Annotated in this window: 47 protein-coding genes (1 of these 47 running past the window's edge); 29 read left to right on the top strand and 18 right to left on the bottom strand. The window is 72.2% G+C overall.

From position 1 onward, the window contains the following. Nucleotides 1-125, top strand: partial view of an imidazolonepropionase gene (gene hutI / locus Sdi02f_RS13170; RefSeq protein WP_031186015.1) — the 3' portion only. Its footprint begins 1,051 nt before the window's first position; only the last 125 of its 1,176 coding nucleotides appear in the window; its start codon lies off the left edge, out of view; the stop codon is at nt 123-125. Nucleotides 126-155: 30 nt separating this feature from the next. Next, the gene (locus Sdi02f_RS13165; RefSeq protein ID WP_031186014.1) at nt 156-479 is read left to right on the top strand and encodes a hypothetical protein; all 324 of its coding nucleotides are present in this window, start codon (nt 156-158) and stop codon (nt 477-479) included. Nucleotides 480-556: 77 nt separating this feature from the next. Here the strand turns inward: Sdi02f_RS13165 and Sdi02f_RS13160 are convergent, their stop codons facing one another. After that, nucleotides 557-1,483 carry an RNA polymerase sigma factor SigF gene (locus tag Sdi02f_RS13160; protein ID WP_030404337.1) on the bottom strand — a complete coding sequence of 309 codons (927 nt, stop codon included), beginning with the start codon at nt 1,481-1,483 and terminating at the stop codon, nt 557-559. A gap of 240 nt (nt 1,484-1,723) precedes the next feature. On the opposite strand from Sdi02f_RS13160, the gene Sdi02f_RS13155 reads away from it, so the two are divergent. Both Sdi02f_RS13155 and Sdi02f_RS13150 read left to right on the top strand, forming a co-directional pair. Beyond that, nucleotides 1,724-2,101, top strand: coding sequence for an STAS domain-containing protein (locus Sdi02f_RS13155; RefSeq protein ID WP_030404336.1), 378 nt, complete (start codon nt 1,724-1,726; stop codon nt 2,099-2,101). Nucleotides 2,102-2,298: 197 nt separating this feature from the next. Beyond that, nucleotides 2,299-2,844 carry an ATP-binding protein gene (locus tag Sdi02f_RS13150; protein WP_030404335.1) on the top strand — a complete coding sequence of 182 codons (546 nt, stop codon included), beginning with the start codon at nt 2,299-2,301 and terminating at the stop codon, nt 2,842-2,844. Nucleotides 2,845-3,265: 421 nt separating this feature from the next. Here Sdi02f_RS13150 and Sdi02f_RS13145 read toward each other — a convergent pair whose 3' ends face one another. After that, complete coding sequence (locus tag Sdi02f_RS13145) at nt 3,266-4,762, bottom strand: MFS transporter (RefSeq protein ID WP_030404334.1); 1,497 nt, start codon at nt 4,760-4,762, stop codon at nt 3,266-3,268. Between the two features lie 540 nt (nt 4,763-5,302). Between Sdi02f_RS13145 and Sdi02f_RS13140 the strand changes: the two genes are divergently transcribed. Both Sdi02f_RS13140 and draK read left to right on the top strand, forming a co-directional pair. Next, complete coding sequence (locus Sdi02f_RS13140; RefSeq protein WP_007450413.1) at nt 5,303-5,980, top strand: response regulator transcription factor; 678 nt, start codon at nt 5,303-5,305, stop codon at nt 5,978-5,980. 49 nt (nt 5,981-6,029) lie between these two features. After that, nucleotides 6,030-7,304, top strand: coding sequence for a two-component system sensor histidine kinase DraK (gene draK, locus Sdi02f_RS13135; protein ID WP_030404333.1), 1,275 nt, complete (start codon nt 6,030-6,032; stop codon nt 7,302-7,304). Between the two features lie 15 nt (nt 7,305-7,319). Here the strand turns inward: draK and Sdi02f_RS13130 are convergent, their stop codons facing one another. Beyond that, complete coding sequence (locus Sdi02f_RS13130; protein WP_051783669.1) at nt 7,320-7,889, bottom strand: GtrA family protein; 570 nt, start codon at nt 7,887-7,889, stop codon at nt 7,320-7,322. A gap of 165 nt (nt 7,890-8,054) precedes the next feature. On the opposite strand from Sdi02f_RS13130, the gene Sdi02f_RS13125 reads away from it, so the two are divergent. From Sdi02f_RS13125 to Sdi02f_RS13110, 4 genes are all read left to right on the top strand, one after another. Next, entirely contained in the window at nt 8,055-9,194 is a 1,140-nt protein-coding gene (locus Sdi02f_RS13125; protein WP_174843345.1) for a 5-(carboxyamino)imidazole ribonucleotide synthase, read from the top strand. Further along, nucleotides 9,191-9,733 carry a 5-(carboxyamino)imidazole ribonucleotide mutase gene (gene purE, locus Sdi02f_RS13120; protein ID WP_007450410.1) on the top strand — a complete coding sequence of 181 codons (543 nt, stop codon included), beginning with the start codon at nt 9,191-9,193 and terminating at the stop codon, nt 9,731-9,733. The genes Sdi02f_RS13125 and purE overlap by 4 nt, the downstream gene beginning before the upstream one ends. 28 nt (nt 9,734-9,761) lie before the next feature. Then, nucleotides 9,762-10,940, top strand: a complete 1,179-nt coding sequence (locus Sdi02f_RS13115) for a dipeptidase (protein WP_031087058.1) — start codon at nt 9,762-9,764, stop codon at nt 10,938-10,940. 121 nt (nt 10,941-11,061) lie between these two features. Continuing rightward, complete coding sequence (locus Sdi02f_RS13110) at nt 11,062-12,192, top strand: dipeptidase (RefSeq protein ID WP_108933299.1); 1,131 nt, start codon at nt 11,062-11,064, stop codon at nt 12,190-12,192. A gap of 137 nt (nt 12,193-12,329) precedes the next feature. Here Sdi02f_RS13110 and Sdi02f_RS13105 read toward each other — a convergent pair whose 3' ends face one another. Then, nucleotides 12,330-13,673 carry a UDP-glucose dehydrogenase family protein gene (locus Sdi02f_RS13105; protein ID WP_030404328.1) on the bottom strand — a complete coding sequence of 448 codons (1,344 nt, stop codon included), beginning with the start codon at nt 13,671-13,673 and terminating at the stop codon, nt 12,330-12,332. Between the two features lie 180 nt (nt 13,674-13,853). Between Sdi02f_RS13105 and Sdi02f_RS13100 the strand changes: the two genes are divergently transcribed. Further along, complete coding sequence (locus Sdi02f_RS13100; RefSeq protein WP_031186013.1) at nt 13,854-15,011, top strand: acyl-CoA dehydrogenase; 1,158 nt, start codon at nt 13,854-13,856, stop codon at nt 15,009-15,011. 142 nt (nt 15,012-15,153) lie between these two features. Beyond that, the gene (locus Sdi02f_RS13095) at nt 15,154-16,194 is read left to right on the top strand and encodes a vWA domain-containing protein (RefSeq protein ID WP_053665731.1); all 1,041 of its coding nucleotides are present in this window, start codon (nt 15,154-15,156) and stop codon (nt 16,192-16,194) included. A gap of 33 nt (nt 16,195-16,227) precedes the next feature. Here Sdi02f_RS13095 and Sdi02f_RS13090 read toward each other — a convergent pair whose 3' ends face one another. Next, on the bottom strand, nt 16,228-16,794 hold the full coding sequence (locus Sdi02f_RS13090; protein WP_030404325.1) for an acyl-CoA thioesterase: 567 nt from the start codon (nt 16,792-16,794) through the stop codon (nt 16,228-16,230). A 119-nt stretch (nt 16,795-16,913) separates the two neighbouring features. On the opposite strand from Sdi02f_RS13090, the gene Sdi02f_RS13085 reads away from it, so the two are divergent. Next, nucleotides 16,914-18,194: an LCP family protein gene (locus tag Sdi02f_RS13085; RefSeq protein ID WP_174843344.1), complete on the top strand. Its 1,281-nt coding sequence runs from the start codon at nt 16,914-16,916 to the stop codon at nt 18,192-18,194. Nucleotides 18,195-18,224: 30 nt separating this feature from the next. Here Sdi02f_RS13085 and Sdi02f_RS13080 read toward each other — a convergent pair whose 3' ends face one another. Beyond that, nucleotides 18,225-19,733, bottom strand: coding sequence for an LCP family protein (locus Sdi02f_RS13080; protein WP_234319987.1), 1,509 nt, complete (start codon nt 19,731-19,733; stop codon nt 18,225-18,227). Between the two features lie 152 nt (nt 19,734-19,885). On the opposite strand from Sdi02f_RS13080, the gene Sdi02f_RS13075 reads away from it, so the two are divergent. Beyond that, nucleotides 19,886-20,941 carry a glycosyltransferase family 2 protein gene (locus Sdi02f_RS13075; RefSeq protein ID WP_031186011.1) on the top strand — a complete coding sequence of 352 codons (1,056 nt, stop codon included), beginning with the start codon at nt 19,886-19,888 and terminating at the stop codon, nt 20,939-20,941. Between the two features lie 6 nt (nt 20,942-20,947). Here Sdi02f_RS13075 and Sdi02f_RS13070 read toward each other — a convergent pair whose 3' ends face one another. The 6 genes from Sdi02f_RS13070 to Sdi02f_RS13045 form a co-directional block, all read right to left on the bottom strand. Beyond that, entirely contained in the window at nt 20,948-22,567 is a 1,620-nt protein-coding gene (locus tag Sdi02f_RS13070) for an LCP family protein (RefSeq protein WP_031186010.1), read from the bottom strand. A gap of 79 nt (nt 22,568-22,646) precedes the next feature. Continuing rightward, nucleotides 22,647-24,359, bottom strand: a complete 1,713-nt coding sequence (locus Sdi02f_RS13065) for an LCP family protein (RefSeq protein WP_174843343.1) — start codon at nt 24,357-24,359, stop codon at nt 22,647-22,649. Between the two features lie 209 nt (nt 24,360-24,568). Next, nucleotides 24,569-26,290 carry an LCP family protein gene (locus Sdi02f_RS13060; protein WP_174843342.1) on the bottom strand — a complete coding sequence of 574 codons (1,722 nt, stop codon included), beginning with the start codon at nt 26,288-26,290 and terminating at the stop codon, nt 24,569-24,571. A 169-nt stretch (nt 26,291-26,459) separates the two neighbouring features. Continuing rightward, nucleotides 26,460-28,175 (bottom strand): LCP family protein, encoded by a 1,716-nt coding sequence (locus Sdi02f_RS13055; RefSeq protein WP_108933298.1) that lies wholly within the window; start codon nt 28,173-28,175, stop codon nt 26,460-26,462. A gap of 267 nt (nt 28,176-28,442) precedes the next feature. After that, on the bottom strand, nt 28,443-29,633 hold the full coding sequence (locus tag Sdi02f_RS13050; protein ID WP_108933297.1) for an LCP family protein: 1,191 nt from the start codon (nt 29,631-29,633) through the stop codon (nt 28,443-28,445). 613 nt (nt 29,634-30,246) lie between these two features. Continuing rightward, nucleotides 30,247-31,011: a TIGR03089 family protein gene (locus Sdi02f_RS13045; protein ID WP_030404318.1), complete on the bottom strand. Its 765-nt coding sequence runs from the start codon at nt 31,009-31,011 to the stop codon at nt 30,247-30,249. 139 nt (nt 31,012-31,150) lie between these two features. Here Sdi02f_RS13045 and Sdi02f_RS13040 point away from each other — a divergent pair, with 139 nt between their 5' ends. Both Sdi02f_RS13040 and manB read left to right on the top strand, forming a co-directional pair. Beyond that, nucleotides 31,151-32,416 (top strand): N-acetylmuramoyl-L-alanine amidase, encoded by a 1,266-nt coding sequence (locus Sdi02f_RS13040; protein WP_108933296.1) that lies wholly within the window; start codon nt 31,151-31,153, stop codon nt 32,414-32,416. Between the two features lie 104 nt (nt 32,417-32,520). Beyond that, nucleotides 32,521-33,606: a mannose-1-phosphate guanylyltransferase gene (gene manB, locus Sdi02f_RS13035; protein ID WP_030404316.1), complete on the top strand. Its 1,086-nt coding sequence runs from the start codon at nt 32,521-32,523 to the stop codon at nt 33,604-33,606. A 368-nt stretch (nt 33,607-33,974) separates the two neighbouring features. Here the strand turns inward: manB and Sdi02f_RS13030 are convergent, their stop codons facing one another. From Sdi02f_RS13030 to Sdi02f_RS13015, 4 genes are all read right to left on the bottom strand, one after another. Next, nucleotides 33,975-34,955, bottom strand: coding sequence for a DNA-3-methyladenine glycosylase family protein (locus Sdi02f_RS13030; protein ID WP_053639222.1), 981 nt, complete (start codon nt 34,953-34,955; stop codon nt 33,975-33,977). Between the two features lie 97 nt (nt 34,956-35,052). After that, nucleotides 35,053-36,384, bottom strand: a complete 1,332-nt coding sequence (locus Sdi02f_RS13025; RefSeq protein ID WP_030404314.1) for a coenzyme F420-0:L-glutamate ligase — start codon at nt 36,382-36,384, stop codon at nt 35,053-35,055. Beyond that, nucleotides 36,381-37,364, bottom strand: a complete 984-nt coding sequence (gene cofD / locus Sdi02f_RS13020; RefSeq protein ID WP_031185852.1) for a 2-phospho-L-lactate transferase — start codon at nt 37,362-37,364, stop codon at nt 36,381-36,383. The genes Sdi02f_RS13025 and cofD overlap by 4 nt, the downstream gene beginning before the upstream one ends. Nucleotides 37,365-37,408: 44 nt before the next feature. Further along, a complete protein-coding gene (locus Sdi02f_RS13015; protein WP_055468380.1) occupies nt 37,409-37,933 on the bottom strand; it encodes a cysteine dioxygenase in 525 nt (174 codons plus the stop codon). A 685-nt stretch (nt 37,934-38,618) separates the two neighbouring features. Here Sdi02f_RS13015 and Sdi02f_RS13005 point away from each other — a divergent pair. From Sdi02f_RS13005 to Sdi02f_RS12995, 3 genes are all read left to right on the top strand, one after another. Then, the gene (locus tag Sdi02f_RS13005) at nt 38,619-38,882 is read left to right on the top strand and encodes a WhiB family transcriptional regulator (protein WP_003975777.1); all 264 of its coding nucleotides are present in this window, start codon (nt 38,619-38,621) and stop codon (nt 38,880-38,882) included. Between the two features lie 227 nt (nt 38,883-39,109). Beyond that, nucleotides 39,110-42,922 (top strand): glycosyltransferase family 2 protein, encoded by a 3,813-nt coding sequence (locus Sdi02f_RS13000; protein WP_108933295.1) that lies wholly within the window; start codon nt 39,110-39,112, stop codon nt 42,920-42,922. Next, nucleotides 42,919-44,421, top strand: a complete 1,503-nt coding sequence (locus Sdi02f_RS12995; RefSeq protein ID WP_108933294.1) for a DUF5719 family protein — start codon at nt 42,919-42,921, stop codon at nt 44,419-44,421. Before Sdi02f_RS13000 ends, Sdi02f_RS12995 begins: the two co-directional genes overlap by 4 nt. 69 nt (nt 44,422-44,490) lie before the next feature. Here Sdi02f_RS12995 and Sdi02f_RS12990 read toward each other — a convergent pair whose 3' ends face one another. Then, nucleotides 44,491-44,943: a metallopeptidase family protein gene (locus Sdi02f_RS12990; RefSeq protein WP_063788259.1), complete on the bottom strand. Its 453-nt coding sequence runs from the start codon at nt 44,941-44,943 to the stop codon at nt 44,491-44,493. 294 nt (nt 44,944-45,237) lie between these two features. Here Sdi02f_RS12990 and Sdi02f_RS12985 point away from each other — a divergent pair, with 294 nt between their 5' ends. From Sdi02f_RS12985 to Sdi02f_RS12940, 9 genes are all read left to right on the top strand, one after another. Next, nucleotides 45,238-45,657, top strand: a complete 420-nt coding sequence (locus Sdi02f_RS12985; RefSeq protein WP_030404308.1) for a DUF3499 domain-containing protein — start codon at nt 45,238-45,240, stop codon at nt 45,655-45,657. 149 nt (nt 45,658-45,806) lie between these two features. Further along, nucleotides 45,807-47,423: an L-lactate permease gene (locus tag Sdi02f_RS12980; protein ID WP_030404307.1), complete on the top strand. Its 1,617-nt coding sequence runs from the start codon at nt 45,807-45,809 to the stop codon at nt 47,421-47,423. 91 nt (nt 47,424-47,514) lie between these two features. Further along, nucleotides 47,515-48,879, top strand: coding sequence for a phosphomannomutase/phosphoglucomutase (locus Sdi02f_RS12975; RefSeq protein ID WP_108933293.1), 1,365 nt, complete (start codon nt 47,515-47,517; stop codon nt 48,877-48,879). A gap of 178 nt (nt 48,880-49,057) precedes the next feature. Next, nucleotides 49,058-49,228, top strand: coding sequence for a Trm112 family protein (locus Sdi02f_RS12970; protein WP_037800153.1), 171 nt, complete (start codon nt 49,058-49,060; stop codon nt 49,226-49,228). Between the two features lie 78 nt (nt 49,229-49,306). Next, nucleotides 49,307-50,434 (top strand): SIS domain-containing protein, encoded by a 1,128-nt coding sequence (locus Sdi02f_RS12965; RefSeq protein ID WP_031087987.1) that lies wholly within the window; start codon nt 49,307-49,309, stop codon nt 50,432-50,434. Between the two features lie 50 nt (nt 50,435-50,484). Then, nucleotides 50,485-51,636: a mannose-6-phosphate isomerase, class I gene (gene manA / locus Sdi02f_RS12960; RefSeq protein ID WP_030404304.1), complete on the top strand. Its 1,152-nt coding sequence runs from the start codon at nt 50,485-50,487 to the stop codon at nt 51,634-51,636. Nucleotides 51,637-51,825: 189 nt separating this feature from the next. Next, nucleotides 51,826-52,806 carry a cation diffusion facilitator family transporter gene (locus tag Sdi02f_RS12955; protein ID WP_053639227.1) on the top strand — a complete coding sequence of 327 codons (981 nt, stop codon included), beginning with the start codon at nt 51,826-51,828 and terminating at the stop codon, nt 52,804-52,806. Nucleotides 52,807-53,087: 281 nt separating this feature from the next. Then, nucleotides 53,088-54,545 (top strand): adenosylhomocysteinase, encoded by a 1,458-nt coding sequence (gene ahcY / locus Sdi02f_RS12945; RefSeq protein ID WP_030404302.1) that lies wholly within the window; start codon nt 53,088-53,090, stop codon nt 54,543-54,545. 119 nt (nt 54,546-54,664) lie between these two features. Further along, nucleotides 54,665-55,279: a hypothetical protein gene (locus Sdi02f_RS12940; RefSeq protein WP_030404301.1), complete on the top strand. Its 615-nt coding sequence runs from the start codon at nt 54,665-54,667 to the stop codon at nt 55,277-55,279. 21 nt (nt 55,280-55,300) lie between these two features. Here the strand turns inward: Sdi02f_RS12940 and Sdi02f_RS12935 are convergent, their stop codons facing one another. Then, nucleotides 55,301-56,242 carry an RDD family protein gene (locus Sdi02f_RS12935; RefSeq protein WP_108933292.1) on the bottom strand — a complete coding sequence of 314 codons (942 nt, stop codon included), beginning with the start codon at nt 56,240-56,242 and terminating at the stop codon, nt 55,301-55,303. A 125-nt stretch (nt 56,243-56,367) separates the two neighbouring features. On the opposite strand from Sdi02f_RS12935, the gene Sdi02f_RS12930 reads away from it, so the two are divergent. Next, complete coding sequence (locus Sdi02f_RS12930; protein ID WP_031087996.1) at nt 56,368-57,375, top strand: stage II sporulation protein M; 1,008 nt, start codon at nt 56,368-56,370, stop codon at nt 57,373-57,375. The last annotated feature ends 296 nt before the right edge of the window (nt 57,376-57,671 follow it).

The following is a 57,671-nucleotide window of genomic DNA, read 5'->3' as shown; positions in this document are numbered from 1 at the left end:
GTCTCACCCCGGGCGCGTACGCCGATCTGACGCTGCTCGACGCCCCGAGCCACGTCCACCTGGCCTACCGGCCCGGCGTTCCCCTGGTCGCGGGCGTGTGGCGGCGGGGCGTGCGTAGGGTGTGACCGGCGTGTGAACCGGGGAGCGGGGGACGGATGGCCAAGTACTGGTGGACGCCGTTCCTGGTGAACGTGCTGCTCGGGATCCCGGGCGTCGTGCCGTTCTGGCTCGTCTGGTACCTGATGGTCAACTGGCCGCTGGCGGAACTGGGCTGGACCGTGCGCGAGCCGACGGAGAACGACGGCATGGCGCTCTGGCTCGTGATCGTCGTTCCCGTGGTCGCGCTCTTCGCGATGATCTGGTGGCTGGTCAACGAGCCGTTGCGGCGCCGGACCTCCCTCACGCCGCGCACCTTCTGGCTCCTGTGCGCCGCGGCCCCGCTGCTGCCGACGGCCGCGCTGTTCGCCAACTCCCCGTGAACGGCAGCCCGAAGGGGGGCGGCCCGGCAGCGGACCGCCCCCCTGGAGGGCAAGCGTCACCCGGTCGGCGCTGAGGACTACTCCTCGACCGTGAGCCCCTTGCGCAGCCGTACGAGTGTGCGCGACAGCAGACGCGAGACGTGCATCTGGGAGATGCCCAGCTCCTCGCCGATCTCCGACTGGGTCATGCCCGCGACGAACCGCAGGGAGAGGATCTTCCGGTCCCGCGAGGGCAGTTCGGCGATCAGCGGCTTCAGCGACTCGACGTACTCGATGCCTTCGAGCCCGTGGTCCTCGTAGCCGATGCGGTCGGCGAGCGCGCCCTCCGCGTCGTCCTCCTCCGGCTGGGCGTCCAGCGAGGAGGCGGTGTAGGCGTTGGACGCCGCCATGCCCTCGACGACCTCGTCCTTGGACAGGCCGAGGTGCTCGGCCAGCTCGGACACCGTGGGGGCGCGGTCGAGGCGCTGGGCCAGTTCGTCGCCGGCCTTCGCCAGGTCGAGCCGCAGCTCCTGGAGGCGGCGCGGGACGCGCACGGACCACGAGGTGTCGCGGAAGAAGCGCTTGATCTCGCCGATGATGGTCGGCATCGCGAACGTGGGGAACTCCACCCCGCGCGACAGCTCGAAGCGGTCGATCGCCTTGATCAGGCCGATGGTGCCGACCTGGATGATGTCCTCCATCGGCTCGCTGCGCGAGCGGAAGCGGGAGGCGGCGAACTTGACCAGCGCGAGGTTCAGCTCGACGAGCGTGTTGCGTACGTACGCGTACTCATGGGTGCCTTCCTCCAGCGACTCCAGACGCTCGAAGAGGGTCTTGGACAGGGCCCTGGCGTCCGCCGGAGCGACCTCGTCGTACGCGGGGATGTCCGGAAGCCCGGCGAGTGCGTCGTCGTGGTCGACGACCGCTTCGTGATGCTCGATGGGATTCAGATGTTCCGGAGGGAGTGTCGACGTCGCTTGGTGGGTACGCGATCCGTCGAGCCGGGGTGACATGATGTCCTCCATCGTTCTCGGCATACGGCTGCCGAAGCCAAATACGTGCACTGCGGTGTGCGGCGCCTCCAAAGCCGGCCGTGTCGGTTTACGTGTCTTACTAGCCCTACCGGGTTTACCGAGCTGACCGCAAGTGTGTTCTGTGCGGGTATGTCCGTTTGTGTGCGGTTGTTCGGGTGTCGGAGTGCGGTGGGAAGGCGTAGTGTTCGAGGGCGTCAGCAAGCAGTCACGACCTCGGGAGAGAGAAACGGCATGGACCGCGGGACGGTCGGCCAGGCCCAGTCGGGCCGGCTTCTGGTCGAGGTGCGGGAAGAGGGCCCCAGTGCCGTCGTGACCCCGGCGGGTGAGCTGGATCACCACACCGCCGATCTGTTGCGCGAGCCGCTGGAGGACTGTCTCGCCAAGGGATTCAACCGGCTCGTCGTGGACTGCTCACGACTGGAGTTCTGCGACTCCACGGGACTCAACGTCCTGCTCGGAGCGCGGCTGAAGGCCGAGGCGGCGGGGGGTGGAGTGCACTTGGTGGCCATGCAGCCGGTGGTGGCCCGGGTGTTCGAGATCACGGGGGCCGAAGCGGTCTTCACCCTTCATGACACGCTTGCGGCCGCCCTGGCCGACGGGTCCGGCTGAGCCGGTCCTTGTCCGGCCGGCGCAGGGGCGTGTGCGGTTCCCGGGGCGGGTGTTTCCGTGCCGCCGCGGGTTTCGTGCCGAATACAGGGGTGTTCGCGCGGTCCGGTCGGGCAGGAGAGACCCTGAACCGGCTGTGTACGACACTTCTGACGACGAATTTGAAATGTGAACTGGTGAATCGGTGAGGTGAAGCGCTGATGAGCACCACCCGGCCCTACTCGCCGGGCGACCGCGGTCCGGAGCCCAGCGGCGCTTCCGGGGCGCCCGCGTCCGCGCCGGTGCCTTCTTCGGGGGTTCCCGGGGCGGCGTCCGTGTCCGCCCCGGAGGGCGGTGGGCGGCAGGCCCGCAGGCTGAGCTTCGAGGACGCGAGCGGGGTCGTTCCGCTGGCCCGCGACTTCACCCGTGAGGCGCTGTACGCCTGGGGCTGGCTGCCGTCCGCCACCGCGGACCAGCGGGCCGCCGCCGAGGACGTACTGCTCGTGGTGTCCGAGCTGGTCACCAACGCCTGTCTGCACGCCGAGGGGCCGGACGAGCTGCGGATCACCTGCGAGAAGAAGGTGATCCGGCTGGAGGTCTCCGACCGCGGCACGGGCCAGCCGGCCCCGCGGACCCCGCACCGCGCGGGGCGCCCCGGCGGCCACGGCATGTTCATCGTGCAGCGCCTGTGCCTGGACTGGGGCGTCGTACGGACGCCGGGCGTCGCGGGCAAGCGCGTCTGGGCGGAACTGGGCGCTCCGGCGTAAGCCCGAGGCAGCCTGCGGCGCATGCGCGGGGCCCTGCCCGCCCCGCCCGCCCGTCCCGGCGGACCGAGCCGGGCGCCGGCTTGCGCCTGCGGCGCCGGGGCAGGGTTCCAGCCCGCCCACCCGTCTGTCCCGGTGAACCGGGAGGCGGCTGTTCCTCGGTGCTTCGCCCCGGTACTGCCCACCCGCCGTTCGTGTCTCCGTGGGGCGGGAGGCGGCTGTCTCCGACGGCTTCGTCGGCTTCGTCGGCTTCGCCCGGACTCCTGCACCGCTCCCCCTCCCACGGTCGAAGTCCGTGAGGCTCCCCGGAGGCTTAGCCCCCGCAAGGCCCCTGGACTTCCCTCGGCTGCCGTGAAGACGAGGAGGGCCCCCTCATCCGGGCTGGATGAGGGGGCCCTCCTCGCGAGGCAGTCGTCCGCCGGGCTCAGCGCACGTCGCCCATGAGCTGCTTGACGCGCTTGCGGTACATCCAGATCGCCACGCCCGCGACCACCGCGAGCGTCGCCTCCGCGGCGACGATGCCCGTCTTGTTGAGGTTGACGCCGGCGATGGAGAGCAGGCCGGTCGTGGCGTCGCCCGCGGTGACGGCCAGGAACCAGACGCCCATCATCTGCGAGGCGTACTTCACCGGCGCCATCTTCGTCGTCACCGACAGGCCGACCGGGGAGAGCATCAGCTCACCGCAGGTCTGGACGAAGTAGATCGCCACCAGCCACATGGCCGCCGCCTTGTGGCCGCCCTCCGCGATGCCCAGCGGGGCCAGGAAGAGGAAGAAGGACGCGCCGACCAGGACCAGACCGCCGCAGAACTTGACGACCGTGCTCGGCTCCTTGCCGCGGCGGGCCAGCGCCATCCACAGCGTGGCGAAGACCGGGGCCAGGGCCATGATGATGACCGGGTTGACCGACTGGTACCAGGAGACCGGGAAACTCCAGCCGAAGACGCTGTTGTCGGCCGAGGAGTCGGCGAACAGCGACAGGGTCGAGCCGCCCTGGTCGTAGATCATCCAGAACACGGCCGCGGCGACGAAGAACCAGATGTACGCCGACATCTTGGACTGCTCCGCGCGGTCCAGGGACTTGTCGCGCTTGATGTTGGTCAGCACCAGCACCGGGATGATCACACCGAGCAGCGTCAGCGGGACCAGGATCCAGTTCAGGGTGTAGTGGCCGGAGAAGCCGACGATCGCGTAGAAGACGACGGCCAGCGCGGCCCAGAACGCGGCCTTGCGCAGCGTCGAGGACTTCTCCTGGGCGGACAGCGGCTTCGGGACCACGCTGGAGTGCGGGGCCAGGTGGCGGCTGCCGATCAGGAACTGGAGCACGCCCAGGCCCATGCCGACCGCGGCGAGCGCGAAGCCCAGGTGCCAGTTGACGCTCTCGCCGATGGTGCCGATGGTCAGCGGCGCCACGAAGGCACCGAGGTTGATGCCCATGTAGAAGACGGTGAAGCCACCGTCGCGGCGCGGGTCGTCGGGGCCGTCGTAGAGCTGGCCGACCATCGTGGAGATGTTGGCCTTCAGCAGACCCGAGCCGATGGCGACCAGACCGAGGCCCGCGTAGAACGTGCCGGAGGACGGCAGCGCCAGCGTGAGGTGGCCGAGCATGATCACGCCGCCGGCGATGGCGACGGTCTTGCGCGGGCCCCAGACGCGGTCGCCGAACCAGCCGCCCGGCATCGTGAGCAGGTACACCAGCGAGAGGTACACCGAGTAGATCGCGGTCGCGGTGCCGGCGTTGAGGCCGAGGCCACCCGGGGCGACGAGGTACAGCGGGAGCAGAGCCCTCATGCCGTAGTAGGAGAACCTCTCCCACATCTCGGTCATGAAGAGTGTGGCCAGTCCGCGGGGGTGGCCGAAGAAGGTCTTCTCGGTCCCGGGGGTGCCCGGGGTGACCGAGTCCTTCGTCAGGCTGGACGCCATGGTCGTTCCTTGCTGGTCGGGACGCGCTCATGAGGCGATGCGCGCCCGGTGGGGGGCGGCCGGCACCGGCGGCCTTCCCCGCCCGTCCCACGCCTGAGGGATTCCGCTCCGGATTGCGAAGCGGTGGGCGGCGGCCACCGGGATCCACGCCTCTGCGCGCGTCACTGCACGCGGTGAGGCCCGGCCACAGGTCATTCCTTTCAAGGCCGGCCGTGGGGGCCGGCCCGCACACAAAAGGACCCTTAGCGTCGAAACGTTCGCCAAAGGTCCTCTGGGTACTACAGGCGCTGATTCACCATACGGCAGGACACCGCCCGGTATGGAAGGACTTGAGACGCGGATCACAGGTGATGGTGGAACCGCGAACGATCTTTCGAAGGTTTATTACAGGATGGCACCCCACAGCCGCAGGCTCGGACGTGGGGTCGGGACCCGGGTGGTCCGCACCCGGCCCACAGGCCGTTCACAGGCCCCCCGCGGGCGGGCGGCCCTCGGCGCGATCTTGCCCGGGCGTTGCTCCGAGCGGTCTACCATCAGCTCATGACCCGTGTACTGCTCGCCGAGGACGACGCGTCCATCTCGGAGCCGCTGGCCCGCGCACTGCGCAGGGAAGGGTACGAGGTCGAGGTGCGTGAGGACGGACCCGCCGCACTCGACGCGGGGCTGCAGGGCGGCATCGACCTGGTCGTGCTGGACCTCGGCCTGCCGGACATGGACGGTCTCGAGGTCGCCCGCCGGCTGCGGTCCGAGGGCCACGCCGTGCCCATCCTGATCCTGACCGCGCGCGCCGACGAGGTGGACACCGTCGTCGGCCTGGACGCGGGCGCGGACGACTACGTCACCAAGCCCTTCCGCCTGGCCGAGCTGCTGGCCCGGGTCCGGGCCCTGCTGCGGCGGGGTGCCGTCGAGCCGCCGCAGCCGCCCGCCACCCACGGCGTGCGCATCGACGTCGAGTCGCACCGGGCCTGGATGGGCGAGGAGGAGCTGCAGCTCACCGCGAAGGAGTTCGACCTGCTGCGGGTCCTGGTGCGCGACGCCGGCCGGGTCGTCACCCGCGACCAGCTGATGCGCGAGGTCTGGGACACCACCTGGTGGTCGTCGACCAAGACCCTCGACATGCACATCTCCTGGCTGCGCAAGAAGCTCGGCGACGACGCGGCCAACCCGCGCTACATCGCCACCGTGCGCGGCGTGGGCTTCCGTTTCGAGAAGAACTGATCCCAGAAGCAACCGAGCGAAACTCCGAGGGTCTTCCGGGTAAGAGGACATGCGCCGTCGACTGATCCAGTCCACGCTCGCCGTGGTGCTCGTGGTGATCGCCGTCTTCGGCGTCTCCCTCGTCATCGTCGAGACCCGCACGATCAGCAGCACCGCCCAGGAACGCGTCGGCCTGGAGGCGGTGCGGCTGGCCAGCATCGTGGACAGCCGGCTCATCGGCACCGGCACCGTCGACGAGCACTTCCTGCGGGAGCAGATCCGCGACGCCCGGTACGCCGTCATCCGCATCCCCGGCGAGCCGGTCGTCGAGGTCGGCGAGAAGCCGTCCGGCGACGTCCTGCGGGGCCGGGCCACCGGCGAGGAGGGCGAGTCCGTCCTCGTCGAGGAGCCCAGGTCCTCGGTGACCCGGGAGGTCGGCCGGACCCTGCTGATCATCGGTCTGGTGGCGCTGCTCGCCGTGATCGCCGCCGTACTGCTGGCGATCCGGCAGGCCAACCGTCTCGCCTCCCCGCTCACCGACCTCGCCGAGACCGCCGAACGCCTCGGCTCCGGGGACCCGCGCCCGCGGCACAAGCGGTACGGCGTCCCCGAGCTGGACCGCGTCGCCGACGTCCTGGACTCCTCCGCCGAGCGGATCGCCCGGATGCTGACCGCCGAGCGGCGCCTGGCCGCCGACGCCTCCCACCAGCTCCGTACGCCGCTGACCGCGCTGTCCATGCGGCTGGAGGAGATCACCCTCACCGACGAACCGGAGACGGTGAAGGAGGAGGCGACGATCGCGTTGTCGCAGGTGGAGCGGCTGACGGACGTCGTGGACCGGCTGCTGACCAACTCCCGCGACCCGCGCAGCGGCTCCGCCGTCACCTTCGAGCTGGACGACGTCATCCAGCAGCAGATCGCCGAGTGGCGCCCCGCCTACCGCAGCGAGGGGCGGGCCATCGTCAGCTCCGGCAAACGCCATCTGACGGCCGTGGGCACGCCGGGCGCGGTGGCGCAGGTGCTGGCCGCGCTGATCGAGAACTCCCTGATGCACGGCGGCGGCACCGTCGCCCTGCGGACCCGGGTGACCGGAAACCAGGCCGTGGTCGAGGTCACCGACGAGGGGCCCGGCGTCCCGGCCGACCTGGGGGCGCGGATCTTCGAGCGGGCGATCAGCGGACGCAACTCCACGGGCATCGGCCTCGCCGTCGCCCGCGACCTGGCCGAGGCGGACGGCGGACGGCTGGAGCTGCTCCAAGGGCGCCCGCCGGTCTTCGGGCTGTTCCTGTCCCGTACGCATCCCCCGAAGAAGCCCCCGGAGGACGGCGGCCGCACGGTGCGCTGAGCGCGGGGGAGCCGGTCAGCGGCGGCCCGCGGGGGCACCGTCCGGGTGGGGGAGCGCGGTCGGGGCCTCGTGCTCCAGGAAGGTCTCCGCCCGCGTCACCGGCTCACGGGCGGGCAGCGCGCGGAAGACCCAGCTGCGGTACGACCAGAAGCGGAAGAGCGTGCCGAGGCCGATGCCGAGGAACTTGAAGATGTTGCTCTGCAGCGGGCTGTCCCAGCCGAAGCCGTACGTCGCCGTGTAGAGCACGCCGTTCTCGATCACCAGCCCGATCACGCTGAACAGCAGGAACAGCGACATCTCGCGGGTCTGGCCGCTCTTGTCGCGGTCGCGGTAGGTGAAGTACCGGAAGCCCACGTAGTTGAAGACGATCGCGACGATGGTGGCGACGATGCTGGCCCGCACCACCTGGAGGTCGGTCGTGTGGCGCACGAAGTTGAAGACGAGGAGGTTGACCAGCACCCCCGCGCCGCCCACGGCGCCGAACTTCGCGATCTCGCTCACGAGCCGCCCGATCCGTCCCCGCACGCCTGCGCGCGGCGGCCGGGGCGTGGCGGGCGTCCGAGCACCCGAGGAACCCTGTTCCATGGCCGTGCAGGCCCCCGTCCGTCGGTTGGCGTCAATTCGTTCATGCTAACCACCCGGACGCGGGATCTTCCTGCGGACGGACCCGCGAGGGTCGCAACGGGGGCGGGGAAGGGCGGGAAACGGCCGGTAAACAGGTGGGCTCCGCGCGGCCGATACGCTAGGGGTGTGACGTTCCCGGTAGTCGGTATGGTCGGCGGTGGCCAGCTCGCTCGTATGACACACGAGGCGGGCATCCCGTTGGGCATCAGGTTCAAGCTTCTCAGTGACACTCCTCAGGACTCTGCGGCGCAGGTCGTGAACGAAGTCGTCGTCGGCGACTATCGCGATCTGGACACGTTGCGCGAGTTCGCGCGCGGCTGTGACGTGATCACCTTCGATCACGAACACGTGCCGACCGAGCACCTCAAGGCCCTGGAGGCGGACGGCATCCCCGTGCGCCCCGGCCCCGAGGCGCTCGTGCACGCCCAGGACAAGGGCGTGATGCGCGCGAAGCTCGACGCGATCGGCGTGCCCTGCCCGCGGCACCGCATCGTGAGCGATCCGGCCGACGTGGCCGCCTTCGCGGCGGAGGGCGACGGCTTCCCCGTCGTCCTCAAGACGGTCCGCGGCGGGTACGACGGCAAGGGCGTGTGGGTCGTGGACTGCGCGGAGGAGGCGGCCGAGCCCTTCCGCGCGGGGGTGCCCGTGCTGGCGGAGGAGAAGGTCGACTTCGTCCGCGAGCTGGCCGCCAACGTGGTCCGCTCCCCGCACGGCCAGGCGGTGGCCTACCCCGTCGTCGAGTCCCAGCAGGTCAAGGGCGTCTGCGACACGGTGATCGCGCCCGCCCCCGGCCTCGACGAGGAGCTGGCCCTGCGCGCCGAGGAGATGGCGCTCGGCATCGCCAAGGAGCTGGGCGTCGTCGGCCACCTCGCCGTCGAGCTGTTTCAGACCCGCGACGGCCGCGTCCTCGTCAACGAACTGGCGATGCGCCCGCACAACTCCGGCCACTGGACCATGGACGGCGCGATCACCTCGCAGTTCGCCAACCACGTCCGCGCGGTCCTCGACCTCCCCCTCGGCGACCCGCGCCCGCGCGCCACGTGGACGGTCATGGTCAACGTCCTCGGCGGCGACTACCCGGACATGTACTCCGCGTACCTGCACTGCATGGCCCGCGACCCCCAGCTCAAGATCCACATGTACGGCAAGGACGTGAAGCCCGGCCGCAAGGTGGGCCACGTCAACACCTACGGCGACGACCTGGACGACGTGCTGGAGCGCGCCCGTCACGCTGCCGGCTACCTGAGAGGGACGATCACCGAATGAGCCAGGCCAGCCCGGCGAGCCCGGTCGTAGGCATCGTCATGGGGTCGGACTCCGACTGGCCCGTCATGGAGGCCGCCGCCAAGGCGCTCGACGAGTTCGAGATCCCCTACGAGGTCGACGTCGTCTCCGCGCACCGCATGCCGCACGAGATGATCGCGTACGGCGAGCAGGCCGCCGGACGCGGGCTGAAGGCGATCGTCGCCGGGGCCGGGGGCGCCGCCCACCTGCCCGGCATGCTCGCTTCCGTCACCCCGCTGCCGGTCATCGGCGTGCCGGTGCCGCTGAAGTACCTCGACGGCATGGACAGCCTGCTGTCCATCGTGCAGATGCCGGCCGGCGTCCCCGTCGCCACCGTCTCCGTCGGCGGCGCCCGCAACGCCGGTCTGCTGGCCGCCCGCATCCTCGCCGCCCACGACGAGGAACTGCTCGGCCGGATGCGCGAGTTCCAGCAGGAGCTGAACGACCAGGCCACCGAGAAGGGCAAGCGGCTGCGCAACAAGGTCGCGGGCTCGACGGCCGGCTTCGGCTTCGGAAAGTGACCGACGAGAAGTGACGGAAGGGACGCGGATGACATCGCTGGAGAGGGCTCGCGAGCTGCTGCGCGAGTTCCCCGTCGTCGACGGGCACAACGACCTGCCCTGGGCACTGCGCGAGCAGGTCGGCTACGACCTCGACGCCCGGGACATCGCCGCGGACCAGTCCGCGTACCTGCACACCGACCTGGCCCGGCTGCGGGCGGGCGGCGTCGGCGCGCAGTACTGGTCGGTGTACGTCCGCTCCGACCTGCCGGGCGCGGTGACGGCCACGCTGGAGCAGATCGACTGCGTACGGCAGCTCGTCGCCCGCCACCCCGGGGAGCTGCGCGCCGCGCTGACCGCCGCCGACATGGAGGCCGCCCGCGCCGAGGGCCGGATCGCCTCCCTGATGGGTGCCGAGGGCGGCCACTCCATCGACAACTCGCTGGCCGCCCTGCGCGCCCTGTACGCCCTGGGCGTGCGCTACATGACGCTCACGCACAACGACAACGTCGCGTGGGCCGACTCGGCGACCGACGAGCCCGGCGTCGGCGGCCTGTCGGCCTTCGGCCGCGAGGTCGTGCGGGAGATGAACCGCGAGGGCATGCTGGTCGACCTCTCGCACGTCGCGGCGACGACGATGCGCGACGCGCTGGACACCTCCACCGCGCCGGTGATCTTCTCGCACTCCTCGTCCCGCGCGGTGTGCGACCACCCGCGCAACATCCCCGACGACGTCCTGGAACGGCTGCCCGCCAACGGCGGCATGGCGATGGTGACGTTCGTGCCGAAGTTCGTGCTCCAGGCCGCCGTGGACTGGACGGCCGAGGCCGACGAGAACATGCGCGCGCACGGCTTCCACCCCCTCGACTCCAGCCCCGAGGCGATGAAGGTGCACGCCGCCTTCGAGGAGCGCGTCCCGCGTCCCGTGGCCACCGTGTCCACGGTCGCCGACCACCTCGACCACATGCGCGAGGTCGCCGGTGTCGACCACCTCGGCATCGGCGGCGACTACGACGGGACGCCCTTCACCCCCGACGGCCTCGACGACGTCGCCGGCTACCCGAACCTCATCGCCGAACTCCTCGACCGCGGCTGGTCCCAGGCCGACCTGGCCAAGCTCACCTGGAAGAACGCGGTCCGCGTCCTGGACGCCGCCGAGGACGTGGCCCGGGGACTGCGCCGGACGCGGGGGCCGTCCAACGCCACCATCGAGCAGCTCGACGGCTGAGCCGCCCGCTTCCCGCCGGCGGGTGGGGCGCCGGTACCCCCGAACGCCCCGCCCACCAGGAAGCCCCTACCGCTCCGTGCGACGGTGGCCGTATCGCACGACGACCGTACGGAGCACCGCCATGGCAGATCTCCAGGACGACCTGCACTCCGGTACCGAGGCCGGTGGGCTCGACGACCTGCCCGTGCCGCTCGCCGCGGAGGCCTGTGCGCCGGAGCCCTGCGCGCCCGTGTCCGGCCCCGGCGACGAGCCGCTGACCCGGGCGCTCGCCGTACTGGCCGCCCACCCCGTCGCCGACGGCTGCAACGGGCTGCCCGGGGTCCTCGGGAACCTGTCCTGGTACGACCTGGAGCTGGGCGAGAGCGCCGTCGACACCGACGTGCCGCGGCTGCGGGAGGGGCGCGTCGGAGCGCTGCTGTGGTCGCTGCACCTGCCGGAGTCCGTGGACGGGGACCGTGCGGTCGGTGCCACGCTGGAGCGGCTGGACCTGGTCAAGACCGTCGTCCGGGCCCACCCGGAGGGGCTGCGCCTGGCCCGCGACGCGGGGCAGATCATCGACGCGCGCCACTGCGGCCGGGTCGCCGTGCTGCCCGGTCCCGCGGGCGCCGCCGCGATCGGCGACCGCCTGGGCATCCTGCGTTCCCTGCACGCCCTCGGCCTGCGCGCGCTGACGCTGTCCGGGGTGTCCTGGGCGGGCGAGGCGGGGCTGACCCGGTTCGGCGAGGAGGTCGTCCGCGAGATGAACCGCCTCGGTGTCCTCGCCGACCTCTCCGGTGCCTGTGCCCAGACCGTCCGCCGCACCTTCGCGGTGTCCAAGGCGCCGGCGCTGTGCACCCGCTCCGCCACCCGCGCCCTGCGCCCGCACCCGGCCAACCTCCCCGACGACCTGCTGGCGGAGCTGGGCGCGGCCGGCGGCCTGTGCATGGTGCCGCTGACCGCCGAGCAGACCGGGCCGACCGTCCGGGACGTCGCCGACCACCTCGACCACGTCCGCGCGGTGGCCGGCCCGCGGAGCGTCGGCCTCTCCGGCACCTACGACACCGGCACCGCCCACCCGCTGGAGCTGGGCGACCCCTCCTGCTACCCCCGGCTCATCGCCGAACTGCTCCACCGCGGCTGGGACGAGGCGGACATCGCCCTGCTGACCTGGGGAAACCTCCAGCGCGTCCTGCGCGCCGCGGCCTTCACCGCGAAGGCCGCCCAACTGCGCCGCGAGCCGTCCACGGCGACCATCGGCGACCTGGACGGCTGAGCGCCCGCGCCGGGCCAAGGAGTCGTCAACACCGCCCGCTTCCCCGGCAGCCCGGGCGTGTCCTGCGGCACAATGCGGACGGACGCCGGTTCGGCCGACTGAGCCTCGGCCGAACCGGCGTCCCTCTCCTGCCGCCGTCAGGCGGTGGGGCGGCCCATCGCCCGGTAGGTCCAGCCGGCCTTGCGCCACAGCGTCGGGTCCAGGGCGTTGCGGCCGTCCAGGATCACCCGGGCCGCCGCCGCCTCGCCCAGGACCTCCGGGTCCAGCTCGCGGAACTCCCGCCACTCGGTGAGGTGCAGCACGACGTCCGCGCCCCGCACCGCCTCCAGCGCCGAGTCGGCGTAGCCGAGCGTCGGGAAGAGCCGGCGGGCGTTCTCCATGCCCTTGGGGTCGTACACCGTCACCTGGGCGCCCTGGAGGTGGACCTGCCCGGCGACGTTCAGCGCGGGGGAGTCCCGTACGTCGTCCGAGTCGGGCTTGAAGGTGGCGCCGAGCACCGCGATCCGCTTGCCGAGGAACGGGCCGCCGCCCAGCGCCTGCCGGGTCAGCTCCACCATCTGGCCGCGCTGGCGCATGTTGATCGAGTCGATCTCGCGCAGGAAGGTCAGCGCCTGGTCGGCGCCCAGCTCGCCCGCGCGTGCCATGAAGGCGCGGATGTCCTTCGGCAGACAGCCGCCGCCGAAGCCGATCCCGGCCCGCAGGAACTTGCGGCCGATCCGGTCGTCGTACCCGATGGCCTCCGCCAGCTTGGCGACGTCGCCGTCGGCGGCCTCGCAGACCTCCGCCATCGCGTTGATGAACGAGATCTTGGTGGCGAGGAACGAGTTCGCCGAGGTCTTCACCAGCTCGGCGGTCGGGAAGTCGGTGACGACGAAGGGGGAGCCCTCCCCGACCGGCGTGGCGTACACCTCGCGCAGCAGCTTCTCCGACCGCTCGCTGCGCACGCCGACCACGATCCGGTCCGGGTGCAGCGTGTCCTCGACGGCGAAGCCCTCGCGCAGGAACTCCGGGTTCCAGGCCAGCTCGGCCCGGTGGCCGGCCGGCGCGTGCTCGGTCAGGTAGGCGGCCAGCCGGTCGGCGGAGCCCACCGGCACCGTCGACTTGCCGACGACCAGCGCGGGTCGGGTCAGGTGCGGCGCCAGCGAGGCCAGCGCGGCGTCGACGTAGGACATGTCGCAGGCGTACTCGCCGTGCTTCTGCGGGGTGTTCACGCACAGGAAGTGCACGTCGCCGAAGGCGGCGACCTCGGCGAAGTCGGTGGTGAAGCGCAGCCGCCCGCTGGACCCCTCGATGCCCGCGACGTGCTTGCGCAGCAGCTCCTCCAGCCCCGGCTCGTACATCGGGACCTCGCCCCGCTGGAGCATCGCGATCTTCTCGGGCACCACGTCCAGACCCAGCACCTCGAAACCGAGTTCGGCCATGGCCGCCGCGTGCGTCGCGCCGAGATAACCGGTACCGATCACGGTGATCTTGAGGGCCATGGGTGCTCCAGGGGTGTACGGCGTGGGTGCGCGCCCGAGCATATCGGGGGCGCGGGAAAAACCTTTCGGTCGCCTGTCGTCAAGCTCACCTATCCACGAACGCGGGCGGGCTCTAAAATTTGGGTTACTTAACGGTAGTTAGCGTGCCCAGCATCACAGCGTTTTGGAGCGTGAGACACCTTGGCCGAATCGGCTGACTTCGACCTGTACCGCCCGTCGGAGGAGCACGACATGCTCCGCGACGCCGTCCGCTCGCTGGCCGAGGCGAAGATCGCGCCGCACGCCGCCGCGGTCGACGAGGAGGCCCGCTTCCCGCGGGAGGCGCTGGACGCCCTGACCGCGAACGACCTGCACGCGGTGCACGTCCCCGAGGAGTACGGCGGCGCGGGCGCCGACGCGCTCGCCACGGTCATCGTGATCGAGGAGGTGGCCCGCGTCTGCGCGTCCTCCTCCCTCATCCCGGCCGTGAACAAGCTCGGCTCGCTCCCGGTGATCCTCTCCGGCTCCGAGGAGCTGAAGAAGAAGTACATGGCCCCGCTCGCCAAGGGCGAGGGCATGTTCTCCTACTGCCTCTCCGAGCCCGACGCGGGCTCCGACGCGGCCGGCATGAAGACCAAGGCCGTCCGCGACGGCGACTTCTGGGTGCTCAACGGCGTCAAGCGCTGGATCACCAACGCGGGCGAGTCGGAGTTCTACACGGTGATGGCCGTCACCGACCCCACCAAGCGCTCCAAGGGCATCTCCGCCTTCGTCGTCGAGAAGTCCGACGAGGGCGTCTCCTTCGGCGCCCCGGAGAAGAAGCTCGGCATCAAGGGCTCCCCGACCCGCGAGGTCTACCTCGACAACGTCCGCATCCCCGCCGACCGCATGATCGGCGCGGAGGGCACCGGCTTCGCCACCGCGATGAAGACGCTGGACCACACCCGCATCACCATCGCCGCCCAGGCCCTCGGCATCGCCCAGGGCGCCCTCGACTACGCCAAGGGCTACGTCCGGGAGCGCAAGCAGTTCGGCAAGCCGATCGCGGACTTCCAGGGCATCCAGTTCATGCTCGCCGACATGGCCATGAAGATCGAGGCCGCCCGCCAGCTCACCTACGCCGCGGCCGCCAAGTCCGAGCGCGGCGACAGCGACCTCACCTTCCAGGGCGCCGCCGCCAAGTGCTTCGCCTCCGACGTGGCCATGGAGGTCACCACGGACGCCGTCCAGCTCCTCGGCGGCTACGGCTACACCCGTGACTACCCGGTGGAGCGCATGATGCGCGACGCCAAGATCACGCAGATCTACGAGGGCACCAACCAGGTCCAGCGCATCGTGATGGCGCGCAACCTGCCGTAGCGGCGGGGGAGTCGTACGGCGAGGGGCGTCCGCGGGCCGGGCGCCCCTCGCCCGTCGTGACCCGTTGTCAGTGGCGGGTGAGACGGTGGATCCATCGCGTCGGGAAGCCGGTGAACGGCACTCGGTATGAGGGGGAGCCACCATGTCCACAAGCCAGAACTACATCAACCACGTCGCTCTCGTGCTGGACGCCAGTTCGTCCATGCGCCGCCTGAGCGACAAGGTGGTCGAGGTCGCCGACCAGCAGATCGCCTACCTGGCCCGCCGCTCGCAGGAGCTGGACCAGGAGACCCGCGTCACGGTGTACGTCTTCGCCGACCGGGTGGAGTGCGTCATCTACGACAAGGACGTGCTGCGGATGCCCTCGCTGAAGCAGATGTACCGGGTCGGCGGCATGACGGCGCTGCTGGCCGCCACGCTCAAGTCGCAGCACGAGCTGGCGCAGACCGCCCAGCTCTACGGTGACCACAGCTTCCTCACCTTCGTCCTCACCGACGGGCAGGAGAACGTGAGCCACCGCTGCCCGGACGCCCCCGCCCGTGACCCGCGCGCCCTGGTCCGGGCCGTGTCCTCGATGATCGAGACGCAGGAGGACAACTGGACGCTGGCCGTCCTCGTCCCCGACCAGATGGGCAAGCGCGAGGCCATGCAGTACGGCTTCCCGAAGGACAACATCGCGATCTGGGACGCCACGAGCACCCAGGGCCTGGAGGAGGCCGGACAGGTCATCCAGGAGGCCACCGAGAAGTTCATGGTGGGCCGCACCAAGGGCATCCGGGGCTCGCGGACCGTGTTCTCCACCGGCGCGGACGCGGTCAACAAGGACACCGTCAGGGCGGCCGGCCTCACCCCGGTGGAGAGCTCGAAGTACCGGCTCATCGACGTGCCCCGCGACGTGGCGATCCGGGAGTGGGTCGTCGAGAGCGGGCACACCTACCGCACCGGCGGGGCCTTCTACCAGCTCAGCAAGTCGGAGAAGGTCCAGCCGAAGAAGCAGATATCGGTGCTGGAGAAGAAGACGGACCGGGTGTACACCGGGCCCGAGGCCCGGGCCCTGCTCGGTCTGCCGGACGTCGAGGTCCGCATCAAGCCGGACCACAACGACGAGTTCACGATCTTCGTGCAGAGCACCAGCGTGAACCGCAAGCTCGTACCGAACACACGGCTGCTGCTGATGCTCTGACCGGCGTCCCGGCCGGCCGGTCGTCCCGGCCGGTCAGTCCTCGAAGCCCTCCGCCGCCCGCTTCTCGCGCAGCTCCATGATCGCGCGGCGGCGGGCCAGGCGGTGGGTGCGGCGGATCTGGGCCTCCTGGTAGCGGCGCTTGTCCTTCTCGGTCTCGGGCAGCACCGGCGGGACCGTGCGCGGCTTGCCGTCCGCGTCGACCGCGGCGAAGACCAGGTAGGCCGAACCGACCTGGGTGGCGGGGGTGGACTCGTTCCAGCGCTCGGCCATGACCCGGACGCCCACCTCCATGGAGCTGCGGCCGGTCCAGTTGACCTGGGCCTTCACATGGACGAGGTCACCGACGCGGACGGGTTCCAGGAACGCCATCTCGTCCATGGACGCGGTGACGGCGGGTCCGCCGGAGTGCCGTCCGGCCACGGCGCCCGCCGCGTCGTCGACGAGCTTCATGATCACACCGCCGTGCACCGTGCCCAGAAGGTTGGTGTCGCTGTGCGTCATGATGTGGCTGAGGGTGGTGCGGGAGGCCGAGGTCGGCTTGCCCGGGATCTCCGGGGGCGCCGGGTGTGCGGCCGAGGCCTGTTGTGCCTGGTCTGTCATGCCCTCCACCTTATGCCGGGGTCACACGGGCGTGGTTTTGTGTCGGGTTCGCAACAGCGCTGCCCTGATTTCCCGACATACCTTGTCCCGCCCACAGGGCAGCCCGGCACACTGGGCGCATGAATGATTGGCCCGAGGGATGGTCCGGTGACAACCGCGGCAGCGGATACGGGCGCGGCAGCGCGAGCGCACGGCCCGAGAGCGCACGCGTGATGCGTCAGGTCCGCCGCGGTGCGACGCCGCCGCCCGGCCCGGGCCCGTCGGCCCCGCCGTACGGCGCCGGGGTGCCCCAGCAGCCGTCGTACACCGACGGCCAGGGGTACGGCGGCGACGGCTACGACAGCGGCTACAACACCGGCCAGGTCTACGGGGGCAGTGGCGGCGGTCACGGCCCCGGCGGCCAGGCGCAGGGCAGACCCGCGCCGAACTGGCGCCGCCGGATCAAGTGGACCGCGATCACGGTGGTGACCGTGCTGGTCGTCACCACGGTCAGCACCTACTTCTGGGCGGACTCCAAGCTCAACCGCGAGGTCGACCTGTCCAAGGTCATCGACCGGCCCGAGGCCGGCGAGGGCACGAACTACCTGATCGTCGGGTCGGACAGCCGCGAGGGCATGTCCAAGGACGAGATGAAGGACCTGCACACCGGCTACGCCGAGGGCAAGCGCACCGACTCGATGATGATCCTGCACACCGGGGACAACGGGTCGACGCTGATCTCCCTGCCCCGCGACTCGGACGTCGAGATCCCGAGCTTCGTCGGCTCCGAGTCCGGCAAGAAGTACCCGAGCACCGGCCGGCGCACGAAGCTGAACGCCGCCTACGCCGAGGACGGCCCCGAGCTGCTGGTGCGCACCGTCGAGTACAACACCGGGCTGCGCCTGGACCACTACGTCGAGATCGGCTTCGGCGGCTTCGCGAACATCGTGGACGCGGTCGGCGGCGTCGAGATCGACATCCCGCAGGACATCAAGGACAAGAAGTCCGGCGCCGACCTCAAGAAGGGCAAGCAGACCCTCAACGGCCAGGAGGCCCTCGCCTTCGTCCGTACCCGGTACGCGCTGGCCGGCTCCGACCTGGACCGCACCAAGAACCAGCAGAAGTTCCTGTCCGCGCTGGCGAGCCAGGTGGCCACCCCGTCGACGGTCCTCAACCCGTTCAGGCTGTACCCGACCATGGGCGCCGGTCTGGACTCCCTCATCGTCGACAAGGACATGGGCCTGTTCGACCTGGCGAGCATGTTCTGGGCGATGAAGAGCGTCAGCGGCGGCGACGGCACCTCAATGAACATGCCGATCTCCGGCAGCGTCGGCGGCAACCTCAAGTGGGACGACGCCAAGGTGAAGAAGCTCGTGCAGGAGCTGAAGAACGACGAGAAGGTCACCGTCTCCGGCAACTGAGCGGGGGCGCGGCGGCAGGACCGGCGCGCCTCACTCCTTGCCGCAGACCACCTCGTCGCCCCGCACCACCGTGCCCGACTCCTGCGGCGGGTCGGCCGGGCGTACCTTCACGACCTTCTCGAAGTCGGCACCGGCGATCACCTTCAGCGTCGCCCCCTGCCCCTCGACGGGCTTCAGCTCGCTCCCGGGCAGGGCGGCGGCCAGCGACTTCGCCGACTGGTCCCAGCGGGGGTCGAAGGCGACGACGGTCCGCCCGGCCGCGGGGCCGTCGGCGTTGCGCGGCGCCTTGGTGGTGCGGAAGCCGGTGGCGGCCAGCGCGTCGTCCACCCGCTTGCCGAGGCCCGGGGTGCGCGTGCCGTTCTCCACCTGGACGCGGATCTGCCGCGGGTCCACCGGGACCCGTACCGGCGCCGGTCCCTTCGGCCTGGGTTTCGGCGCGGACAGCGGCTTGTCCTCGCGCAGGGCGTCGAAGATCCGCTTCGACTTCACCGGGTCCCACTTCAGGGTCGATCCGACGCCCTTGACGGCGTAGCCCATCTGCCCGATCGGCACGGTGGTGAACTCGGAGGACGACGGCGAGAAGTTCCGCATCGCCCGCCCCAGCGTCAGCAGCTCGTCGGTGCCGAAGCCCTGGTCGGCCCGGACCGAGCCCAGCACGGCCCGGGTGACGTCACGGAACTTCAGCGGGTTCAGCAGGATGCCCGAGGAGGTCGCCCGGTCGATCAGCGCGGCCAGGAAGCGCTGCTGGCGTTGCATCCGGCTCAGGTCCGAGGCGCCGTCGAGGTGGCGCGAGCGCACGTACTGCAGGGCCTGCCCGCCCATGAGCGTGTGGGTGCCCGGGGCGAGGTCGAGTCCGGTGTAGCTGTCCTTGAGCGGCTGGACGGTGCAGATCTTCACCCCGCCGAGGACGTCGACGGTCTTCATGAAGCTGGTGAAGTCGACCTCCAGATAGTGGTCGATCTTCACGTGGGTCATGTGCTCCACGGTGCGGACGGTCAGCTGCGGGCCGCCCTCGGCGTAGGCGGCGTTCAGCTTGAGCGGGTGCCCCTCGTGGTGCTCGCCGGTGGTGCGGTCGGTGTGGCCGGGCGTCTCGGCGTACGAGTCGCGCGGCAGGCTGACCACGCTCGCCCGCTCCCGGTCCGCCGAGATGTGCACGATCATGACGGTGTCCGTGCAGTGGCAGGGCGCGCCGCCCAGCCGGTACGTGCGCCGCTCCTCCTCGGTGATGCTGTCCCGGCCGTCGGTGCCGACCATCAGGACGTTCATGCCGCCGCCCGCCTTGGGCCGGTTCTTCATGTCCTTGAACGCGTCGACCCGCGAGATGTCGTCGTCCAGGCCGGTGAGCACCGCGTGCCCGATCCCGGCGGACCCGAGCACCACCACCGACAGCGCCGTCACCGCCCGCATGGCCCAGCGCGGCTTCTTGCGCCGTACGGGGGGCTTCGGCGGACGCCGGGACGGCCGGGGGGCGCGCTGCGGCCGGGGAGCGCCCCGGCCGGCCGAGGCCGGGACCCGGGACGAGCGGGGCGGCGTGGACAAGGGGACACCTCCGCGGGGACGGGCCCCTGGGCGTGGAGCGTGAGGCCGGACGTGGGATTCGTCAGCACCGTAGGCCCATACGATCTGCTGACCGGTGCCGTGACCCCCGCGGCGCGCACCCGTGTCCCCCGTTCGCGGTAACGTGAGCACCGATGAACGCCAAGTCCGACGTGCGGCTGCCCGCCGTTTCCGTGATCATGCCCGTCCTCAACGAGGAGCGGCACCTGCGCGGCGCCGTCCGCGCCATCCTCGCCCAGGAGTACGCCGGCGAGATGGAGGTCGTGATCGCCGTCGGTCCCTCCACGGACCGTACGGAAGAGATCGCCGCCGAGCTCGTCGCCGAGGATCCGCGCGTGCACACCGTGCCGAACCCCACCGGCCGGACGCCCGCCGCGCTGAACGCCGCGATCAAGGCCTCCCGCCACCCCGTCGTCGTCCGCGTCGACGGCCACGGCATGCTGTCGCCGAACTACATCTCCACGGCCGTACGGCTCCTGGAGGAGACCGGCGCGCAGAACGTGGGCGGCATCATGCACGCCGAGGGGGAGAACGCCTGGGAGGACGCCGTCGCCGCCGCGATGACGTCGAAGATCGGCGTGGGCAACGCCGCGTTCCACACCGGTGGCCGGGCCGCGCCCGCCGAGACGGTGTACCTCGGTGTCTTCCGCCGCGAGGCGCTGGAGCGGCAGGGCGGGTACAACGAGGAGTTCATCCGCGCCCAGGACTGGGAGCTGAACTTCCGCATCCGCGAGGCCGGCGGTCTGATCTGGTTCTCGCCCGAGCTGAAGGTCTCCTACCGCCCCCGGCCGTCCGTGCGAGCGCTGGCCAAGCAGTACAAGGACTACGGCCGCTGGCGCCACGTCGTCGCCCGCTACCACGCCGGTTCCATCAACCTGCGCTACCTCGCCCCGCCGGCCGCCGTGTGCGCCATCGCGGCCGGTGTCGTGGTGGGCGCCGCGCTGACCCCGTGGGGCTTCGTCGTGCCCGGCGGCTACCTCGCGGCGATCGTGGCCGGCTCGCTGCCCGTCGGCAAGGGGCTCGGGCTGAAGGCGCGGGCGCAGATCCCGGTGGCGCTGGCGACCATGCACATGTCCTGGGGCTGGGGCTTCCTGACCAGCCCGAAGTCGCTGGCCAGGAAGGTCATCGCCTCGCGGCGCCCGGCGGTGCGGCCGGACGCGGACGCCACGGACGCCGCCGGGGCGCGCTGACGTCCCTCAGGACCAGGTGAACCCCGGGTTCACGTGCATGCAGGCGCTGTCGTCGGCGCCGTTGAGGGCCTCGGCCGACTCGGGGGTGCTGTCGTCGCTCCCCGGCTCCCGGTAGGCCGTGCCCTCGCGCCAGTCGGCGCCCACGACGAGCGTGACGCCGGAGACGTCGGTCGACCGCTTCACCGAACTCGCCGGGATGCCCAGGGACTCGGCGACGCGCCGCGCGTCGCCCTCCAGGTCGGCGCTCGGGTAGCGGATCACCGTACGGTCCTCGCTGGGCAGCACCGAGGGGTCCGCGACGGCCTTCGTGAAGCCCCGCTCCACCAGGAGCCCGGCGATCGCGTTCGCGCGCCCGGGGGCGGTGCCCCGCTCGGCCGTGCGGGTGCCGTTGCGCACCTGGACCGCCAGCTCGTCGTCGGGCGCGGCCGGATCGGCGGGCGGCTCCGGCTCGGCGTCGGGCTTCTCCTTCGCGTCCTTGCCGTCCAGGGCGATGTCCTCGCGCACCAGCCGGAACAACTGCTCCGCGTCCTCGGTCGGTTCGACACGGGCGCCCACGTACCGGTTGGGCATGGTGGTCATGGTGATGCGCTCGGGTTTGACCGTGCGCAGCTCGGTGCTGAGGTCGTACAGCTTCTTGACGGAGTCCAGGCCCGGGTCGACGGTGAGCGCCTCGGTGGCCTCCTCGGCGAGCCTGCGCAGCCTGTTCGGGCTGCTGAGGGTGGCGTTCTCCCGCAGCACCCGCACCATCGAGTTGAGGTACATGTGCTGGGCCTTGGCCCGCGCGAGGTCGCTGCCGTCCTCGAAGCCGTACCGGGTGCGCAGCCACTGCAGGGCCTGCTCGCCCTTGACCGGGTGGGTGCCCTTCTCCAGCTTCAGGCCGGAACCGTGGCCCGCACCGTCGCGCGAGTGGATGTTGGCGTCCACGCAGACCGGTACGCCGCCGACGGCGTCGGCCATCGAGACGACGCCCGCGAAGTCGACCATGACGAAGTGGTCGATGTGGATGCCGGTCAGCTCCTGCCAGGTGGCCACCGTGCAGCCCGGACCGCCGTGGCCGAGGCTCTGGTTGGTCATCACCCGGCCCTCGCTCGCCGGGTACACCGTGCCGTCCTCCGGGTCGGTGCACTTGGGTATCTCCAGCAGGGTGTCGCGCGGCATGCTGACCACCGACATGTTGCTGCGGTCGGCGGACAGGTGCACCAGCATCTGCACGTCCGCCAGCGGAGTGGAGCCGAACGTCTCGCGGGCGCCGCCCAGTTGCTGGTTCTCCTCGCTGTCCCGGGCGTCCGAGCCGATGACGAGGATGTTCAGCGGGGTCTGCCCGGCCGCGTTCGGTGTCGGCGCGGCGACCTTGCTGTCGCCCAGGTTCAGGGCGTCCTGCCGGATGTTGTCGTTGAGGTGCTCGTAGTAGAGGTAACCGGCCCCGGCCGTGCCGGCCAGGACCGCGGCGAGCAGCACCGCCGTCCAGCGCAGGGCGCGGCGGCGCCGCCGCGGACGGGATTCCTCCGTGCCGTCCCCGGTGCCGTCGACGGCCTCGTCTGCGTCCTTGCGGACGGTCTTCTCGCGCTCGGACGCGTCCGCCGCGTCCTCCCGCGTGTCCTCCCCCTGCACACCGCTCCGCGTCATGTTCGCGTCCCTCTCCCCACCCCCGCGCCGGCGCGCGGTCCCGTCGCCGTCCTGTGAGACGTACGACGGGCTCCTCAGGTCAACTGGCGCACAGCTTCTGGTCGGCCGTGGACTTCTCCAGGTCCGGTGTCTCGATGGACTTGGCGTCGAGCTTGACCCCGGCGCCCTTGAAGTCCTTGCCGAGGGTGAGGGTCATGGCGGGCAGGCCCTGGGAGTTGGTGACGCTCTCGCCGGGCTTCATGGCGGCGCCGGACAGGCCGAGGATCTCGGCGAGGGCGCGGGCCTGGTCGGCCTGGTCGGGGGCGTACTCCAGGGTGGTCCTGGCGATGTCGGCCGGGGCGTTGCCCGCGTTCTCGGACTTGGTGACCCCGGCCTCGTTCTGGAGGTAGGTCAGCTCCCGTCCCGCGCTGCCGGAGGGGGCGCCGCCGTTGAGGACGCGGACGCGGACCTCTGCGGGCTCCGACTTCTCGCCCTCCAGGCGGGCGGCGACGGCCGCGTCCTCCTTCTTCTGCTTCGCCTTCTTCTTCTGCTCGACCTCGGTGAAGGAGATGTCGTTCCTGATCATGTCGAAGACCTGGGGAGCCTTCGCCTCGTTCACGACCACCGTCGCCTTGACCTTCTCGGCCGGGTTGTCGAGCACCGGCACGGTGGCGAACGTGATGTTCTTCGGCGGCACCTTCTTCAGCTCCAGGGCGACGTCCTTGAGCGTGCCCACGTTGCCGATGGCGCTGTCCACGGTGAGGGCCTTGGTCGCGGCCTCGGCGAGCTTCACCAGCTTGGTGGGGCTGGTGAGGGTGTCGCTGGAGGACATCTTCCGCATGAGCGAGCCCAGGAACTGCTGCTGCACCTTGATGCGGTCCAGGTCGCCCTCGTTGCCGAAGGCGTGCCGGGTGCGGACGAAGGCGAGGGCCTGCTCGCCCTCGACGGTGGACTCGCCCGCGGGCAGCTTGAGGTGGGACTTGGGGTCGTCCACGGCGTGCTCCACGCACACGTCCACGCCGCCGACCGCCGAGGTCAGCGTCTTGACCGCGTTGAAGTCGGCCATCATGAAGTGGTCCGGTTTGACACCGGTCGTCTCCGTCACCGTGCGCATCGTGCAGCCCGCGTCCCGGCCGAGGTCGCCGAGACTCTGGTTGAAGCGGACGCCGGAGGAGCCCGGGATGACCTTCGTGCTCCCGTCCTCCTGCTTGGTCTCGCAGTCGGGGATGTCGACGATCAGGTCACGGGGGATGCTCAGCGCGGTGGCGTTGGAGCGGTCCTTGGCGACGTGCAGCAGGATGTTCGTGTCCGCGTGCCCGGCGCTGCCCTTGTCGCCGTAGCCCTCGTTGCCCTCACCGGTGCGCTTGTCGGTGCCGATGATGAGGATGTTGAAGGCCTCGTCCTTCTTGAAGCTGCTGCTTCCGGCGTTGCCGACGTCCGTCGTCGAGACGTTGCCCTCGAGGTGCTTGAGGTAGACGTAGCCGCCCACGCCGGCCACGAGGACGACGAAGGCCATGGTGCCGCCGGTCCACAGCAGCACCTTCTTGCCCCGGGACTTCTTCTTCTCCGGCCGGCGTCCGCGGCGCCCGGGCACCGGCTCCTCGGGTGCCGGGCGGCGCCGTCGCTGGGGCGGCACCTCGCGGCCCGGAGCGGCCGTACGGCGGCCCGCCGCGCGGGGGCCGGGGACGGACGGCTCCGGTGCGGCGGGCGCGGAGGGGGACAGCCGCAGCTCGTACTCACCGGTACGCGGATTCAGCACCCACTGGTCTGCGGGATCCACGTCGTCTGCCCGCCCACGTCCTTGCGCGTCCACGGTCTCCCAATCCTCCGTCGGGGGCCACGCGGCACCTTCCCCTGAAGGCGCACGGTAGAAAAAAGCCAACTAGTGCACGACGCCAGGGCGGACCTCGCGGCAGGGGGCACTGGAGCGCTCACACTATCCGCCCGGTTCGGCGTCGAACGACACTGGTGTCACGAACGTCACGCCTACAACAGGGCATTCCCTCCTATTTTCGTGAACTCCTACCATCGGTAGGGCTTGTAGACGTCCATGCACGTGCTGGTGTCCGAGCCGTTGAGGGCGTCGCTGCTCTCCGGCAGGTCCCCGGCCTCGGGTGTCTTCTGCTTCGGGTAGGACGCGCCGTCGCGCCAGTCAGCTCCCACGACGAGAGTGATCCCGGACACGTCCGCGGTCCTGCGCACCGCGTTGGCGGGGATGCCCAGCGCCTCGGCGACGCGCCGTGCGTCGCCCGCCAGCTCGTCGCTCGGGTAACGGACGACGGTCCGCTCCTCGGAGAGCGCCGCCGAGGTGTCCTTCGTCGCCTTCACGAAGCCCTTGTCCACCAGCGTCCCCGCGACCGCGCCGGCCCGGCCGGGGACCGGCCCGAGGGTGGCGGAACGGGTGGCGTTCCGGACCAGGACGCCGATCTCGGCATCGGCGGCGGGCTCGTCGGAGGGCTTGCCGGTGCCGTCCGCGCCGGCGGCGCCGTCCCCGGCCGCGTCCCCGCCGTCGCCCTTGGCGGAGCCCTTCCCGTCCTGCTTCCCCTTGTCGTCGAAGGAGACGTCGTCGCGGAGCATCGCCCACATCGCGTCGGCGTCGTCGGCCGGCAGCAGGTGGTTCTTGTCCTCGGGGTCCTCGACGGTGGGGATCGTCGTCATGGTGATGCGGTCCGTGGGCACCGTCTTGAGCTGCATGCCCAGGTCGTAGAGCTTCTTGGGGGTGCCGACCTCCTCGGAGACCGTCAGCGACTTCGTCGCCGCCTCGGCCAGGTCCATCAGCCGACCGGCGTCGGTGAAGACGTTCTGGCTCTTGAGCGTGCGGATCATCGAGTTCATGTACATGTGCTGGGCCCGGGCCCGCAGCGGGTCACTGCCCCAGGCGTGCCGGGTGCGCAGCCACTGCAGCGCCTCCTCGCCCTTGACCTTGTGCGGGCCGGCCGTCATCTTCAGGCCCGAGCCGCCGGGCACGCCGGGCAGCGGCCGGTCCCACACGTTCTGGTTCACGCAGACCTCGACCCCGCCGATCGCGTCCGCCATCGAGACGACGCCCGCGAAGTCGATCGTCAGCCAGTGGTCGATGTAGACGCCGGTGAGGTTCTCCCAGGTGGCCAGGGTGCAGCCGGCGCCGCCGCGGGCCAGCGAGGTGTTGATGATGTCGTTGGTCGCCGGGAACTTCTCCCCGGTGTCGGGGTCCTTGCAGGCGGGGATGTCGACCCGGGTGTCCCGGGGGATGCTCATCACCGAGGCGCTCTTGCGGTCCGCGGACAGGTGGATCAGCATCTGCACGTCGGCCAGCGGGGGGTTGTCGCGGTGGTTCTTGCCGCCGCCGAGGGCCACGTTGGCGGCGGAGGCCCGGCTGTCGGAGCCGAGCAGCAGGATGTTCAGGGGCGTCTGTCCGGCCGCGTTCGGCTCGGCCTTGTGCGCCTTGGAGTCGCCGCTGCTGCGCTCGCCCTTGTCGATGTTGGCGGTCAGGTGCCGGTAGTAGAGGTATCCGGCTCCGGCCGTGCCGAGTATGACCACCGCGAGGGTGCTCGCGGACCACCTCAGCGCCCGGTGCCCGCGTCCGGGCCGCCGCCCGGAGCGCCTGCCGTGTCCGCCTCCCCGGCCCCGCGACCCCCCGGGGTCTCCCTGCCCGGCCCCGCCCGTGTCGCCCTCGTCCCGGCCGCCGCGTCGGGACCGGCGGCCGCGGGCGTGCCGGACCGTGTCCGGTCGCGTCGCCTCCCCGCGCACACTGCTCTGCGTCATGTCCTTCTCCCACCCTCGGGCCCGCGAACACGCCTCGGCACGCGACCTGTTCGCACAGTTGGACGTACGAAGCCCGTCGTTGGCTGTACGGAGGACGGTGGATTGTTCACCGAAGGACCGTTCGGCCGACGGACTGTCGTACTGTCAGACGCGCGCAGGGCCCCTCAGGTCACTTCGCGCACTCGACCTTGTCCGCCGTGGACTTCTGGAGGTCCTTCGGGGCCTCGCCGGAGGTGGCGTCGAGCTTGACCCCGGCGCCCTTGAAGTCCTTGCCGAGGGTGAGGGTCATGGCGGGCAGGCCCTGGGAGTTGGTGACGCTCTCGCCGGGCTTCATGGCGGCGCCGGACAGGCCGAGGATCTCGGCGAGGGCGCGGGCCTGGTCGGCCTGGTCGGGGGCGTACTCCAGGGTGGTCCTGGCGATGTCGGCCGGGGCGTTGCCCGCGTTCTCGGACTTGGTGATCCCGGCCTCGTTCTGGAGGTAGGTCAGCTCCCGTCCCGCGCTGCCGGAGGAGGCCCCGCCGTTGAGGATGCGGACGCGGACCTCGGCGGGCTCGGACTTCTCGCCCTCCAGACGGGCGGCGACGGCCGCGTCCTCCTTCTTCTGCTTCGCCTTCTTCTTCTGCTCGACCTCGGTGAAGGAGACGTCGTTCTTGACCATGTCGAAGACCTGCTGGGCGTCCCCCTCCTTGAGGACGACGGTCACCGGCGTCTTCTCGGCCGGGTTGTCCTTGACCGGCACCGTGGCGAAGGTCAGGTTCTTGATGTTGAGCTTGCCCAGCTCCAGACCGAGGTCCTTCAGTTTGCCGATGTCGTCCAGCTTGGCGTCGACGGTCAGCGCGTTGGTGCCCGCCTCGGCCAGCTTCACCATCTTCGTCGGGCTGGTGAGGGTGTCGTTGGACTTGAGCTTGCGCATCAGCGAGCTGAGGAACTGCTGCTGGAGTTCGATACGGCTCAGGTCGCCGCCGAAGCCGACGGAGTGCCGGGTACGGACGAAGGCGAGCGCGTCCTCGCCCTCGATGGTGTGCTTGCCCGCCGGCAGGTTCAGGTGCGAGTCGGGGTCGTCGATGTCCTTCGCGAGACAGACCTCGACCCCGCCGACCGCCGAGGTCAGGGTCTTGACCGCGTTGAAGTCGGCCACCATGAAGTTGTCGGGCTTGACCCCGGTCAGCTCGGTGACGGTCCGCATGGTGCAACTGGGCGTACGGCCGCCCTGGCCGAGGCTCTCGTTGAAGCGGACGCCGGTGGAGCCCGGGATGACCTTCGTGCTCCCGTCCTCCTGCGTGGTCGGGCAGTCGGGGATGTCGACGATCAGGTCGCGGGGGATGCTGAGCGCGGTGGCGTTGGAGCGGTCCTTGGCGACGTGCAGCAGGATGTTCGTGTCCGCGTGCCCGGCGCTGCCCTTGTCGCCGTAGCCCTCGTTGCCGGAACCGGTGCGCTTGTCGGTGCCGATCAACAGGATGTTGATCGCCTGGTCCTTCCGGAACCCACCGGTGCTCGCGCCGTCGTCGGGGAGGGAGTCGATGTTGTCGTTGAGGTGCTGGAGATAGAGGTACCCGGCCGCGCCGACGGCGAGGACGACGAACGCCATCGTGCCGCCGGTCCACAGCAGTATCTTCTTGGCCCTCGACTTCTTCTTCGCCGACTTCTTCGTCGACGGCCGCCGGCGGTCGCGCCGTCCCGGCGGCGGCTCCTCGGGCGTCGTCCGGCGCCTGCGCGGTGCGGGGACCTCGCGCTCCGGCGCGGGCGCGGCCCGGCGGGGGCGGGGGACGGGTGACTGCGGTGCGGAAGAGGGCAGTCGCAGTTCGTAGTCACCGGTGTCCGGATTGAGCACCCACTGGTCTGCGGGGTCGATGCCCTCCGCCTGCCCACGGCCTTGCGCGTCCACGGTTGTCCGAATCCTCCGTCGGGGCCACGCGGCGCCCCTCCCCTCCGGGCGCCCGGTCTCGCTCACGTCAGTTCAGTGCGTGGCCAGGGCAGAAGTCCGCGGCCGGGCACACCGGATCGCTCACATTAACCGCCCCGTTGGGCGTAGGGCGACGGCAGTGACGCATTCCACGAACCTTACAACTGGGCAATCCGGCGCATTTCTCGGACAATTGTCCGCTCGCGCATGGCATCTTGCACTCGGAGTTGCCCCTTCTTGGAATGTGCTTTACCCGCAGATGTCCTCGTCGGCGGTGTTCCCGCTGAACGTCGGTGCCGGGGATTCGGGGGTACGGGCTTCACCGGAATTACCCGTACCGCCTGCCGGGTCCCGCCGGGCGGCCGTGATCGTCACGGGCTCGTCCGTCCGCAGGCGGGCGAAGAGCTTTCCGGCGTCGGGCTGCACGAGCTGGTCCCGATTGGCGTCGCCCGCGTACGACTCCCGGGGGACGGTCAGGAATTGCACGCGCTCGGTGGGAATCGAGCGCAGTCCGCGCACGAGGTCGTACAGGCCGCGCAGACTCGCCAGCTTCGGATCCGTCGTGAGCGAGGACGTGGCCGCGTCGAGAACGGGGTACAGCTTCACCGGATTCAGCAGTACGCCGTTGCTCTGCACCTTGTTCACGAGGGCCCCCAGAAAACGCTGCTGCCGGTTCATCCGGTCGGTGTCGCTGCCGTCGCCGAGCGACTTGCGGGCGCGGACGTATCCGAGCGCCTGCTCCCCGTCGAGCGTCACCCGGCCCGCGGGCAGTTTCAGCTCGGCGTCCTTGTCGTCGACCGGTTTGCGCAGGCACACCTCGACGCCGTCCAGGGCGTCGACCATCTCCTTGAAGCCCTCGAAGTCGACGACCACGTGGTGGTCGATCCGGATGCCGGTCAGCTTCTCCACCGTACGGATCGTGCACGCCGAACCGCCCGTCGCGAAGGCGGAGTTGAACTGCGCGAGCCCCGGCTTCGTCAGTGACCCGTCGGGGCGGTGGCAGCCGGGGACGTTCACCATGAGGTCGCGGGGGAGGGAGACGGCGGTGGCGCTGTCCCGGTCGGCGGCCAGGTGGAGCAGGATCGTGGTGTCCGACCGCTCGGTTCCGGAGTCGTGTCCGTAGCGGGAGTTGCCGTTTCCCGACCGCGAGTCCGACCCGATCAGGAGGACGTTCTGCGCGCCGCGCACCTGCGAGGCGGGCCGCTCCTTCTCGTACCGGGCGAGTTCGGCGGCGGCCGCCTCGTCCGCCGTGATGTTGCCGCTCAGCTTGGCGTACACCGCCCACCCGACGCCCGCGGCGGCCCCGGCCAGCACGACGACCGCGATCCCGGCGATCCGCAGCCGCCTCCTGCGCCGCCGCCGCTTCAGCCCCCCACCGCTCGCGGACGCCCCGCCCCCGGGCTCCCCGCCGGAGGCCGCCGTACCCGCATCACCGCCCACGCCAGCCTCCGTCCACACCCGCGCGCTCCTACGACCATGCCCCGGGGGAGCCCGGGGCACAGCACGGAACTAGCCCGAACGGGTCGGTCCGCCACGGAACCGCGCGTGCGCTCCGGGCGGCCTCCATGACTGCGGGCGCCCCAGGGCTGCGCTCCCGGGCTGCGCCCAGACTGCGGGCATTCGTGCCGCCTGGGGCGGCACGGGTGGGCGCAGGCGGCACCCCGTCAGCGCCGGGTCACGCGCCCCACCTCGCGCCGGGGCTGACGCGGGGTGGGGGTCGGTGCCGGGTTACGTGCTCCGCCTTGCGTCGGGGTTGACGCGGGGTGGGGGGCGGTGCTGGGCCACGTCCCCACCTTGCGTCGAGGTCGACGCGGGGTGTGGGTCGGTGCCGGGTCACGCGCTCCGCGGTGCCGAGGCTGACGCGGGGCACAGGTCAGCGTGAGGCCGAGCGCTCCACCCCGCGCCGAGGTCGCCGCAGGGCACAGGGCATCGCCGGACCCGGACCACGCAGCCCGCCACCCCGCGCCGGCACGGACGCCGGCCACCAGCCGGCACAGCCGCACCGACCCGCCGGCGGCACCTCAGCCCCGGCCCCCCACACCCTCGCGGAAACTCACCGCGCCGTCGCCGAAACCCGCTCCGCCTCGATCCGCTGATCCACCACACCCGCCCCCGCCAGCTCCAGATGCCGGCACAGCACCACCGACCCCCCACTCGCGAGCGGCCCGTACAACCCCGCGTTCAGCCCCTCCCACGTGTCGTACGGCAATCCCGACAAGATCCGCGCCCCCGGCCCCGTGAGCCCCAGCCCCGACGCCTCCGCCCGGGCCCGCTCCACGACCTCCGCCCCGCTGAACTCCCGCCCCGCCACGATCAGCGCCGGCGCCTCCGGGTCCACCGGCGCGTACGGCGCGAACCGGTCCCCCTGCCCCGGCACCTCCACCGCGTAATCGGCGAAGCCCTCCGGCGCCGCCGGCGCGAAACGCCCCCCGAGCGGCCGCAGCGCCAGCGCGATCCGCGGCCCCGAGCACGCCCGCGCCGCCTCCAGCGACTCCGGCTCCGGCCCGCTCACGACCACGTCCGCCGCCTTAGGGTCGCCCGCCACGTCGGCGACGACGCCCACCGACGCGCACGCCAGCAGCCACACCGCCGTCTGCCAGTGCGCGGGCAGCAGCAGCGCGACCCGGTCGCCGGGTTCGACGGACAGTTCGTCCTGGAGGAGGTTCGCGGTCTTGGCCACCCAATTGGCGAAGGTGGCCACGGACAGTTCGACGCGTTCGCCCGTGGCGTCGTCGTAGAAGGTCACCAGGGGGCGTCCCGGGTCCGCGGCGAGCGCGGAACTCAGCAGGTCGGCAGGGGTGCGGTCGGTCGCGTTCACCCGCGCAAGCGTACGCGGCCCCGCCGGCGAGCACCCAGTGGCCGATGGGCCGTCACCACCACCGGATCGGGCGGGGAACCCTACGGGCCGTCAGATCCCAAATGGACATATTTGTCTGACGATGTACAAAATCAGGGGCATGCGTGGATTCGGATTGCTTGCTTCCTCGACCGGTGTCACGTGCGCGGCGGCCCTCGCCCTGCCGCTCGCCCCGCCCGCGGCGGCGACCGCCTCCTCGGCACCGCCGGGGGCGAGTTCGGCGACACGCCCCCAGGTGGCGGCGCACGCCCCCGGCGGCACCCAATCGCTGCCCCTCACCTCCCTCGCCCAGGACCGGGCTCCCGGCGTGGCCGAACAGGGCCTGCCCCGCCGGGACGTACGGCACTTCTCGCTCGTCGGCGTCGTCTGGGACGACCCCGCCACCGAACTCCACGGCCGCGTAGAGGTCCGCACCCGGGCCACCGCGACCGGTACCTGGTCCGACTGGCGGGAACTGGACGCCCACAACAGGGACCACGCCGCCGACCCCGGCACCACCGAGAGCACCTCGGGCCGCGTCCGCGGCGCCACCGCACCGCTCTGGGTCGGCGACTCCGACGGCGTGGAGGTACGGGTGCGGGCGGAGACCGCCCCCGAGGCCGCGCGCACCGCCCCGGCCCGCCCGCGACTGCCCGGCGGCCTGCGCCTCGAACTCGTCGACCCCGGCGAGGACGTCCCGCCGTCGGCGAACCGCGCGCGGGCCGGGTCCGGCGAACCCGCCGTACTCCCCGCGCTCGCCAACCGGCGGAATGCCAAGCCGCACACCGCACCCCGCCCGCGCATCACCACACGCCGCGGCTGGGGAGCCGACGAGAAGCTGCGCGACAAGGGCTTCGTGTACACCAAGAACATCAGGACGGTCTTCGTGCACCACTCGGACACCGGCAACAACTACCGCTGCTCACAGGCGCCTTCGGTCGTGCGCGGTATCTACCGCTACCACGTCAACAGCCTGGGCTGGCGCGACCTCGGCTACAACTTCCTCGTCGACAAGTGCGGAAACATCTACGAGGGCCGGGCCGGTGGCGTGTCCAAGCCGGTACTGGGCGCCCACACTCTGGGGTTCAACTCCCAGAGCATGGGCGTCGCCGTACTCGGCACGTACAGCGGCCGGCAGCCCTCGTCGGCCGCCCTGAAGGCGATCGCCCGGCTCACCGCGTGGAAGACCGGGCAGTACGGCATGAATCCGCGCGGGAAGACATACCTGAAGTCCGGGGGTGGCAATCTCTACCCCAAGGGCAAGAAGGTACGGATCAACGTCGTCTCCGGTCACCGCGACGGCTTCGCCACGAACTGCCCCGGAAAGAAGCTCTACGCCAAGCTCGGCACGGTCCGCGCGAAGGCGGCCGCCTACCAGGGCCGCTGAGGGCACGCCACCGCACGGTCCTCGAAGGCGCCACGGAACGGTCTGCATACACTGGCCCGCCGAAAGACAGTTCGGCCGGTCCCGGCAGGAAGCAGAGACGACAGGTGACAGAAGCGATCCTCCTGGTCGGCGGCAAGGGCACGCGGCTGCGCCCGCTCACGGTGAACACGCCCAAGCCCATGGTCCGGGCGGCCGGAGTGCCGTTCCTCACGCACCAACTGGCCCGGGCCAAGGCGGCGGGCGTCGAGCACATCGTGCTCGCCACGAGCTACCTGGCCGAGGTCTTCGAGCCGTACTTCGGCGACGGCTCGGCGCTGGGCCTGCACCTCGAGTACGTCACGGAGGAGGAGCCGCTCGGCACGGGCGGCGCCATCCGCAACGTGGCGTCGCGGCTGCACTCCGGGCCCGACGAACCGGTGCTGATCTTCAACGGCGACATCCTGACGGGCCTGGACATCGGCGCGCTGGTCCGCACGCACGAGACGACGGGCGCGGACGTCTCCCTGCACCTGACCAGGGTCACGGACCCGAGGGCCTACGGCCTGGTCCCCACGGACGACGCGGGCAGGGTGCTCGCCTTCCTGGAGAAGCCGCAGACCCCCGAGGAGATCGTCACCGACCAGATCAACGCGGGGGCGTACGTCTTCCGCCGCTCGGTCATCGACACGATCCCGGCCGGGCGCCCCGTCTCGGTCGAACGCGAGACCTTCCCCGGGCTGCTCGCCTCCGGCGCCCACCTGCAGGGCATGGTCGACTCCACGTACTGGCTGGACCTCGGCACCCCGGCGGCCTTCGTCCGCGGCTCGGCCGACCTGGTCCTGGGCCGCGCCCCGTCCCCGGCGATACCGGGCCGCTGCGGCGACCGACTCGTCCTGCCCACGGCCCAGGTCGCGCCCGACGCCAAGCTGGCCGGCGGCACGGTGGTCGGCGAGGGCGCCTTCGTGGCGGAGGGGGCGCGCGTCTTCGGCAGCACGATCCTGCCGGGCGCCGTCATCGAACCGGGCGTCGTCATCACCGACTCCCTCATCGGCGCCGGCGCCCGCGTCGGCACCCGCTCGGTCCTGGCCGACACGGTCATCGGCGACGGCGCGGTCATCGGCGCCGACAACGAGCTCCGCTCCGGCGCCCGCATCTGGTGCGACGCCCACATCCCCCCGGCATCCTTGCGCTTCTCGTCCGACGCCTCGTAACACTCGTCACAAGGGCCCGCCCCGGCTGCGGTCAGTCGCCACACGGCCCCCACCGCGGGCAGTGGGTGCCTTCCCCCAGTGCCTCAACGGCCCGGGGGTGCCCCCAGGACGGCACGGGTGGGCGCAGCCGCACCCCGCTCCGCCGGGCTGCCGCTCTCCCCGCACCCGCACCCCCCGGGGCACGCCGCAGCGCCGGGTCCTGCGGCCCACCCTCGTCCGCACGCACCCCGGGCCACGCGGCCCACCCCCGTCCGCACGCACCCCGGGCCACGCGGCCCATCCCGCCCGCACGCACCCCGTCCGCACGCACCCCGTCCGCACGAACCCCTCCCGCACGCACCCCGGGCGACCGGACAAGCCCGGGCCACCTACAGCCGCTCAATGCCCCGCGGAGCCATCCGCGGCGCCCGCCTCGCCGGCACCCGCCCACTCAGCAACACCAACCGAGCCGCCCGATGCCGCTGCCCCGCATACGGCTCGAGCAACCGCAGCATCTCCGCGTCGTCCGCATACCGGTTCCCGCCCAGGGCGAACCCCACGATCCCCGGCAGATGCAGATCCCCCACCGTCACCGCGTCCGGCGCCCCGTGACTGCGCTGCACGGTCTCCGCCGACGTCCACGGCCCGACCCCCGGAACCAGCTCGAGCCGTTCCCGCGCGGCGGCCGGCTCCATCCCCGCCGCCTCCTCCAGCCGCGCGGCGACCCGCACGGCCCGCAGGACCGTCGACGCCCGCTTGTCGTCCACCCCGGCCAGGTGCCATTCCCAGGACGGGATCAACGCCCACGTCCGCGCCGCCGGCATCACACACATCCGTCCGGGCGCGGGCCCCGGCGCCGGCTCCCCGAACTTCCGCACCAGCAGCCGCCACGCCTGGTACGCCTCCAGCGTCGTGACCTTCTGCTCCAGGACCGAGGGGATCAACGACTCCAGCACCAGCCCGGTCCGCCCCAGCCGCAGCCCCGGGCGCCGATGCGCCGTGAACGCCAGCAGCCGGTGCCGCGGCACGAACACGGACGGGTCGTCCTCGGCGCCCAGCATCCGCGGCAACTCCTCCAGGAGCCACGCGGCCCCCGGCCCCCACGCCTCGCCCCGCACCTCACCGCCGCGCGCGGTGACCCGCAGCGTGCCCGGCCCGGCGGGCGTCCGGCTGGCCCGCCACACCGACCCGTCCGGCATCGTCCGGAACGTCGGGTCGCCCGGCCCGCGCCGCAGCGGCCCGAGCACCAGCCCCAGGTCCAGCGGCCCGCCCGGCTCCCACACCCGGACCCGGCCCGGCGCGTGCGCCTGCCGGGGTATCCCGCCCTGCGCGGTGGCGCGAGGGGGCCGGGGAGCGAAACGTCCTGCCACGAGCGAGATCCTTGGGCGAAGTGAGCGAAGCGGGGGAGAGCCGTACGGGGGCGGGGGCGGGGGCGGTGGGAAGGATGCCCCTACGAGGGTAGAGCCCTCACCGCACCTCGATGAACGCCTCCGCGTCCCGCTCCGGCCGCGCCTTCGGCTCCTCGGCGGGATGCCCGACCGCCACCGCGCCCATCGGGTCCCAGTCGTCCGGCAGCCCCAGCACCTCCCGCACGACGTCCCGGCAGAACATCGTCGAGGACACCCACGCGGAACCCAGCCGCTCCCCGGCGAGCGCGACCAGCAGGTTCTGCACGCCGGCCCCGGTGGCGACCACGAACATCTCCCGCTCCGCGCCGTCGCGCCGCGCGTCCCCGTAGGTGTGCGAACCGTCCATGACCAGACAGGGGACGACGAGGTAGGGCGCGTTGCGCAGGACGTCGCCGCGCCGCACCCGCTTGGCGACGGACTCCTCGCTCTTGCCGTCGCGCCGCAGGTCAGCGATCCAGGCGTCCCGCATCGCGTCCAGGAGCCGGGTGCGGGACTCCTCCGACTCCAGGAGCACGAACCGCCACGGCGTCGTGTGGTGCGGCGCCGGCGCGGTCACGGCGGCGGCCACGGCCCGGCGCACGGCACCGGGGTCGACCGGCTCGTCCGTGAAGGCGCGCACCGTACGCCGCTGGGTGACCGCCTGCCGTACCGCCTCCGAGGTGCCGAGGCGGAACATGTCGTCGCGCGCGCCGCGCACCATCGCCCGCGCGCCCTCGCCGTCGTCCTCGGAGACCACCTGCGGCAGCCCCCGCACGACGGCGACGGGCAGGCCCGCGGCCTTGCCCTTGACCAGGTCGCCCGCGGCGGCCAGCTCGTCGGCGGTGGCGACGAGGGTGGCGCCGAGCGGATTGCCGTGCGCGTCCGTGCCGCCGCGCAGGTCGTCGAGGACGCGGACGCCCGCGGCCCCGATCGCCACGTCGGTGAGCCCGTCCCGCCAGGGGCGCCCGAAGGTGTCGGTGACGATCACGCCGACGTCCACGCCCAGCGCGTCGCGGAGCCCCTCGCGGATGCCCCGCGCGGAGGCGTCGGAGTCCTCGGGGAGCAGCAGCACGGTCCCGGGCGGCGTGTTGGAGGCGTCGACGCCCGCCGCCGCCATGACCAGGCCCTGACGGTTCTCGACGATGCGCAGCGGGCCGCGTCTGGCCACCACCCGCACCGTCTCCGCGTCGATCGCGGCCTCCCGGTCGGCGGCCTCGACGACGCGGCCCTCGGCCTTGGACACGATCTTGGACGTGACGAGCAGCACGTCCCCGTCGGCCAGCCCGGGCTCGGCCGCCGCGATCAGCTTGGCCAGGTCGTCGCCGGGCCGCACCTCGGGCAGCCCCGGCAGGGCCCACACCCGGTAGCCGTCCCGGCGGCCGCAAGCGCCGTCGCGCGTCTGGTCGCTCACGCCTCCCGCACCTCCTCCGCCAGCGTCAGCGCCTCCCGGGCCATCTGCGCCGTGGCGTCGAGATCGGTCATCATCAGCGGTACGGCCCGGCAGAGGATCCCGGCGGCCTTCACGCGCGTGACGGAGTCGGCGTCGACCGTGTCGACCAGCCAGCCGTCGAGCAGTCCCGAGCCGTAGTGCTCGGCGACCGCGGCGGCCGTGGACTCCACGCCGACCGCGGCGAGCACCTTGTCGGCCATCCCGCGCACGGGCGCGTCGCCGACGATGGGGGAGAGGCCCACCACCGGCACCCCGGCGTCCGCGATCGCCTCCCGGATGCCGGGCACGGCGAGGATCGTGCCGATGGAGACGACGGGGTTGGAGGGCGGGAAGAGGATGACGTCCGCCTCGGCGATGGCCTCCAGGACGCCGGGCGCGGGCTTGGCCTGCTCGGCGCCGACCGGCACGACCGCCTCGGCCGGGACGGAGGCGCGCAGCCGCACCCAGTACTCCTGGAAGTGGACCGCCTTGCGCTCCCCGGGGCCCGCGTCGGCGCCGCTGTCGGGCAACGTCACGGCGACGTGCGTCTCCACGCGGTCGTCGGTCATCGGGATCAGGCGTACCCCGGGCTTCCAGCGGTCGCACAGCGCCTCGGTCACCGCGCTCAGCGGGAAGCCCGCGGTGATCATCTGGGTCCGCACGATGTGGGTGGCGAAGTCGCGGTCGCCGAGGCCGAACCACTCGGGTCCGACGCCGTACGCCGCGAGTTCCTCCTTGAGGTGGAAGGTCTCGTCGGTCCGCCCCCAGCCCTGCTCCTCGTTGATGCCGCCGCCGAGCGTGTACATCACCGTGTCGAGGTCCGGGCAGACCTTCAGCCCGAAGAGGTGGATGTCGTCCCCGGTGTTGCCGATGACCGTGATGTCCGCGTCCGGCGCGGCCCGCTTCAGACCACGCAGGAACCGGGCACCGCCGATGCCGCCTGCCAGAACCACAATGCGCATGGCCCCAGTCTCGCAGGCGGGTACGACAGTGCGTCAGCCAGTCGTCACCGCGCCGCTACGGGGGCGGTGCCGGCGTCGGTGTCCTGCCCGGCCGGGACCGAGCACTGCGGGGAGTGCATCGGCATCTCGGTCAGGCCCGGGTAGTAGACGTGCAGGCTGACCGCCGGTTCCAGCGCGTCGTTGACGACCTCGTGCACGTGTCCCGGTGCGAACACCCTCTGCGTACCGGGCTCCAGCGCGCGCGTGCCGCGCTCCGTGCGCTCGGTGAGGGTGCCTTCGAGCACCGTCCACACGCCGGAGGAGGGACCGTGATCGTGGCGTCCGCTGCCCTGTCCCGGGACCCAGGACAGCAGCCAGACCTCGTACCCGGGGCCGGTGCGCAGCCGGTGGTACCAGCGGGTCGTCGCGTCGTAGCGGACGAGGTGCTGCCACTCGGAGCGGTCGGCCGCGACGGCGCGGAGCAGACCGGCGAACTCGGCGACCGTGGCCGGGTGCTCGCGCGGAGGCTGCAGGAGGTGGGGGACTTCCAGGATGTCGCCGGCGATCTGGAGGTCGCTGTCGCTGTTCATGGGTGCGTGGTTCCTCGGCAGAAAAGTGCGGTGGAGCGGAGCGAATGACGAAGAACGCCCTGGTGGGGCGGGACTGGAGCAGTCGAGTCGCGTGGACTCGGGGACAGCCGGAGCGCGGTCGGCTCAACGGCTGGAACAGCGACAACAGCTACAGCGAGCGCGGGCAGCACCGTGGGACCCGGCGGTGCGGGTCGAGGCGAGCGCCAAGTTCGCGAGCATGCCCACTAGGACAGCGGTTCACACCAGCACTGTCAACTCGATGCCCGTTATGTGGGACATGTTTCACCTCATCCGGTTGTTCGTCCTGCCGAAAGGTTTGCTCGGACGACTTCCGGGACACATGGCGCACAAGCCGGGCGCACAACCCCCGTTGCGATCCCGTGATCCGAATGTGATCAGGTTCGCTTCGGCGCGTGTATCGGAACGGGATCGATCGCCGGGGCGTCCTTCCTGATGCAGGCGTCGAACGGGACGGGCTCTCTGGTGGTCACATCGCTATGTGAAGGTTTATGGCGATTTGAACACTTACTGCATGGCCTTGGTTCCGCAGAGTGAATAAGGGGCCCAATAGCAGATCTCGGCTTGACTCGCCCGGAGCAGCACACTTGTAATTTCACTCGTGTCGTTCAGCCGGAATCGATAACGGCTGGATCACGGGGACGCGAAAGACAGACGAGGGGCGCACATGACCGAGCTGGTGCAGCAACTGCTGGTCGACGACGCGGACGAGGAACTCGGCTGGCAGGAGCGCGCACTGTGCGCCCAGACCGACCCCGAGTCCTTCTTCCCCGAGAAGGGCGGCTCCACCCGCGAGGCCAAGAAGGTCTGCCTCGCCTGTGAGGTCCGCTCCGAATGCCTCGAGTACGCCCTCGCCAACGACGAGCGTTTCGGCATCTGGGGCGGCCTGTCCGAGCGGGAGCGCCGCCGGCTGAAGAAGGCCGCGGTCTGAGCCGTCCTGCTCCGGGGCCCGGTCTGGGGCCGCGGCCTGACGCGGCGGCAGAAAGGCCCGTGCAAACGGTCCGAGCAGCGGGAACGGCCCGTCGCCGGTGGGTTGTCCACAGGCGGCGGGCCGCCCCTGTGTCCAGCCGATAGTGTGGGCGCTCGTCCGAGACCGCCCCGCCGCCCCACGGGCACGGGGGGTCCACCGCAGTCCACCGAACCGGGGCCCGTACCTCGATGTCCGTGCAGAGTCACACGGCAGCCCAGCAAGACCTCGCTGCCACACCTGAGTTCCCGCGTCACGTGGTGACCGCGGTCCTCGTCGCCCACGACGGAGAGCGCTGGCTGCCCGACGCGCTCGCCGGGCTGCTCGGCCAGGAGCGCCCCGTCCAGTACGCCGTGGCCGCCGACACCGGCAGCGCCGACGGCTCCTCCCGGCTGGTCGCCGAGGCCCTCGGCGACGAGCGCGTGCTCCACCTCGCCCGGCGCACCGGCTTCGGCCAGGCCGTCGAGGAGGCCGCCCGCACCGCCCCCCTCCTCACCCCCGAGGACCTGCCGTACCTGAGGCGGCCCAGCGGCTGGGACCCCGTCACGCGCACCTGGCGCGACGACGCCTACGACCTGCCGGAGCTGCCCCACGGCGAGCCGGTCCAGTGGCTGTGGCTGCTGCACGACGACTGCGCCCCCGAACCCGACGCCCTCGCCCAACTGCTGCGCGTCGTGGACACCGAGTACGAACTCGGCCGCGACGACGTCGCCGTGGTCGGCCCCAAGCTCCGCGGCTGGTACGACCGCCGCCAGCTGCTCGAAGTCGGCGTCTCCATCGCCAACTCCGGCCGCCGCTGGACCGGCCTGGACCGCCGCGAACAGGACCAGGGCCAGCACGACCACGTCCGCCCCGTGCTGTCGGTGTCCACCGCCGGCATGCTGATCCGGCGCGACGTCTTCGAGCGGCTCGGCGGATTCGACCGCAGGCTGCCCCTGATGCGCGACGACGTCGACCTGTGCTGGCGCGCGCACGCCGCCGGAATGCGCGTCCTCGTCGCCCCCGAGGCGGTCGTCCGCCACGCCGAGGCGGCCTCGCGCGAACGCCGCGCCGTCGACTGCGCGGGCCGCACCACCGCCTCCCCGCACAAGGTGGACAAGGCCGGAGCGGTCCACACCCTCCTGGTCAACACCCGCACCGCGGCCCTGCCCTGGGTGCTGCTGCGCATCGTCCTCGGCACCCTGCTGCGGACCGTCGCCTACCTCGTCGGCAAGGTCCCCGGCCAGGCCCTCGACGAGATCCGCGGCCTGCTGGGCGTCCTGCTGCGCCCCGAGCGCATCGTCGCCGGCCGGCGCGAACGCGGGCGCCCGCAGATCGAGAAGGACGAACTGCGGCCCCTGTTCCCGCCGCCCGGCGCCACCGTCCGCGCCACCGTCGAGCAGGTCGCGGGCGATCTCTTCGGCGGTTCCGACGCCGAGGCCGCCACGGGCGCCGGACGGCACGGCGGTGCCATCGAGTCCGGACCCGGCGGCGACGACGCCGACTTCCTGGAGGTCGAGCAGTTCGCCCGCCTCAAGCGCATCGCCCGCAAGCCGGGACCGGTGCTCTTCCTGGTGCTGCTGCTCGTCTCCCTGGTGGCCTGCCGCGCGCTCCTGGGCGGCGGTGCTCTCGCGGGCGGCGCGCTGCTGCCGGCACCGGCCGGCGCCGGCGAGCTGTGGTCGCGGTACATGGACGCCTGGCACACCGTCGGCACCGGCGGCACCGCCTCCGCGCCGCCCTACCTCGCGATCCTCGCCACGTTCGCCTCCGTCCTGCTCGGCTCCACCGGACTCGCCGTCACCCTGCTGCTGGTCTGCTCGGTGCCGCTCGCGGGCGCCACCGCGTACTTCGCCTCCCGCCCGCTGGTCCCCTCCCGGCTGCTGCGCGCCTGGGCCGCGGTCGCCTACGCCTTCCTGCCCGCCGCCACCGGCGCCCTCGCCGGCGGCCGCATCGGCACCGCCGTCCTCGCCGTACTGCTGCCGCTCATCGCCCGCGCGGGCGTCGCGGCGGCCGGTCTGGCCACCCCCTCCGGTGCCCGCGGAAGCTGGCGCGCCACCTGGGCGTACGCGCTGCTGCTGACCGTCACCACCGCCTTCACACCCGTCGTGTGGCCCGTCGCGCTGATCCTCGGCCTCGGGGTGCTCGTCGTGCGCCGCGGCGAGATCACGGCGTACGGACCGCGCTTCCTCGCCCAGCTCGGCACCCCGCTGCTGCTGCTCGCCCCGTGGTCGCTGACGCTGCTGCCGTTCGGCTTCTTCGACGAGGCCGGCCTCGCGTACGGCGCCTCGGCCGCCTCCGCGCTCGACCTGCTCGGTGCCAGCCCCGGCGGACCCGGCACGGTCGGCGGGCTGTTCCTCGTCGGCATCGTGCTGGCCGCGCTGGCGGCACTGCTGCGCTCGGAGCGCCAGACGGCCGTCCGGACGGCCTGGGCCGTCGCCCTGGTCGCCCTCGTCTTCTCGGTCCTGTCCAACCGCTCGGCCTGGGCCGGACCCGCCACCCTCGTCTACGGCATCGCCCTGCTGTCCGCCGCGGCCCTCGGCGCCGACGGGGCCCGCTTCCGCGTGGCCGAGCAGAGCTTCGGCTGGCGCCAGCCCGTCGCCGCCCTGATCGCCCTCGCCTCGGCCCTCGGCCCGCTGATCGCCGCCGCCGGCTGGATGATCGGCGGCGCCGACGGTCCCGTGGAGCGCCGCGACCCCGTGCAGGTGCCCGCGTTCGTCGCCGAGGAGAGCCACACCCGCGACCAGGCCCGCACCCTCGTCCTCGACAGCGACTCGGCCGCGCACGTGAGCTACATGCTCGTCCGCGGCTCCGGCGTCCGCCTCGGCGACGGCGAACTGGCCTCCGGCGACGGCGGCAACAGCACGCTCGACAAGGTCGTCGCCAACCTCGTGGCGGGCTCCGGCGCCGACCAGGCCGACCAGCTCGGCGGGTTCGCCGTGCGCTACGTGCTCGTGCACAAGGGCGCCCCGCGCGACGTCACCCGCGTCCTGGACGCCACGCCCGGACTGAGCAGGCTCAGCCAGCAGGACGGCAGCGGACTGTGGCGCGTGAACCAGGAGGTCGCGCGCGCGACCGTGGTGTCCGGCGAGAAGCCCGGTGCCGGAACGTCCGGTGCGCACGGCGCCGAGCCCGTGGCGGCCGGACCCGTCGAGATCCACACCGACATCGAGGCGGGCCCCGACGGCCGGGTGCTGCGCCTGGCCGACACGGCCGCCGAGGGCTGGACGGCGACCCTGGACGGCAAGCCGCTCACCCGCACCACGGTCGACGGCTGGGCCCAGGGCTTCGAACTCCCGGCCTCCGGCGGCCGGCTGGACGTCACCTACGACATCCCGTTCACGCACACGCTCTGGCTGTGGGCGCAGGGTCTCCTCGGCCTCGTCCTCGTCGTCCTCGCCCTGCCGGGCAGGCGCCGCGACGTCGACGACGACCTGCCCGACGAGCAGCTCGTCCCCGCCCAGGCCGCCGACGGCGAGGGGCGCCGGGCCCGGCGCCTGCGCGCCCAGGCGGAGGCGGAGGCGGCGGAAGCCGGAGCGGGGGCGGGCATGGAGCCGGGCCCCGGGACGGCGGCCGACGCGCCCGGGGTTCCGGAGCCGCCCACGGCGCCACCCGTGCCGGTTCCGCAGCAGCAGGAGTACGGCGCGTGGGACACGGCGGGCCACACCGGCGCCGAGTACGGCTCCTACGACGGCGGCTACGGCGGCGAGCAGTACCAGGGCGCCCAGCAGGCCCAGCAGGCCCAGCAGTACGACCCCGGCGCGTACGGGCAGCAGCCGTACCAGGCCGATCCGTACCAGCAGGACGCCTATCAGGGCGGCCAGGGCACCCAGTACGGGACGGGCGGCGCGTACGACCCGTACGCCTACGGCGGTCCGACGCAGGGTCAGGAGGGCGGGTACGACCCCGCGTTCGACCAGGCCTACGGCCGGGGCGGCTACGACACGCCGTACGACCCTTCCCAGCCCCAGCAGCCCCAGCAGCCCCACGGCACGGGCAGTGAGCGTCCCGACGGGAGCCAGCAGTGAAGCGCACGACCCTGTCCCTGATCGCCTGCGCGACCGCGCTCGCCGCCGTCACCGGGTTCGCGGCGGTCTCCGCCCCCGAGGGCCCCGGCAAGGACACCGCGGCCCCGGCCGCGCGGCTGCCCGTGGAGCGCACCAGCCTGCTGTGCCCGGCGCCCAGCACCTCCGACCTCGCCGAGACCGCGTACACGTCGTTCACGCCCGTCACGCAGGGCGCCGACGAGAAGGGCGACGCCGCGCTCGTGGCGGCGGAGTCGGGGGATGCCACCGGGGACGGCGGCAAGGGCGACGACAAGGGCGAGAAGAAGGAGAAGCCGGTCGTCGAGCCCAAGGCGCCCGGCACGCCCGCCGCCGGCAGGACCACCGGCGGCGACACCCCCGCCCTGATCGGCACCGCCGAGGGCGGCCGGGCGCCCGGCTGGACGGTCCAGCAGACCACGGAGGTCGCCGCCGGGACGGGCCGCGGCCTGCAGGGCGTCGACTGCACCGCCCCGGACACGGAGTTCTGGTTCCCGGGCGCCAGCACGGCCTCCGGCCGCACCGACTACGTGCACCTGACCAACCCCGACGACTCGGCGGCCGTCGTCGACATCGAGCTGTACGGAAAGGACGGCGCCCTCAAGTCCACGGTGGGGGAGGGCATCACCGTGCCGCCGCACGCCAGTGACTCCCTCCTGCTGTCCACGCTCAGCGACGCGAAGGAGACCGACCTGACCGTGCACGTCGGCGTGCGCAGCGGGCGGCTCGGCGCCGCGGTGCAGGCCCTGGACGACAAGACGGGCGGCGACTGGCTGACCGCGGCGGCCGACCCGGCCGGCGACCTCGTCGTGCCCGGCATCCCGAAGGACGCCACCGCCGTCCGCCTGGTGCTGTTCACGCCCGGCGGCAGCGACGCCGACCTGAAGGTGCGGCTCGCCTCGCCGTCCGGGCTGATCACGCCCGCCGGTCATGAGACGGTGCACGTCAAGGCCGGCATGACGACCGGCGTCGACCTCGGCGAGGTCACGCGCGGCGAGGCGGGTTCGCTGGTGCTGACGCCGACGGACCGCTCCGTGCCGGTCGTGGCCGCGGTCCGGGTCGTGCGGGGCAAGGGCGACGAGCAGGAGTCCGCGTTCATCCCGGCCTCCGCCCCGGTCGGCGCGCGCGCGACGGCCGCCGACAACCGCGCCAAGAGCACCACCCTGGCCCTGTCCGCGCCCCAGGCGGCCGCGAAGGTCAAGGTCACCGCGTCGGCGGGCACCGAGGGCGGCACGACGGCGACCAAGACGTACACGCTCAAGGCCGGCACGACCCAGAACGTCGACGCGCCGGTGCCCGCGGGACTCAAGGGCAGCTACGCGCTGACCGTCGAGACCGTGTCGGGCGGCCCGGTCTACGCGTCGCGCACCCTGACCGGTTCGGACGACGACGTGGCGTCCTTCACCGTCCAGACCCTCCCCGACGACCGGGGCACGGTCGCGGTGCCGAACGCGTCCGAGGACCTGTCCGTCCTGCAGAAGTAGCGCGGAAGCAGCGAGGAAGCAGCGAGGACGGTGGGCGCCCCGCGCGGCGCCCCCCGTCCTCGTCCTCGCTCAGTCCTCCCCGTACCGGGGATCCACCGTCTCCGGGGTCAGCCCCAGCAGCTCGGCGACCTGTTCGACGACGACCTCGTGCACCAGCAGTGCCCGCTCGTCGCGCCCCTTGGTCCGGATCTCCACGGGCCGCCGGTAGACGACCACCCGCCCCCGCCGCCCGTCCCGGGAGGGCACCGTCCCGCCGAGCGGAACCGCCTCGTCGTTCCACGCCTCCCCGGCGGCGGCCGGCCGCGGCACGTCGAGGACGAGGAAGTCGATGTCGGCGAGTTGCGGCCACCGCCGCTCAAGGCGCTCCACGGAGTCCTGCACCAGGTCGGCGAACACCTCGCCGCGGCTCGCGGCGAGCGGCACCTGCGGGGGTGCGACCGGGCCACGCATGCCCCGACCGTGGCGATCACGACGGCGGGGCCCGGGGCGGCCGGCATCACGGGGCGACACGGGGTTGTCCATCACTGGTGAAGGGTAGTCCGTGCCGGAGCCACACGCCCGGCCCGCACGGGCCCGGTGGGCCGTGTGGCGCGGGCACCCTCGGCCTGTCGCCGGATGACCATTCCGGCCAAGGTTGGGCTCAATTCGATATCTTTCCGTGACCGCGGAACTCAAGGCAAATGTCGTTGTTTGTATCGGGTCGTGACCGCTTTCCGATCGGTCCGACCTCCTCGGGACCAGTGTCGGCGCAGGTCGAACGGGGGTGCACGAGAGGGCCACAGAACGTTTCACGCCACGACACGGAGGTGTGACCCGGTGGAGAGTCGTCGCGGCCCGCTCAAGAGTGCGGTACCGTCCAACATCGTGAGCCCTGTACGTCGCTGTTCGCGCACCGCCTGCGGCCGTCCCGCCGTCGCGACGCTGACGTACGTCTACGCCGACTCGACCGCGGTCCTCGGCCCGCTCGCCACCTACGCCGAACCCCACTGCTACGACCTGTGCGCCGAGCACTCCGAGCGCCTCACCGCCCCGCGCGGCTGGGAGGTCGTCCGTCTGCTCGACGGATCGGCCCCGGCCCGTCCCAGCGGCGACGACCTGGAAGCGCTCGCCAACGCGGTGCGCGAGGCGGCCCGGCCCCAGGAGCGGGCGGCCGAGGCGGGCGGCGGACGCACGGCCGACCCGATGGAGGTCGCGCGCCGCGGCCACCTGAGGGTCCTGCGCTCACCGGACAACTGAGCGCCGCCTTCCCCCGGTTCCGTCTTCATCTTTCGTGTCACCGGTCACATCCGTTGCTGCACGCCCATTGACGTTGGCTTGTCGCGGACACGACCATTCCGGAAGCCGCGAGAAATCGCTTTCACATGGCGGAATCCGGGGAGGCGCCCGTGTACGTGCAGGAACTGGAACCCGTCGCCGGTTCACTCGGCCTGTCCGCCCTCGTGGCGGCCCTGCCCCTGGTGATCGTCCTCGTCCTGCTGGGCGGCGTCCGGATGAAGGCGCACCTGGCCGGCCTCATCGGCCTCCTGGCCGCCGTGCTCGTCGCCTGGCTCGCCTACGGCATGCCCCTGGACCAGACGGCCTCCAGCGCCGTCCAGGGAGCCGTCTTCGGCCTCTTCCCCATCCTGTGGATCGTCGTGAACGCCCTGTGGGTCTACCGGATGACCGTCCGCACCCGGCACTTCGACATCCTGCGCCGCTCCTTCGGCCGGCTCTCCGACGACCCCCGCATCCAGGCCCTCGTCGTCGCATTCTGCTTCGGCGCCCTCCTGGAGGCCCTCGCCGGGTTCGGGGCGCCCGTCGCGATCTGCTCGGTCATGCTCGTCGCCCTCGGCTTCGACCCCGTGCGCGCCGCCGTCGTCTCCCTGGTCGCCAACACCGCGCCGGTCGCCTTCGGCGCCATGGGCACCCCCGTGGTGACGCTGGCCCAGGTCACCGGGCTGCCCCTGGACGACGTCGCCTCCGTGGTGGGCCGTCAGACGCCGCTGCTCGCCCTCGTCGTGCCGCTGCTCCTCGTCGCCCTGGTCGACGGGCGGCGCGGGCTGCGCGAGACCTGGGTGCCCGCGCTGGCCTGCGGAGTCGCCTTCGCCGTCGCCCAGTTCGTCGCCTCCAACTACGTCTCCGCCCAGCTCGCCGACATCGCCGCCGCCCTGATCGGCGCCGCCGCCCTGGTCGCCGTACCGCACTCCCGCAGGCCCGCGGCCGAGCCCGTACGCGCGTCCGTGCTGACCGGCGTACGCAGTGAGGAACTGGACGAGGAGGACTCCGCGCGGGAGGTGGCACGGGCCTACGCGCCGTACGCGCTGATCGTCGCCGTCTTCTCCGTCGCGCAGATCCCGGCGGTCAAGGACTGGCTGGCGAAGGCCACGCAGTCCTACGACTGGCCGTTCCTCGACGTGTTCGACCCCGAGGGCAACCCGGTGGGCGGGAACGTCTTCTCCTGGCCGATCGTCTCCACCGGCGGCACGCTCGTGCTGTTCGCCGGGCTGGCCACGGCCGTCGTCCTCGGCGTGCACGCGCGCGTGGCGGTCAGGGAGTGGCTCGCGACCGTGCACGAACTGCGGTTCGCGATCCTCACCGTCACCTCGGTCCTCGCCCTCGCCTACGTCATGAACCTCTCCGGGCAGGCCGCCACCATCGGCCACTTCGTCGCCGCGGCAGGCGCCGGGCTCGCCTTCCTCTCCCCGGTCCTCGGCTGGTTCGGCGTCGCCGTCTCCGGCTCCGACACCTCCGCCAACGCGCTCTTCGGAGCTCTCCAGGTGACCGCCGCGCGGGAGTCCGGCCTCTCGCCCGAACTCCTGGCCGCCGCCAACAGCTCCGGCGGCGTCCTCGGCAAGATGATCTCCCCGCAGAACCTCACCATCGCCTGTGCCGCCGTCGGACTCGCGGGCCGCGAAGGGGATCTGCTGCGCAAGGTGCTGCCCTGGAGCCTCGGCCTGCTGCTGGTGATGTGCCTGATCGTGGTCGCGCAGTCCACGGCCGTCCTGGGCTGGATGCTGCCCTGACGCCGTCCGACCTCCTGGAACCGCCCGGGCGGCCAGCCGGTCCCCACGGGGTAGTTTGTGGGCTCCGACAGGACTTTCAGGAAGGTTGGCCGTGGCTGCTGATCTGTCGCAGATCGTGAAGGCGTACGACGTGCGCGGTGTCGTCCCCGACCAGTGGGACGAGCCGCTGGCCGAGCTGTTCGGCGCGGCCTTCGTCGAGCTGACCGGCGCGGACGCCATCGTGGTCGGCCACGACATGCGGCCCTCGTCCCCGGGCCTGTCCGGCGCCTTCGCGCGCGGGGCGGCGGCCCGCGGCGCCGACGTGACCGGGATCGGCCTGTGCTCCACCGACGAGCTGTACTACGCCTCCGGCGCGCTCGGCCTGCCGGGCGCCATGTTCACGGCCTCGCACAACCCCGCCCGGTACAACGGCATCAAGCTGTGCCGCGCGGGCGCCGCCCCGGTCGGCCAGGACACCGGCCTCGCCGAGATCCGCGCCCTGGTTGAGCGCTGGAGCGAGGAGGGCGCCCCCGAGCCGTCCGCCCGCCCCGGCACCGTCGCCCGGAGCGACGTCCTCGCCGACTACGCGGCCCACCTGCGCTCCCTGGTGGACCTCACCGCCATCCGCCCCCTCAAGGTCGTCGTCGACGCGGGCAACGGCATGGGCGGTCACACCGTCCCCACGGTCTTCGCCGGCCTGCCCCTCGACCTCGTGCCGATGTACTTCGAACTCGACGGCACCTTCCCCAACCACGAGGCCAACCCGCTCGACCCGGCCAACCTCGTCGACCTCCAGCAGCGCGTCCGCGCGGAGGGCGCCGACCTGGGCCTCGCCTTCGACGGCGACGCCGACCGCTGCTTCGTCGTCGACCAGAACGGCGACCCGGTCTCCCCGTCCGCGGTGACCGCCCTCGTGGCCGCCCGCGAGCTGGCCCGCAACGGCGGCACGGGCACGGTCATCCACAACCTGATCACCTCCTGGTCCGTCCCCGAGGTCGTCCGCGAGAACGGCGGCACACCGGCCCGCACACGCGTGGGCCACTCCTTCATCAAGGCCGAGATGGCCAGGACCGGCGCCATCTTCGGCGGCGAGCACTCCGCGCACTACTACTTCCGCGACTTCTGGAACGCCGACACCGGCATGCTCGCCGCCCTCCACGTCCTCGCCGCCCTCGGCGAGCAGGACGGCCCGCTGTCCGCCCTGGTCGCCGCGTACGACCGCTATGCCGGCTCCGGCGAGATCAACTCCACCGTCGCCGACCAGCAGGCCCGCCTCGCCGCGATCCGGGCCGCGTACGAGGGCCGCGACGACATCACCGTGGACGACCTCGACGGCCTCACAGTCACGACGGCCGACTGGTGGTTCAACGTCCGTCCGTCCAACACGGAGCCCCTCCTGCGCCTGAACGCGGAGGCACGGGACGAGTCAACGATGACGAAGATCCGGGACGAGGCGCTGGCGATCATCCGCTCCTAGCCGCCGGCCGCCCCGCCGCTCCTGGCCGCCGGCCGCCCCGCCGCTGCGTGCCGCGCGACCGTCCCGCCCCGGCACCGGTGCCCGGTGGCCGCTCTTCCACAGGCCCCCGCGCCCGTCCCGTCCCGGCGGTACCCTGACCAGCACATCCACACACGCCCCACCCCCGGAGGGAACCCCCATGCCGCTCGAACCCGGCCTCCTGGAGATCCTCGCCTGCCCCGCCTGCCACGCCCCCCTCAAGGAGCAGGACGCGGAGCTGATCTGCACCGGCCAGGACTGCGGCCTGGCCTACCCGGTGCGCGACGGCATCCCCGTCCTCCTCGTCGACGAGGCCCGCCGCCCCGAGTAACCGCCGCCCAGGCGACGGCAACCCGGCGACGACCCCGCGCAACCGAACGAACGCCCCGGCGATCGGAGACCTGCCGCCATGCTCGACGAATCGCTTCTCGACGACCCGGAGCGCCTCACCGAGGCCGACCGCCGCGGCCTCCTCCGCGGCGCCGCCGAGGCCGGTGCCCGCGTCCGCACCGCCGCCCGGCACGCAGCCGAGGCCGGCGTCGCCAACCTCAGGCCGGACGGCCGCCCCCGCGCCGTACTGATCGCGGGCCCCGGCGCCGCCGCCACCCACGCCGCCGACCTCCTCGGCACCCTCGCGGGCGCCGGCAGCCCCGTCACCCGCCTCGCCCCCACCGGCGTCGCCCCCGCCGCGGGCGCCCTGCGCTGGGAACTGCCCGGCTGGGCCGGCTCCGTCGACCTCCTGCTGATCGCCACCCCCGACGGCACCGAGCCGGGCCTGGCCCTGCTCGCCGAACAGGCGTACCGCCGGGGCTGCACGGTCGTCGCGGTCGCCCCCGCCGGCTCCCCGCTCAGCGAGGCGGTCGGCGCCTCCCGCGGCCTGTTCCTCCCGATGGCGACCGCCCCGTACGACCACGACGAGCCCCTCGCCGGTGCCGCCCCCGGCGTCCTGTGGGCGCTGCTCACCCCGCTCCTCGCGCTGCTGGACCGCACCGGGCTGCTCGAGGCGCCCCCGGAGGCCGTCGACAAGGTCGCCGACCGGCTCGACCGCGTCGCCGAACGCTGCGGGCCCGCGATCGTCACCTACAGCAACCCCGCCAAGACCCTCGCGGCCGAACTGGCCGACTCCCTCCCCGTCGTCTGGACCGAGGGCACCTCCGCCGGGCCCGCGGGCCGCCGCTTCGCCGCCGCGCTCGCCGAACTGTCCGGCACCCCCGCCGTCGTCGCCGACCTGCCCGAGGCGCTCGCCGCGCACAGCGCCCTGCTCGCCGGCCGACTCGCCGCCGGCGCCGACCCCGACGACTTCTTCCGCGACCGCGTGGAGGAGCCGGCCGCGCTGCACGCACGCGTGGTGCTCCTGCGCGACCGCCCCGCCGGCGGCCTGACCGCCGCCCCCAACGCCCGTGACCTGGCCCTCGGCCACGACACGCCGATCAGCGAGCTGGAACCGGAAGAGGGCGGCGAACTGGAGACCCTCGCCGAGCTGATCGCCATCACGGATTTCGCCGCCGTTTACCTGGCACTCGCCTCGGGATCCTGACCCCGGCGCACCATCGCCCCCGCACCCGCACGCACCGGCAGAGAGAGCCCATGGACCGCCTCGACAACACCGTCCGCCCCTACGCCTGGGGTTCCACCACCGCGATCCCGACCCTCCTCGGGACCGAGCCGACCGGCGAACCGCAGGCGGAGATGTGGATGGGCGCCCACCCCGGCGCCCCCTCCCGCACGGGCCGGGGCACCCTCGCCGAGGTCGTCGACGCCGACCCCGAGAAGGAACTGGGCGCCGCCTCCGTCGCCAAGTTCGGCCCCCGGCTGCCCTTCCTCCTCAAGCTCCTCGCCGCCGGCGCCCCGCTCTCCCTCCAGGTCCACCCCGACCTCGCGCAGGCCCAGCAGGGGTACGAGGACGAGGAACGCCGCGGAGTCCCCCTGGACGCCCCGCACCGCAACTACAAGGACGCCAACCACAAGCCCGAACTGGTCTGCGCCCTCACCGACTTCGACGGCCTGTGCGGCTTCCGCCCCCCGGCCGAGACCGCGGACCTGCTCGACGGCCTCGGCGTCGCCTCCCTCAAGCCGTACGTCGACCTGCTGCGCGCCCACCCCGAGGACGCCGCCCTGCGCGAGGTGCTCACCGCGGTCCTCACGGCCGACCCCGAGGACATGTCCCGCACGGTCACCGAGACCGCGGCCGCCTGCGACCGCCTCGGCGGCGTCTACCGGCCCTACGCCGACATCGCCCACCACTACCCGGGCGACCCCGGCGTCCTCGCCGCCATGCTCCTCAACCACGTCCGGCTCCAGCCCGGCGAGGCCCTCTACCTCGGCGCCGGCATCCCGCACGCCTATCTCAACGGCCTCGGCGTCGAGATCATGGCCAACTCCGACAACGTCCTGCGCTGCGGCCTCACGCCCAAGCACGTCGACGTCCCCGAACTCCTGCGCATCGTCCGCTTCGAGGCGGGCGACCCCGGCATCCTGCGCCCGGAGGCGTCCCCCGACGGCGAAGAGGTCTACGACACCCCGACCGACGAGTTCCGCCTGTCCCGCTACGTCCTGCCCGAGGGCACCGGCGTCCACGACCTCACCCTGTCCACCCCGCAGATCCTGCTCTGCACGGCGGGCACCGTACGGGCCGGCGAACACGAGCTGCGTCCCGGCCGCTCGGTCTTCGTCCCGGCCCACGAAAAGGCCGAAGTGTCCGGAACCGGCACGCTCTTCCGCGCCACCGTGCGCGTCTGAGACGACCCCGCACGGGCCCGACACCTGTCTGACGGGCGAACGACGGGGCATCCGGCACCTCGGGGTCCGCACGGGCTGCAACAATGGCGCACCGCAAAGGAGGGGCCAAAGCCGGTGACGGCCGCGCCCCGCCGGCGGCGTACGGACGCAGACGAAGAAGCAGACGCAGGCGAAGGGACAACGCGACACATGAGCGCGTCAGGCGGTACCAGGGCGATCGTGGCGGCACTGCTCGCCAACCTCTCGATCGCGGTGGCGAAATTCGTGGCGTTCCTCTTCAGCGGATCGTCGTCGATGCTCGCCGAATCCGTGCACTCCGTCGCCGACTCGGGCAACCAGGGCCTGCTCCTCCTCGGCGGCAAGCGGGCCCAGCGCGCGGCCACCCCGCAACACCCCTTCGGCTTCGGCCGCGAGCGGTACATCTACGCCTTCCTCGTCTCCATCGTGCTCTTCTCGGTCGGCGGCATGTTCGCCCTCTACGAGGGCTACGAGAAGATCAAGCACCCGCACGAACTGGAGCACTGGTACTGGCCGGTGGGCGTCCTGGTCTTCGCGATCGTCGCCGAGGGCTTCTCCTTCCGGACCGCCATCAAGGAGTCCAACCCCCTGCGCGGCACGAAGTCCTGGAAGGAGTTCATCCGCCACGCCAAGGCCCCCGAGCTGCCGGTCGTCCTCCTGGAGGACTTCGGCGCCCTCGTCGGCCTGGTCCTCGCCCTCGGCGGCGTCGGCCTCGCCCTGCTCACCGGCGACGGCGTCTGGGACGGCATCGGCACCCTGTGCATCGGCATCCTGCTCATCCTGATCGCGCTGGTCCTCGCCGTCGAGACCAAGTCCCTGCTGCTCGGCGAGGCCGCCGGCGCCGAGGTGGTCCAGCAGATCGAGGCCGCGGCCGTCGCCGGCGACACGGTCACCGGCCTCATCCACATGCGCACCCTCCACCTCGGCCCCGAGGAACTGCTCGTCGCCGCCAAGATCGCCGTCCGCCACGACGGCACGGCCACGGAGATCGCCTCCGCGATCGACGCCGCCGAATCCCGGATCCGCGAAGCGGTCCCGATCGCCCGCGTCATCTACCTGGAACCGGACATCTACAGCGAGTCCGAGGCCGCCAAGGGCGCCGACCCCGAGGCGACCCCCGGCGGCCCCACCGCACCTCCCGCAGCCCACTGACCGACGCCCCGCAGCCCCTCGTCACGCTTCGTGAACGTCCGGAAGTGTTCGGAGGCGGACTGGGGACGGCGGGCGCGCGCGGTGTAGCTTGGGACGGAGCCAGACGTCGCTGCTGATGGCGGTCGGGCGGTCCAGGACGGACCGGCCGAGGGAGAGAGGGCCTCCGACGGACTGCGCTGCGCGTACGCGGGCATGCCTGTGTCCTCTTCGGGGCACCCCTGTGTCCGCCGCCGCGCAGGTCAGCCGTACCCACCTCGACCCAACCCGAGGAGCAGCCCGTAATGACGACTGTCGACAACCGACAGGACTTCAAGGTCGCCGACCTCTCCCTGGCCTCGTTCGGCCGCAAGGAGATCACCCTCGCCGAGCACGAGATGCCGGGCCTGATGGCGATCCGCAAGGAGTACGCCGAGGCTCAGCCGCTCGCCGGCGCCCGGATCACCGGTTCCCTGCACATGACGGTGCAGACCGCGGTGCTCATCGAGACCCTGGTCGCCCTGGGCGCCGAGGTCCGCTGGGCCTCCTGCAACATCTTCTCCACCCAGGACCACGCGGCCGCCGCCATCGCCGTCGGTCCGAACGGCACCCCGGACAACCCGCAGGGCGTCCCGGTCTTCGCCTGGAAGGGCGAGACCCTGGAGGAGTACTGGTGGTGCACGGAGCAGGCGCTGACCTGGCCGAACACCCCCACCGGCGGCCCGAACATGATCCTGGACGACGGCGGTGACGCCACCCTCCTCGTCCACAAGGGCGTCGAGTACGAGAAGGACGGCAAGGTCCCCTCGGTCGACACCGCCGAGTCCGACGAGCACCGCGTCATCCTCGAGCTCCTCACCCGCACGGTGAGCGAGACCCCGCAGAAGTGGACCCAGCTGGCGTCCGAGATCCGCGGCGTGACCGAGGAGACCACGACCGGCGTTCACCGTCTCTACGAGATGCACCGCGACGGCACCCTCCTGTTCCCGGCGATCAACGTCAACGACGCGGTCACCAAGTCGAAGTTCGACAACAAGTACGGCTGCCGCCACTCCCTGATCGACGGCATCAACCGGGCCACCGACGTGCTGATCGGCGGCAAGACCGCCGTCGTCTGCGGCTACGGCGACGTCGGCAAGGGCTGCGCGGAGTCGCTGCGCGGCCAGGGCGCACGCGTGATCATCACGGAGATCGACCCGATCTGCGCGCTGCAGGCGGCGATGGACGGGTACCAGGTCACGACGCTGGACGAGGTCGTCGACAAGGCCGACATCTTCGTCACCACGACCGGCAACAAGGACATCATCATGGCCTCGGACATGGCCAAGATGAAGCACCAGGCCATCGTCGGCAACATCGGCCACTTCGACAACGAGATCGACATGGCCGGTCTGGCCAGGACGCCGGGCATCGTCAAGGACGAGGTCAAGCCGCAGGTCCACACCTGGACCTACCCGGACGGCAAGGTCCTCATCGTCCTGTCCGAGGGGCGCCTGCTGAACCTGGGCAACGCCACGGGTCACCCGTCGTTCGTGATGTCCAACTCCTTCGCGGACCAGACGCTGGCGCAGATCGAGCTGTTCACCAAGCCCGACGCGTACCCGACCGACGTGTACGTGCTGCCCAAGCACCTGGACGAGAAGGTCGCCCGGCTCCACCTCGACGCCCTCGGCGTCAAGCTGACCACGCTCCGCCCCGAGCAGGCCGACTACATCGGCGTCAAGGTCGAGGGGCCGTACAAGCCCGACCACTACCGCTACTGAGCCCACCGGCTCCCACGGCTCCTCGCCTTCGAGACAGGCCCCCGCACCCCCGTGCCGGGGGCCTGTCCCGTTGCCGCCTCAGCGGTCGGACCAGCAGCCCGTCACCACCCAGGACACCCATGCCCCGCGGCCGTTATTCGCTTCACGATCCGCACGACCACACCCTCCTCGCAGAAGAACACTTCCAGTGCGCCCCCGGCCCCTCCGGCTGGCGCTACGTGTCACAACTGACCACCCCCACGGGGGACCACCGAGGCTCCGTGGACCTCGCCCTCGACGAGCTCGGCCGCCCCATCCGTCTCGAAGTCCACGCCGCCGACTGGCAGGTGCGCGGCGCGGCCATCGAGGGCCTCACCTGGGTCCGCACCGACCCCACCGGAACCCACGCCACCGAAGGCAATGCGCGCGCCCACGCCTTCACTGGCACGTCCCCGGCCTTCCTCGTCGCCGTCACCCGTCTCCTGCGCCTCACCCCCTCCGGATCAGCCACCCGCCTGCGCCTCGTCGCCCTCACGGACCCGGTCCTCGCCCCCCGCACCGTGGACCAGTCCTGGGCCTTGCTGAACAGAGAAGCACACGCCACTGACAACGGCCCCCTCGTCGTGGACGAATACCAGGTCACAGCCCTGGACACGGGCGAACAACACGCCGTGCACATCGCCGGCGACGTGGTCCTGGCGGCCCCGGGCATCGAGCTGGAGGACCTGGAGACCCCGCCGTCCGTGTTCCCGTGAGGGTGCCGGGGGCGGCCGTGCCTAAGCCGGCGGCACGAACCCGGTTCCGGGGCGGCCGTCCGGCCGCACGTCCCGCGACACCTCGGAGCGGCCGTCGGACGACGGCGCGGGCGGCGGGGTGACCGGTGCGGGCGCCGACGGGGCAGCCGGCGCAGTCGGCGCAGGCGGCACCGGAACCTCCGCCGTCGCCGGGGCGGCAGTCCCCCCGGCCGAGTCGCCGCCGAACGCCTTCCGGGCCTCCCGGGCCTGCCGTTCCTGCAGCACCGCCGCCAGATACGCGGGCGGCGGCACCTCCCGCGGCACCGGAGCACCCGTACGGGACGCCACGTCGGTGGCGAGCCGCTCGGCCATGGCCCAGCCGACGCGTGGATCCAGCTGTGCGGCCCGTGCCAGGTACTGACGGACGGCGAGCCACAGATCGTCGGGCACCGCGGACAGGTCTAGTCCGGAGAACCGTCCCGCCAGCCACGGCGGAGGCGGCGGCATGAACCCCGCCGACGCGTACGGCACCCTCTCCCGCACGACCAGCGTGCCCGCGAACACGTCGCCGAGCCGCCGCCCCCGCGCCGACACCAACGAGGCGACACAGGCGATCACTCCGAACGTCATGAGGATCTCGATCACTCCGATCAAGCCCCTCACCAGCGCGTGGCGGAAGCGGATCGGCCCTCCGTCGTCCCGCACCACCCGCAAACCGCACGCCATCTTCCCGAGCGACCGCCCGTGGCTCAGGGTCTCCACGGCGATCGGCCCGCCCACCAGGACCAGGACGAAGGTCGCGATCGTCAGCGCCGTCCGCGCCGCGTCGTCCAGGGACGAGGTGGACGCGACCAGAGCGACGGTCACCGCCACGTAGACGGCCACGGCGACCACCAGGTCGAGCAGGACGGCCAGCGCCCTGCTGGGCAGCCTCGCGGGGCGCAGTTCCAGCGCCACCGCCTCGCCCGTCACCAGCTCACTCACGCGCGCCGCCCTTCCCCGAAAGCCCCCGTCCCCGCCAGTCTGCCAAGCTGAGGACACACCGCGCCGCAGTACGACAAGCTGATCCACGACGAGCCGCCGACGATAGCCGAGGAGCAGGCACACCGATGGACCTCGACGTCTTCGTCTCCGCCCACCGCGCGGAGTGGGACCGCCTCGACGCCCTCCTCCGGCGCAGGCGCCGCCTGACCGGTGCCGAGACCGACGAACTCGTCGCCCTCTACCAGCGCACGGCCACCCACCTCTCCCTGGTCCAGTCCAGTGCCCCCGACCCCCAGCTGACCGGGCGGCTCAGCCAACTGGTGGCACGCGCGCGCAGCGTCGTGACCGGCACCCGGCGTGCCTCCTGGCGCGACGTCACACGATTCCTGACCCAGCAGTTCCCGGCGGCCGTCTACCGGGCCCGACACTGGTGGGTCCCCGTGGCCCTCGTGTCGACCGCGGTCGCCGCGCTCCTTGGCTGGTGGATCGGCACCCATCCGGAAGTGCAGTCCACCATCGCGGCACCCGGCGAACTGCGCGAGCTCACCCGCCCGGGCGGCCAGTACGAGACGTACTACTCGAGCAACCCGGCAGCCTCGTTCGCGGCCCAGGTGTGGACGAACAACGCATGGGCCGCCGCGCTCTGCCTCATCCTGGGCGTCTTTCTGGGGCTGCCCGTCATCTGGATCCTCTTCCAGAACATGCTCAACCTCGGCGTCGGCTTCGGCCTGATGTCGTCGGCCGGCCGCCTCGACACCTTCCTCGGCCTGGTCCTGCCGCACGGCCTGCTCGAACTGACCGCGGTGTTCGTCGCCGCGGGCACCGGTATGCGGCTGGGCTGGACCCTCGTCGACCCCGGGCCCCGCACCCGGCGCATCGCCCTCGCCGAGGAGGGCAGGGCGGCCATCGGCATGGCAGTCGGACTGGCCCTCGTCCTCTTCGTCTCCGGCGCCGTCGAAGGCTTCGTCACCCCCTCCGGCCTGCCCACCTGGGCCCGCATCACCATCGGAGTCGTCGCCGAGCTGGCCTTCCTCGCCTACGTCTACGTCCTCGGTGGCCGCGCGGTGCGCGCCGGCGACACGGGCGACGTCGCGGCGGCCGAACGCAGCGCCACCGTGCCGACGGCCGCCTGATGTGCATCCGACCCGGCGAGCTGCTACTGTCCTCTTCGTTCCCGCACGAGCCGTTGACACGGAGCGAGCGGGGAGGTAGATTCGAACAGTTGCCTGGAGGTGGGTTCACCCCAGAGGGCAGCGTCGAACATCTATCAGCTTCTACGAATCAACGAATTCGACGAAGCACTCTCCCGATGAATCGGAAACGAACGGCCGGTCAGACCGCCCCGGAACTTCTGATAAAGTCGGAACCGCCGGAAAGGGAAACGCGAAAGCGGGAACCTGGAAAGCACCGAGGAAATCGGGTCGGAAAG

Origin of the sequence: Streptomyces ardesiacus, from assembly GCF_003112575.1 — a bacterium.
Lineage (GTDB): Bacteria > Actinomycetota > Actinomycetes > Streptomycetales > Streptomycetaceae > Streptomyces > Streptomyces ardesiacus.
The sequence above is the reverse complement of the archived record's forward strand: the minus strand, read 5'-3'. Positions and strand labels throughout refer to the sequence as shown.

What these genes read in the sequence shown, in the direction of transcription:
- Sdi02f_RS12955 (WP_053639227.1), top strand. Translation starts at nt 51,826, where the DNA reads ATGAGCGCGTCAGGCGGTACCAGGGCGATCGTGGCGGCACTGCTCGCC.
- ahcY (WP_030404302.1), top strand. Translation starts at nt 53,088, where the DNA reads ATGACGACTGTCGACAACCGACAGGACTTCAAGGTCGCCGACCTCTCC.
- Sdi02f_RS12970 (WP_037800153.1), top strand. Translation starts at nt 49,058, where the DNA reads ATGCCGCTCGAACCCGGCCTCCTGGAGATCCTCGCCTGCCCCGCCTGC.
- Sdi02f_RS13075 (WP_031186011.1), top strand. Translation starts at nt 19,886, where the DNA reads ATGAACGCCAAGTCCGACGTGCGGCTGCCCGCCGTTTCCGTGATCATG.
- purE (WP_007450410.1), top strand. Translation starts at nt 9,191, where the DNA reads ATGAGCCAGGCCAGCCCGGCGAGCCCGGTCGTAGGCATCGTCATGGGG.
- Sdi02f_RS12990 (WP_063788259.1), bottom strand. Translation starts at nt 44,943, where the DNA reads ATGGACAACCCCGTGTCGCCCCGTGATGCCGGCCGCCCCGGGCCCCGC.
- Sdi02f_RS13040 (WP_108933296.1), top strand. Translation starts at nt 31,151, where the DNA reads ATGCGTGGATTCGGATTGCTTGCTTCCTCGACCGGTGTCACGTGCGCG.
- Sdi02f_RS13005 (WP_003975777.1), top strand. Translation starts at nt 38,619, where the DNA reads ATGACCGAGCTGGTGCAGCAACTGCTGGTCGACGACGCGGACGAGGAA.
- Sdi02f_RS13070 (WP_031186010.1), bottom strand. Translation starts at nt 22,567, where the DNA reads ATGACGCGGAGCGGTGTGCAGGGGGAGGACACGCGGGAGGACGCGGCG.
- Sdi02f_RS13130 (WP_051783669.1), bottom strand. Translation starts at nt 7,889, where the DNA reads ATGGAACAGGGTTCCTCGGGTGCTCGGACGCCCGCCACGCCCCGGCCG.
- Sdi02f_RS13160 (WP_030404337.1), bottom strand. Translation starts at nt 1,483, where the DNA reads ATGGAGGACATCATGTCACCCCGGCTCGACGGATCGCGTACCCACCAA.
- Sdi02f_RS13150 (WP_030404335.1), top strand. Translation starts at nt 2,299, where the DNA reads ATGAGCACCACCCGGCCCTACTCGCCGGGCGACCGCGGTCCGGAGCCC.
- cofD (WP_031185852.1), bottom strand. Translation starts at nt 37,364, where the DNA reads ATGCGCATTGTGGTTCTGGCAGGCGGCATCGGCGGTGCCCGGTTCCTG.
- Sdi02f_RS13015 (WP_055468380.1), bottom strand. Translation starts at nt 37,933, where the DNA reads ATGAACAGCGACAGCGACCTCCAGATCGCCGGCGACATCCTGGAAGTC.
- Sdi02f_RS13165 (WP_031186014.1), top strand. Translation starts at nt 156, where the DNA reads ATGGCCAAGTACTGGTGGACGCCGTTCCTGGTGAACGTGCTGCTCGGG.
- Sdi02f_RS13140 (WP_007450413.1), top strand. Translation starts at nt 5,303, where the DNA reads ATGACCCGTGTACTGCTCGCCGAGGACGACGCGTCCATCTCGGAGCCG.
- Sdi02f_RS13145 (WP_030404334.1), bottom strand. Translation starts at nt 4,762, where the DNA reads ATGGCGTCCAGCCTGACGAAGGACTCGGTCACCCCGGGCACCCCCGGG.
- Sdi02f_RS12940 (WP_030404301.1), top strand. Translation starts at nt 54,665, where the DNA reads ATGCCCCGCGGCCGTTATTCGCTTCACGATCCGCACGACCACACCCTC.
- Sdi02f_RS13060 (WP_174843342.1), bottom strand. Translation starts at nt 26,290, where the DNA reads ATGACGCAGAGCAGTGTGCGCGGGGAGGCGACGCGACCGGACACGGTC.
- draK (WP_030404333.1), top strand. Translation starts at nt 6,030, where the DNA reads ATGCGCCGTCGACTGATCCAGTCCACGCTCGCCGTGGTGCTCGTGGTG.
- Sdi02f_RS13105 (WP_030404328.1), bottom strand. Translation starts at nt 13,673, where the DNA reads ATGGCCCTCAAGATCACCGTGATCGGTACCGGTTATCTCGGCGCGACG.
- Sdi02f_RS13000 (WP_108933295.1), top strand. Translation starts at nt 39,110, where the DNA reads ATGTCCGTGCAGAGTCACACGGCAGCCCAGCAAGACCTCGCTGCCACA.
- Sdi02f_RS13095 (WP_053665731.1), top strand. Translation starts at nt 15,154, where the DNA reads ATGTCCACAAGCCAGAACTACATCAACCACGTCGCTCTCGTGCTGGAC.
- Sdi02f_RS12965 (WP_031087987.1), top strand. Translation starts at nt 49,307, where the DNA reads ATGCTCGACGAATCGCTTCTCGACGACCCGGAGCGCCTCACCGAGGCC.
- Sdi02f_RS13085 (WP_174843344.1), top strand. Translation starts at nt 16,914, where the DNA reads ATGAATGATTGGCCCGAGGGATGGTCCGGTGACAACCGCGGCAGCGGA.
- Sdi02f_RS13155 (WP_030404336.1), top strand. Translation starts at nt 1,724, where the DNA reads ATGGACCGCGGGACGGTCGGCCAGGCCCAGTCGGGCCGGCTTCTGGTC.
- Sdi02f_RS13090 (WP_030404325.1), bottom strand. Translation starts at nt 16,794, where the DNA reads ATGACAGACCAGGCACAACAGGCCTCGGCCGCACACCCGGCGCCCCCG.
- Sdi02f_RS13110 (WP_108933299.1), top strand. Translation starts at nt 11,062, where the DNA reads ATGGCAGATCTCCAGGACGACCTGCACTCCGGTACCGAGGCCGGTGGG.
- Sdi02f_RS12930 (WP_031087996.1), top strand. Translation starts at nt 56,368, where the DNA reads ATGGACCTCGACGTCTTCGTCTCCGCCCACCGCGCGGAGTGGGACCGC.
- manA (WP_030404304.1), top strand. Translation starts at nt 50,485, where the DNA reads ATGGACCGCCTCGACAACACCGTCCGCCCCTACGCCTGGGGTTCCACC.
- Sdi02f_RS13115 (WP_031087058.1), top strand. Translation starts at nt 9,762, where the DNA reads ATGACATCGCTGGAGAGGGCTCGCGAGCTGCTGCGCGAGTTCCCCGTC.